Annotated in this window: 44 protein-coding genes, 2 tRNA genes and 1 pseudogene (1 of these 47 cut by a window edge); 30 read left to right on the forward strand and 17 right to left on the reverse strand. The window is 75.9% G+C overall.

The window, feature by feature from the left end; all coding sequences use genetic code 11:
- The 5 genes from J5O08_RS04905 to J5O08_RS04925 all read left to right on the forward strand — a co-directional run.
- A protein-coding gene (locus J5O08_RS04905; RefSeq protein WP_217613814.1) for a fumarylacetoacetate hydrolase family protein crosses the window boundary here: on the forward strand, window positions 1-612 show its 3' portion. Its footprint begins 171 nt before the window's first position; only the last 612 of its 783 coding nucleotides appear in the window; the start codon falls outside the window, past its left edge; its stop codon occupies window positions 610-612.
- Between the two features lie 57 nt (window positions 613-669).
- A complete protein-coding gene (gltX, locus tag J5O08_RS04910) occupies window positions 670-2,175 on the forward strand; it encodes a glutamate--tRNA ligase (RefSeq protein ID WP_218705730.1) in 1,506 nt (501 codons plus the stop codon).
- Entirely contained in the window at window positions 2,172-2,930 is a 759-nt protein-coding gene (locus J5O08_RS04915; protein ID WP_218705731.1) for an HAD family hydrolase, read from the forward strand. The genes gltX and J5O08_RS04915 overlap by 4 nt, the downstream gene beginning before the upstream one ends.
- Window positions 2,931-3,115: 185 nt before the next feature.
- Window positions 3,116-3,187: transfer RNA gene (locus J5O08_RS04920), tRNA-Gln, on the forward strand.
- Window positions 3,188-3,289: 102 nt separating this feature from the next.
- A tRNA-Glu gene (locus J5O08_RS04925) sits at window positions 3,290-3,362 on the forward strand.
- A 235-nt stretch (window positions 3,363-3,597) separates the two neighbouring features.
- Here J5O08_RS04925 and J5O08_RS04930 read toward each other — a convergent pair.
- Window positions 3,598-4,317, reverse strand: a complete 720-nt coding sequence (locus J5O08_RS04930; RefSeq protein WP_154728344.1) for an IclR family transcriptional regulator — start codon at window positions 4,315-4,317, stop codon at window positions 3,598-3,600.
- 96 nt (window positions 4,318-4,413) lie between these two features.
- On the opposite strand from J5O08_RS04930, the gene leuC reads away from it, so the two are divergent.
- From leuC to J5O08_RS04970, 8 genes are all read left to right on the forward strand, one after another.
- Window positions 4,414-5,865: a 3-isopropylmalate dehydratase large subunit gene (gene leuC, locus J5O08_RS04935; protein WP_217613811.1), complete on the forward strand. Its 1,452-nt coding sequence runs from the start codon at window positions 4,414-4,416 to the stop codon at window positions 5,863-5,865.
- 52 nt (window positions 5,866-5,917) lie between these two features.
- Window positions 5,918-6,583: a 3-isopropylmalate dehydratase small subunit gene (gene leuD / locus J5O08_RS04940; RefSeq protein WP_218705732.1), complete on the forward strand. Its 666-nt coding sequence runs from the start codon at window positions 5,918-5,920 to the stop codon at window positions 6,581-6,583.
- 155 nt (window positions 6,584-6,738) lie between these two features.
- Entirely contained in the window at window positions 6,739-8,055 is a 1,317-nt protein-coding gene (gene murA, locus J5O08_RS04945) for a UDP-N-acetylglucosamine 1-carboxyvinyltransferase (RefSeq protein ID WP_147796039.1), read from the forward strand.
- Between the two features lie 192 nt (window positions 8,056-8,247).
- Entirely contained in the window at window positions 8,248-9,597 is a 1,350-nt protein-coding gene (locus J5O08_RS04950; protein ID WP_218705733.1) for an ABC transporter substrate-binding protein, read from the forward strand.
- Window positions 9,594-10,595 (forward strand): carbohydrate ABC transporter permease, encoded by a 1,002-nt coding sequence (locus J5O08_RS04955; protein WP_218705734.1) that lies wholly within the window; start codon window positions 9,594-9,596, stop codon window positions 10,593-10,595. The genes J5O08_RS04950 and J5O08_RS04955 overlap by 4 nt, the downstream gene beginning before the upstream one ends.
- Window positions 10,592-11,446 carry a carbohydrate ABC transporter permease gene (locus tag J5O08_RS04960; RefSeq protein WP_308160773.1) on the forward strand — a complete coding sequence of 285 codons (855 nt, stop codon included), beginning with the start codon at window positions 10,592-10,594 and terminating at the stop codon, window positions 11,444-11,446. The genes J5O08_RS04955 and J5O08_RS04960 overlap by 4 nt, the downstream gene beginning before the upstream one ends.
- 5 nt (window positions 11,447-11,451) lie before the next feature.
- The gene (locus tag J5O08_RS04965) at window positions 11,452-12,513 is read left to right on the forward strand and encodes a glycoside hydrolase family 43 protein (RefSeq protein WP_308281365.1); all 1,062 of its coding nucleotides are present in this window, start codon (window positions 11,452-11,454) and stop codon (window positions 12,511-12,513) included.
- Window positions 12,510-13,502 carry a LacI family DNA-binding transcriptional regulator gene (locus J5O08_RS04970; RefSeq protein ID WP_218705735.1) on the forward strand — a complete coding sequence of 331 codons (993 nt, stop codon included), beginning with the start codon at window positions 12,510-12,512 and terminating at the stop codon, window positions 13,500-13,502. The genes J5O08_RS04965 and J5O08_RS04970 overlap by 4 nt, the downstream gene beginning before the upstream one ends.
- Window positions 13,503-13,808: 306 nt before the next feature.
- Here the strand turns inward: J5O08_RS04970 and J5O08_RS04975 are convergent, their stop codons facing one another.
- From J5O08_RS04975 to J5O08_RS21545, 3 genes are read right to left on the reverse strand one after another with little or no spacing between them, the layout of a single operon-like run.
- Window positions 13,809-14,591, reverse strand: a complete 783-nt coding sequence (locus J5O08_RS04975; protein ID WP_218705736.1) for a GAF and ANTAR domain-containing protein — start codon at window positions 14,589-14,591, stop codon at window positions 13,809-13,811.
- Window positions 14,592-14,604: 13 nt separating this feature from the next.
- A complete protein-coding gene (locus tag J5O08_RS04980) occupies window positions 14,605-14,778 on the reverse strand; it encodes a hypothetical protein (RefSeq protein ID WP_218705738.1) in 174 nt (57 codons plus the stop codon).
- A 25-nt stretch (window positions 14,779-14,803) separates the two neighbouring features.
- On the reverse strand, window positions 14,804-15,817 hold the full coding sequence (locus J5O08_RS21545; protein ID WP_218705740.1) for an ANTAR domain-containing protein: 1,014 nt from the start codon (window positions 15,815-15,817) through the stop codon (window positions 14,804-14,806).
- A 351-nt stretch (window positions 15,818-16,168) separates the two neighbouring features.
- On the opposite strand from J5O08_RS21545, the gene J5O08_RS04990 reads away from it, so the two are divergent.
- Together J5O08_RS04990 and J5O08_RS04995 are read left to right on the forward strand one after the other, a co-directional pair.
- Entirely contained in the window at window positions 16,169-16,897 is a 729-nt protein-coding gene (locus J5O08_RS04990; RefSeq protein ID WP_218705742.1) for a 1-acyl-sn-glycerol-3-phosphate acyltransferase, read from the forward strand.
- Entirely contained in the window at window positions 16,894-17,895 is a 1,002-nt protein-coding gene (locus J5O08_RS04995) for an NAD(P)H-dependent glycerol-3-phosphate dehydrogenase (RefSeq protein WP_218705744.1), read from the forward strand. The genes J5O08_RS04990 and J5O08_RS04995 overlap by 4 nt, the downstream gene beginning before the upstream one ends.
- Window positions 17,896-17,900: 5 nt before the next feature.
- Here J5O08_RS04995 and J5O08_RS05000 read toward each other — a convergent pair whose 3' ends face one another.
- Entirely contained in the window at window positions 17,901-19,067 is a 1,167-nt protein-coding gene (locus tag J5O08_RS05000) for a PLP-dependent transferase (protein WP_308281367.1), read from the reverse strand.
- 70 nt (window positions 19,068-19,137) lie between these two features.
- Between J5O08_RS05000 and J5O08_RS05005 the strand changes: the two genes are divergently transcribed.
- Entirely contained in the window at window positions 19,138-20,292 is a 1,155-nt protein-coding gene (locus tag J5O08_RS05005; RefSeq protein WP_218705745.1) for a D-alanine--D-alanine ligase family protein, read from the forward strand.
- Window positions 20,293-20,322: 30 nt separating this feature from the next.
- Here J5O08_RS05005 and J5O08_RS05010 read toward each other — a convergent pair whose 3' ends face one another.
- Window positions 20,323-20,973, reverse strand: a complete 651-nt coding sequence (locus J5O08_RS05010; RefSeq protein ID WP_308281368.1) for a DUF3515 family protein — start codon at window positions 20,971-20,973, stop codon at window positions 20,323-20,325.
- Window positions 20,974-21,438: 465 nt separating this feature from the next.
- Here J5O08_RS05010 and J5O08_RS05015 point away from each other — a divergent pair, with 465 nt between their 5' ends.
- Window positions 21,439-22,410 (forward strand): thiamine-phosphate kinase, encoded by a 972-nt coding sequence (locus tag J5O08_RS05015; protein WP_374225930.1) that lies wholly within the window; start codon window positions 21,439-21,441, stop codon window positions 22,408-22,410.
- On the opposite strand, the gene J5O08_RS05020 is transcribed toward J5O08_RS05015, so the two are convergent.
- The 3 genes from J5O08_RS05020 to rpmB all read right to left on the reverse strand — a co-directional run bounded on the left by J5O08_RS05020 (window position 22,407) and on the right by rpmB (window position 23,456).
- Window positions 22,407-22,595, reverse strand: coding sequence for a hypothetical protein (locus J5O08_RS05020; protein ID WP_218705747.1), 189 nt, complete (start codon window positions 22,593-22,595; stop codon window positions 22,407-22,409). The genes J5O08_RS05015 and J5O08_RS05020 overlap by 4 nt on opposite strands.
- A 15-nt stretch (window positions 22,596-22,610) precedes the next feature.
- A complete protein-coding gene (locus J5O08_RS05025) occupies window positions 22,611-23,132 on the reverse strand; it encodes a GNAT family N-acetyltransferase (protein ID WP_218705748.1) in 522 nt (173 codons plus the stop codon).
- A 132-nt stretch (window positions 23,133-23,264) separates the two neighbouring features.
- Window positions 23,265-23,456, reverse strand: coding sequence for a 50S ribosomal protein L28 (rpmB, locus tag J5O08_RS05030; protein WP_135974635.1), 192 nt, complete (start codon window positions 23,454-23,456; stop codon window positions 23,265-23,267).
- Window positions 23,457-23,809: 353 nt separating this feature from the next.
- Here rpmB and J5O08_RS05035 point away from each other — a divergent pair, with 353 nt between their 5' ends.
- The 11 genes from J5O08_RS05035 to mutM all read left to right on the forward strand — a co-directional run bounded on the left by J5O08_RS05035 (window position 23,810) and on the right by mutM (window position 34,211).
- Window positions 23,810-25,252, forward strand: coding sequence for a DAK2 domain-containing protein (locus tag J5O08_RS05035; RefSeq protein WP_218705749.1), 1,443 nt, complete (start codon window positions 23,810-23,812; stop codon window positions 25,250-25,252).
- Window positions 25,249-27,495 carry an ATP-dependent DNA helicase RecG gene (locus J5O08_RS05040; protein WP_308281370.1) on the forward strand — a complete coding sequence of 749 codons (2,247 nt, stop codon included), beginning with the start codon at window positions 25,249-25,251 and terminating at the stop codon, window positions 27,493-27,495. The genes J5O08_RS05035 and J5O08_RS05040 overlap by 4 nt, the downstream gene beginning before the upstream one ends.
- Before the next feature lie 60 nt (window positions 27,496-27,555).
- On the forward strand, window positions 27,556-28,248 hold the full coding sequence (locus tag J5O08_RS05045) for an ABC transporter ATP-binding protein (protein ID WP_147796048.1): 693 nt from the start codon (window positions 27,556-27,558) through the stop codon (window positions 28,246-28,248).
- Complete coding sequence (locus tag J5O08_RS05050; protein ID WP_308281373.1) at window positions 28,245-29,915, forward strand: DUF6297 family protein; 1,671 nt, start codon at window positions 28,245-28,247, stop codon at window positions 29,913-29,915. Before J5O08_RS05045 ends, J5O08_RS05050 begins: the two co-directional genes overlap by 4 nt.
- Window positions 29,912-30,484 (forward strand): 16S rRNA (guanine(966)-N(2))-methyltransferase RsmD, encoded by a 573-nt coding sequence (gene rsmD, locus J5O08_RS05055; protein ID WP_218705750.1) that lies wholly within the window; start codon window positions 29,912-29,914, stop codon window positions 30,482-30,484. Before J5O08_RS05050 ends, rsmD begins: the two co-directional genes overlap by 4 nt.
- A gap of 18 nt (window positions 30,485-30,502) precedes the next feature.
- Window positions 30,503-31,006 (forward strand): pantetheine-phosphate adenylyltransferase, encoded by a 504-nt coding sequence (gene coaD, locus J5O08_RS05060; protein ID WP_218705751.1) that lies wholly within the window; start codon window positions 30,503-30,505, stop codon window positions 31,004-31,006.
- Entirely contained in the window at window positions 31,003-31,503 is a 501-nt protein-coding gene (locus tag J5O08_RS05065) for a hypothetical protein (protein ID WP_218705752.1), read from the forward strand. Before coaD ends, J5O08_RS05065 begins: the two co-directional genes overlap by 4 nt.
- A gap of 147 nt (window positions 31,504-31,650) precedes the next feature.
- Window positions 31,651-32,229, forward strand: coding sequence for a DUF177 domain-containing protein (locus tag J5O08_RS05070; RefSeq protein ID WP_308281374.1), 579 nt, complete (start codon window positions 31,651-31,653; stop codon window positions 32,227-32,229).
- A 2-nt stretch (window positions 32,230-32,231) separates the two neighbouring features.
- The gene (rpmF, locus tag J5O08_RS05075) at window positions 32,232-32,426 is read left to right on the forward strand and encodes a 50S ribosomal protein L32 (protein ID WP_147796053.1); all 195 of its coding nucleotides are present in this window, start codon (window positions 32,232-32,234) and stop codon (window positions 32,424-32,426) included.
- A gap of 59 nt (window positions 32,427-32,485) precedes the next feature.
- Window positions 32,486-33,280, forward strand: coding sequence for a ribonuclease III (rnc, locus tag J5O08_RS05080; protein ID WP_218705753.1), 795 nt, complete (start codon window positions 32,486-32,488; stop codon window positions 33,278-33,280).
- Between the two features lie 7 nt (window positions 33,281-33,287).
- On the forward strand, window positions 33,288-34,211 hold the full coding sequence (gene mutM, locus J5O08_RS05085) for a bifunctional DNA-formamidopyrimidine glycosylase/DNA-(apurinic or apyrimidinic site) lyase (protein WP_218705755.1): 924 nt from the start codon (window positions 33,288-33,290) through the stop codon (window positions 34,209-34,211).
- Window positions 34,212-34,326: 115 nt separating this feature from the next.
- Here mutM and J5O08_RS05090 read toward each other — a convergent pair whose 3' ends face one another.
- Window positions 34,327-35,076: a hypothetical protein gene (locus J5O08_RS05090; RefSeq protein WP_218705756.1), complete on the reverse strand. Its 750-nt coding sequence runs from the start codon at window positions 35,074-35,076 to the stop codon at window positions 34,327-34,329.
- Between the two features lie 86 nt (window positions 35,077-35,162).
- On the reverse strand, window positions 35,163-36,110 hold the full coding sequence (locus J5O08_RS05095) for a phosphoglycerate dehydrogenase (RefSeq protein WP_147796057.1): 948 nt from the start codon (window positions 36,108-36,110) through the stop codon (window positions 35,163-35,165).
- 199 nt (window positions 36,111-36,309) lie between these two features.
- On the opposite strand from J5O08_RS05095, the gene J5O08_RS05100 reads away from it, so the two are divergent.
- On the forward strand, window positions 36,310-36,939 hold the full coding sequence (locus tag J5O08_RS05100; RefSeq protein WP_217613968.1) for a response regulator transcription factor: 630 nt from the start codon (window positions 36,310-36,312) through the stop codon (window positions 36,937-36,939).
- 86 nt (window positions 36,940-37,025) lie between these two features.
- Here J5O08_RS05100 and J5O08_RS05105 read toward each other — a convergent pair whose 3' ends face one another.
- From J5O08_RS05105 to J5O08_RS05130, 6 genes are all read right to left on the reverse strand, one after another.
- On the reverse strand, window positions 37,026-38,942 hold the full coding sequence (locus J5O08_RS05105) for an HNH endonuclease signature motif containing protein (RefSeq protein ID WP_218705758.1): 1,917 nt from the start codon (window positions 38,940-38,942) through the stop codon (window positions 37,026-37,028).
- Between the two features lie 137 nt (window positions 38,943-39,079).
- Window positions 39,080-41,032 (reverse strand): GAF domain-containing sensor histidine kinase, encoded by a 1,953-nt coding sequence (locus J5O08_RS05110; protein WP_218705760.1) that lies wholly within the window; start codon window positions 41,030-41,032, stop codon window positions 39,080-39,082.
- On the reverse strand, window positions 41,017-43,074 hold the full coding sequence (locus tag J5O08_RS05115) for an amino acid ABC transporter ATP-binding/permease protein (RefSeq protein ID WP_218705762.1): 2,058 nt from the start codon (window positions 43,072-43,074) through the stop codon (window positions 41,017-41,019). The genes J5O08_RS05110 and J5O08_RS05115 overlap by 16 nt, the downstream gene beginning before the upstream one ends.
- The gene (gene cydD / locus J5O08_RS05120) at window positions 43,071-44,951 is read right to left on the reverse strand and encodes a thiol reductant ABC exporter subunit CydD (protein ID WP_218705764.1); all 1,881 of its coding nucleotides are present in this window, start codon (window positions 44,949-44,951) and stop codon (window positions 43,071-43,073) included. Before cydD ends, J5O08_RS05115 begins: the two co-directional genes overlap by 4 nt.
- Before the next feature lie 15 nt (window positions 44,952-44,966).
- Window positions 44,967-46,049 (reverse strand): cytochrome d ubiquinol oxidase subunit II, encoded by a 1,083-nt coding sequence (gene cydB / locus J5O08_RS05125; RefSeq protein WP_218705765.1) that lies wholly within the window; start codon window positions 46,047-46,049, stop codon window positions 44,967-44,969.
- Window positions 46,050-46,061: 12 nt separating this feature from the next.
- Window positions 46,062-47,546: a cytochrome ubiquinol oxidase subunit I gene (locus J5O08_RS05130; RefSeq protein ID WP_218705766.1), complete on the reverse strand. Its 1,485-nt coding sequence runs from the start codon at window positions 47,544-47,546 to the stop codon at window positions 46,062-46,064.
- A 470-nt stretch (window positions 47,547-48,016) separates the two neighbouring features.
- Between J5O08_RS05130 and J5O08_RS05135 the strand changes: the two are divergent.
- A pseudogene (locus tag J5O08_RS05135) lies at window positions 48,017-48,355 on the forward strand (transcription termination factor Rho); the annotation flags it as partial.

Raw genomic sequence — 48,355 nt, forward strand, 5'->3', positions numbered from 1 at the left:
ATCCCGCGGTCCAAGATCATCGGCGTCGGCCGGAACTACGTCGACCACGCCGCCGAGATGGGCAACGAGGTGCCGGCGTCGCCGCTGCTGTTCCTCAAGCCCAACACCGCCGTCGTCGGCCCGGACGACCCGATCGTGCTGCCGGACTGGACCGAGGAGGTCTCGTACGAGGCCGAGCTCGCCGTCGTCATCGGCAAGGTCACCAAGGACGTCGCGCCCGAGCACGCCCTGAGCAAGGTGTTCGGCTACACCGTCGCCAACGACGTCACCGCCCGGGACGCCCAGCGGTCCGACTCGCAGTGGACCCGGGCCAAGGGCTTCGACTCGTCCTGCCCGATCGGCCCGTGGGTCGTGCCGGGGCTCGACGTCGAGGACCTGGCCGTGCGGTCCCGGGTCAACGGCGAGGCCAAGCAGGACGGCCGGACGTCGCAGATGGTGTTCGACGTCGCGTACCTGATCTCGTACATCTCCGAGGTGTTCACGCTGCTCCCGGGCGACATCATCCTCACCGGCACCCCGGCGGGGGTCGGCCTGCTGGCCGAGCGGGACGTCGTCGAGGTCGAGGTCGAGGAGATCGGCACCCTGCGCAACCCGGTGCTGCGCCGGTCCTGACGCCGTGGGCCCGGAGCGCGGCGGGGGAGGCCCGCCGCGCTCGCTAGGGTGGAGCGCGTGAGTGCTGCTGCCCCCGCGACGCCGGTGCGCGTCCGCTTCTGCCCGTCCCCGACCGGTACGCCGCACGTCGGCCTGATCCGCACCGCCCTGTTCAACTGGGCGTACGCGCGGCACGTCGGCGGCACGTTCGTGTTCCGGATCGAGGACACCGACCCGGCGCGCGACTCCGAGGAGTCGTACCAGCAGCTGCTCGACGCGCTGCGCTGGCTCGGCCTCGACTGGGACGAGGGCGTCGAGGTCGGCGGCCCGCACGAGCCCTACCGGCAGTCGCAGCGCATGGACCTGTACGCCGACGTCGCCCGCCGGCTCGTCGAGGGCGGCTACGCCTACGAGTCGTTCACGACGCCGGAGGAGGTCGAGGCCCGGCACCGCGCCGCCGGCCGCGACCCCAAGCTCGGCTACGACGGCTACGACCGCGACCTCACGGACGAGCAGAAGGCCGCGTACCGCGCGGAGGGCCGCGAGCCCGTGCTGCGCCTGCGGATGCCCGACGAGGACGTCACGTTCACCGACCTGGTCCGCGGCGAGGTCACGTTCAAGGCCGGCTCCGTCCCGGACTTCGTGATCGTCCGCGGCAACGGCCACCCGCTCTACACGCTGGTGAACCCGGTCGACGACGCGCTCATGGGCATCACGCACGTGCTCCGCGGCGAGGACCTGCTGTCGTCCACCCCGCGCCAGGTCGTCCTCTACCGGGCGCTGCTCGAGATCGGCGTCGCCACCGTCCTGCCCGAGTTCGGCCACCTGCCGTACGTCATGGGCGAGGGCAACAAGAAGCTCTCCAAGCGCGACCCCGAGTCGAACCTGTTCCTGCACCGGGAGCGCGGCTTCACGCCCGAGGGCCTGCTGAACTACCTGTCGCTGCTCGGCTGGTCGATCGGGCCGGACCGGGACATCTTCACGGTCGCCGAGCTGGTCGAGGCCTTCGACGTCGCCGACGTGAACCCGAACCCCGCGCGGTTCGACCTCAAGAAGGCCGAGGCCATCAACGCCGAGCACGTCCGGCTGCTCGCGGCCGACGACTTCCGGGACCGCCTGGTGCCGTACCTGCACCGCGCCGGCCTGGTGCCCGCCGACTCCTACGCCGACCTGTCGCCGGAGCACCGCGCGCTGCTCGACGCCGGGGCACCGCTGATCCAGACCCGCGTCACGCTGCTCGGCGAGGCCGTCGGGATGCTCGGCTTCCTGTTCACGGCCGACGACGCGCTCGTGGTGGAGGAGGACGCCCGCGGCGCGCTCAAGGACACCGCCGCCCAGGTGCTCGACGCCGCCGCCGAGGCGCTGTCGGCCCTGCCCGAGGACGGGTTCACCACCGAGGCCACGCAGGACGCCCTGCAGGCCGCGCTGGTCGACGGGCTCGGCATCAAGCCGCGGTTCGCGTTCACGCCGCTGCGCGTGGCGGTGTCCGGCCGCCGGGTTTCGCCGCCGCTGTTCGAGTCGCTGGAGATCCTGGGCCGGGCCTCGACGCTCGCCCGGATCGCCGCGCTGCGCGCGTCGCTGTGACGGCCGCGGCTGCGGGACCGGCGGGGGAGCGCGCCGTCGACGGCGTGCTGTTCGACGTCGACGACACGCTGGTCGACACGCACGGGGCGTTCGCCGCGGCCCTGGCGGCCGTCTCGCGGGAGTGGCTGCCGGGCCTGGACCCCGCGCGGGACACCGAGGTGCTCGACCACTGGCGCGCGGACGCCCACGGCCGGTACCGCGGGTACACCCGCGGCGAGGTGTCCTACCGCGAGCAGCGGATGGGCCGGGCGAACGACCTGCACGCGGCGTTCGGCGGTCCCGTGCTCGACGACGCCGCCTACGACCGGTGGAACGCGCTGTTCGAGGACCGGTTCACCGGCTCGTGGGCCGCGCACGACGACGCAGCCGGCGTGGTGCGCCAGCTGCTCGACGCCGGGATCAAGGTCGGCGCGCTGACCAACGCCGCGACCGAGTACCAGGTGCGCAAGCTCACCCGCGCGGGCCTGGCCGACGACGTGCCGCTGCTGGTCGGCGTCGACACCCTCGGGTTCGGCAAGCCCGACCCGCGGGTGTTCGCCGAGGCCTGCCGCCGGTTGGGGACCTCCCCGGAGCGGACGGCGTACGTCGGCGACGAGCTCGACGTCGACGCGCGCGCCGCGGTGGCCGCCGGGCTGCGCGGCGTGTGGCTCGCGCGGACGCACCTGGGGGCCAAGCACGCGAACGACACCGAGGCGCTGCCGACGGACGTGGTGATCACCTCGCTGACGGAGCTGCCGGGGGTGCTCGGGCTCTGACCGGACCCGCTCGCGACGCCTGTGACGCGCGTCGCGAGCGGCCGGTTTGGAGCAGGCCCGTTCCTCCGGTAATGTTCTCGGTCGGCACGGCGTCCAGAACGCCGGTCCTCCAACCCGCTCCATCAGGCGCCCCGTGCGCCGGTCGGCGCTGGCTGCGGGACCGGAGGAATGGCCGGAAGTGCCATTGGGGTATGGTGTAATTGGCAGCACGAGTGATTCTGGTTCACTTAGTCTAGGTTCGAGTCCTGGTACCCCAGCAAGGTTTCGCAGAACGGCCCGGAAAGGCCGATTTGAAGAGGCCGAGCAGGTTGCAGTACAGTAAGACCCGGTCAAGCCGCTCCGGTGGTGAGATCAACTAGGCCCCCATCGTCTAGTGGCCTAGGACGCCGCCCTCTCACGGCGGTAACAGGGGTTCGAATCCCCTTGGGGGTACATCAGGAAAGGCCGGTCGCCAGCAGGCGGCCGGCCTTTCTGCTGTCCGGGGGGAGGCTCGGCCCGCGAGGTCGAGCCTTTTCGGCGAGGTCGAGGGCTTCCCGGGGGTTCGGCGGGGCAAACCCTCGACCTCGGGCGCGGCGGCGGGCGCGGGCGCGCGGGTGCGCGGGAGGCCGCCGCCCCCCGGGGGAGCGGCGGCCTCGTGGACGTGCGGGTGCCTCGCCGGCGCGCCGCGCTACTCCGCCGTGCGGCGCAGGACCTCCGTCAGGCGGTTCGCCGCCGACACCACCGCGGCGGCGTGCAGGCGCCCCGGCTGGCGCGACAGCCGCTCCACGGGGCCCGAGATGGACACCGCCGCGACGACGCGCCCCGACTGCCCGCGCACCGGCGCGGAGACCGACGCCACGCCGACCTCGCGCTCGGACACGGACTGCGCCCAGCCGCGGCGGCGGACGCCGGACAGGATCGTCGCGGTGAACTTGGCGCCCTGCAGGCCGCGGTGCAGCCGGTCCGGCTCCTCCCAGGCGAGCAGGATCTGCGCCGCGGACCCGGCCGCCATCGTGAGCGTCGCGCCCACGGGGATCGAGTCGCGCAGGCCGATGGGCCGCTCGGCGGCGGCCACGCAGATGCGCTGGTCGCCCTGGCGGCGGTAGAGCTGGGCGCTCTCGCCCGTGTGGTCGCGCAGCGCCGCGAGGACGGGGCCGGCGGCGGCGAGCAGCCGGTCCTCGCCGGCCGCGCTCGCCAGCTCGGTCAGCCGCGGACCCAGGACGAACCGGCCCTGCATGTCGCGCCCCACCAGGCGGTGGTGCTCGAGCGCGACGGCCAGCCGGTGGGCCGTCGGGCGGGCAAGATGGGTGGCGTTGACCAGCTGCGCGAGGGTGGCGGGTCCGGCCTCGAGGGCGTTGAGGACCGAGGCGGCCTTGTCCAGCACGCCGACTCCGCTAGAGTTGTCCATAGGTCGATATTGCCGTCTCGCACACTGAGACGCAAGTCGGCACCACGAAGACCCCGGTCGGCCCCCACCGACCGACGGAGGAGAGGACGCCCGAACATGGCCGGCACACTGGCGGAGAAGGTGTGGGAGAACCACATCGTGCGGCGCGGCGCCGACGGCGCGCCCGATCTGCTCTACATCGACCTGCACCTCGTGCACGAGGTCACCAGCCCCCAGGCGTTCGAGGGGCTCCGGCTCGCCGGCCGTCCCGTCCGCCGCCCGGACCTCACGCTCGCCACCGAGGACCACAACACCCCGACGCTCGACATCGACCTGCCGATCGCCGACGCGACGTCGCGCACGCAGATCGACACGCTGCGGAACAACGCGAAGGAGTTCGGCGTCCGGCTGCACTCCCTCGGCGACGCGGACCAGGGGATCGTGCACCAGGTCGGCCCGCAGCTCGGCCTGACGATGCCGGGCCTGACGGTCGTCTGCGGCGACTCGCACACGTCCACGCACGGCGCGTTCGGCGCGCTGGCGTTCGGCATCGGCACGTCCGAGGTCGAGCACGTGCTCGCCACGCAGACCCTGCCGCTCGCCCCGTTCAAGACGATGGCGATCACGGTCAACGGCGCCCTGCCGATCGGCGCGACGGCGAAGGACATCATCCTGGCCGTCATCGCGAAGATCGGCACCGGCGGCGGCCAGGGCTACGTCCTGGAGTACCGCGGCGAGGCCATCCGGTCCCTCTCGATGGAGGGCCGCATGACGATCTGCAACATGTCGATCGAGGCGGGCGCCCGCGCCGGCATGATCGCCCCGGACCAGACGACCTTCGACTACCTGAAGGGCCGCCCGCACGCCCCCGAGGGCGCCGACTGGGACGCCGCGGTCGCGTACTGGGAGACGCTGCGCAGCGACGACGACGCGACGTTCGACGCCGAGGTGGTCCTGGAGGCCGCGGACCTCGAGCCGTTCGTCACGTGGGGCACCAACCCCGGCCAGGGCCTGCCGCTGTCGGGCGCCGTGCCGGTGCCGGAGGAGATCGCCGACGCCAACGAGCGCGTCGCCGCCGAGCGGGCCATCGAGTACATGGGCCTGACCCCGGGCCAGCCGCTGCGCGAGATCGCGGTCGACACGGTGTTCATCGGCTCCTGCACCAACGGCCGCATCGAGGACCTGCGCGCGGCCGCCAAGCTCATGCAGGGCCAGAAGAAGGCCGACACCCTGCGCGTCCTGGTCGTGCCGTCGTCCGCCCGCGTGCGGCTGCAGGCCGAGGCCGAGGGCCTGGACAAGATCTTCCTCGACTTCGGGGCGGAGTGGCGCAACGCCGGCTGCTCGATGTGCCTGGGGATGAACCCGGACCAGCTCGCGCCGGGGGAGCGGTCGGCGTCGACGTCGAACCGCAACTTCGAGGGGCGGCAGGGCAAGGGCGGCCGCACGCACCTGGTGTCCCCGCTGGTCGCCGCCGCCACGGCCATCCGCGGCACGCTGTCGTCCGTCTCCGACCTGGGCCCGGACGTGGCGGTCCCGGACGGCTCGCCGCTGGACCTCCAGCCGGCCTGAGCCGCCGCACCGCCGCCCCGAAGACCCTCTGACCGAGAGAGCGAGCACGCTCGTGGAGAAGTTCACCCAGCACACCGGCGTCGGCGTCCCGCTGCGCCGCAGCAACGTCGACACCGACCAGATCATCCCGGCCGTCTACCTCAAGCGCGTGACCCGCACGGGCTTCGAGGACGCGCTGTTCGCGGCCTGGCGGGGCGACCCGTCGTTCGTCCTCAACCAGGACGCCTACCGCACCGGCTCGGTCCTCGTGGCCGGCCCGGACTTCGGCACCGGCTCGTCCCGCGAGCACGCCGTGTGGGCCCTCAAGGACTACGGCTTCAAGGTCGTCCTGGCCTCGCGGTTCGCCGACATCTTCCGCGGCAACTCCGGCAAGCAGGGCCTCGTCGCGGCCCAGCTGGCGCAGGAGGACGTCGAGCTCATCTGGAAGGTCCTGGAGACCGCGCCCGGCACCGAGGTGACCGTCGACCTCGAGGCGAAGACCGTCACCTGCGACGACGTCGTGGTCCCGTTCCAGATCGACGACTACACCCGCTGGCGCCTCATGGAGGGCCTGGACGACATCGGCCTCACGCTGCAGCACGAGGACGAGATCACGGCGTTCGAGGCCACCCGCGACGCCTGGCGCCCGAAGACCCTGCCCGCCAAGCACCTGCCGCCCGTCGAGATCAAGGCCGCGCGCCCGGTCGAGCTCAGCCTGGGGAAGCGCCCCGGCCTCTGAGCCGTCCGCCGGGCCTCCCGGCACCCGGGACCCCGCCCGGGTCGCGCAGCGTCCTGCGCGGCCCGGGCGTCCCATATGTGGAGGTTTGGCGCGCGCTGTGCGGCCCGCGCGGCGCGGGTGCGTGACCCGCCCGGCGCGTGCGCCACCATGGGGGGATGACCGATCTCCTCTACGTCCACGGCGGCACGCCCCTCTCGGGCGAGATCACCGTGCGGGGCGCCAAGAACTTCGTCTCCAAGGCGATGGTGGCGGCCCTGCTGGGCGAGACCCCGAGCGAGCTGCGCAACGTGCCGCAGATCCGCGACGTCGGCGTCGTCACCGGCCTGCTGGAGCTGCACGGCGTGCGGGTGTCCGCCGACGCCGAGGGCGGCGTCCTGCGGCTCGACCCGACCGACGTCGAGTCCGCGCACGTGGCCGACATCGACGCGCACGCCGGCTCCAGCCGCATCCCGATCCTGTTCTGCGGCCCGCTGCTGCACCGCCTCGGCGAGGCGTTCATCCCCGACCTGGGCGGCTGCCGGATCGGCGACCGGCCGATCAACTACCACCTGGACATCCTGCGCCAGTTCGGCGCCGTGGTGGACAAGCGCGAGAACGGCATCCACATCCGCGCGCCCCGCCGCCTCCAGGGCACCAAGATCACGCTGCCGTACCCGAGCGTCGGCGCCACCGAGCAGCTGCTGCTCACCGCCGTGCGCGCCGAGGGCATGACGGAGCTGACCAACGCGGCCATCGAGCCCGAGATCATGGACCTGATCAACGTCCTGCAGAAGATGGGCGCGATCATCTCCGTGGACACCGACCGGGTCATCCGGATCGAGGGCGTCGACCGCCTGGTGGGCTTCCAGCACACGGCCCTGGCGGACCGGATCGAGGCGGCGTCCTGGGCGTCGGCCGCGCTGGCCACCGGCGGCGACGTGTACGTCCGCGGTGCCACCCAGCCCGAGATGACCGCGTTCCTCAACACGTTCCGCAAGGTGGGCGGCGAGTTCGCGATCGACGACGAGGGCATCCGGTTCTTCCACCCGGGCGGCGACCTGAGGTCGATCGTGCTCGAGACCGACGTGCACCCGGGGTTCATGACCGACTGGCAGCAGCCGCTCGTGGTCGCGCTGACGCAGGCCAAGGGGCTGTCGATCGTGCACGAGACCGTGTACGAGAACCGGTTCGGCTTCACGGACGCCCTGCGCGGCATGGGCGCCACCATCCAGGTCTACAAGGAGTGCCTGGGCGGCCGGCCGTGCCGGTTCGGGCAGCGCAACTTCTCGCACTCGGCGGTCATCTCCGGCCCGACGCCGCTCACCGCGGCCGACATCGAGGTCCCGGACCTGCGCGGCGGGTTCAGCCACCTCATCGCGGCGCTGACCGCCCAGGGCACGTCCGCCGTGCGCGGGATCAGCCTGATCGACCGGGGCTACGAGAACTTCACCGCGAAGCTCGAGGCGCTCGGCGCGAAGTTCGACCGCGACTGACGCCGCCGCGCCCGCGGCCCCACGACGCCCGCCCTGCCTCCCCGGTGGGGCGGGCGTCGTCGTCCCCAGGAGGGCGAAGTGGGGGTTTACAACGGAGGAACGGCTTCGCTAGACAGGGGCCACGGTTATCCGTTGTAACGGCCGGGTGGCGCTCAGCCGCCGCCCCCTGGCCCCGATGGCGAAGGAGCCACCGTGAGCCAGCCCGTCCCTGCCCCCGCGCGCCCGCGTCCGGGTGCCCAGCCCCGACCCACCGGCCTGTCCCGCCGCGGCTTCCTCGCCGGCCTGGGCGCCGTCGGCCTCGGCGCGACCGTCGCCGCCTGCTCGAGCGGCAGCCCGTCGCCGTCGGGCACCGCGCGCGGCGGGGTCGTCGACCTCACCTTCTGGAACGGCTTCACGGGCGGCGACGGGCCCGTGATGCAGGACCTCGTCGACCGGTTCAACGCCGAGCACGAGGGCGTCGCCGTGAAGATGACGACGATGGAGTGGGCCGACTTCCACGCCAAGCTGCCCGCCGCGCTGACCTCCGGGCAGGGCCCGCACATCGCGATCCAGCACCTCGACTCGCTGCCCACGTCCGCCGCCCGCGGGCTGCTGCTGCCGCTGGACGACCTCGCCGAGGACCTCGCGCTCACCGCGGACGACTTCATCCGGCCGGTGTGGGACGCCGGGATCTACGCGGGGGAGCGGTACGGCATCCCGCTCGACGTGCACCCGCTCGGGTTCTTCTGCAACACCGCGGTCATGGCCGACGCCGGCCTCGACCCCGCGGACCCGCCGATGGACCGCGCGTCGTACGAGGCCGCGCTCGACGCGCTCCTGGCGCACGGGGTGGCGGGGCACTGGATGAGCCCGCACACCTTCACGGGCGGGCAGACCCTGCAGTCGCTCATCTGGCAGTTCGGCGGCGACCTGCTCGACGCCGACGGCGCCACCGCCGCCTGGGCGCAGGACGAGGGCGTCGAGGCGCTGTCCTGGATGGTCGACGCCGTGCACCGCGGCTGGAGCGCCCGCGACGTGGGGCAGGACGCCGACATCATCGCCCTGCAGAACGGGCAGGCCGCGTTCAACTGGAACGGCATCTGGTCCATCAACACCCTCGACGAGATCAGCGGCCTCGAGTGGGACGTCCGGCGGCTGCCGCGGATCGGGAGCGTCGACGCCGCGTGGGCCGGGTCGCACAACTTCGTGCTGACCAAGCAGAGGGGCACGACGGACGACCAGCTCGAGGCCGCCCGCACGTTCGTGAACTGGGTGTCGCAGCAGTCCGCGGCGTGGGCCGTCGGCGGGCAGGTCCCGGCGCGGCGCTCGGCGCGGGAGTCGGCGGAGTTCCAGGCGCTCGCCCCGCAGGCGGCGATCGCCGAGCAGGCCGACGACCTGCGGTTCCCGCCGTCGATCCCCGGCATCGGCGACGCGATCGGCGAGCTGTACACCGCGCTGAACGAGGCGGTGCTCCTCGTGAAGGAGCCGCGCGAGGCCCTGGCCGACGCGGCGGCGCGCGCCGACCAGGTGCTGGCCGACAACCGCGACCGCTACGGCGCATGAGCGCGGCGCTCCCGCCGCCCCGGCGCCCGCTGCGCCGGGGCGCGTGGTGGACGCCGTGGGCGTTCCTGGCGCCGTTCGCGCTCGTCTTCGGCACGTTCGTCGCGCTCCCGGCGGTCCGCGGGATCTGGATGTCCCTGCACGACTGGGACTACCTCATGCCGGACAAGCCGTTCGTGGGGCTCGGCAACTACGCGGACCTGCTCGACTCGACCAGCGTGGTGTTCCAGCGGTTCTGGGACGGCATGGCCGCGACGGGGATCTTCGTGGTCGCGTCGGTGCCGTTCCTGCTCACGCTGCCGCTGCTGCTGGCGATGGCCCTCAACCGGCGGTTCCCGGGGCGGACGTTCCTGCGCGCCGTGGTGTTCCTGCCGTACGTGCTCGGGGTCGCCGTGGTCGGCGTGCTGTTCCGGTTCGTGCTCGACCCCAACCTCGGGGTGCTCAACCACCTGCTCGGCCTGACCCGCCTGGACCGGCTGCTGCACGCGCTCGGCGCCGGCGACCCGGTCCCGTGGCTGACCGCGCAGCCGTGGACCTGGGTGTCGCTCGTGGGGGTCACGGTCTGGTGGACCCTCGGGTTCAACACGATCATCTACCTGGCCGGGCTGCAGGACGTCCCGCGCGAGCTCTACGACGCCGCCGAGGTGGACGGGGCCTCCGCGGGCCAGCGGTTCCGGCACGTGACCCTCCCGGGCCTGCGACCGGTGCTGGCGTTCGTGCTCACGATGACGTTCCTGGCGTCGGCGAACATGTTCGGGCAGGCCGACCTCATGACCAGCGGCGGACCCGGCACGTCGACCCGCACCGCGCTCATGGTCATCCTCGACACCGGCCTGGGCCAGTACAAGATGGGCTCGGCCGCCGCCATGGGGTACCTGCTGTCGATCGGGCTCGGCCTCGTGTCGATCGCGAACTTCTGGGCCCTGCGCGACCGGGACGGGCGCGGCGGTCGCCGGCGGGGTGCCCGCGCCGGCCGCCGCGGCGCCGGGGGTGCGTCGTGAGCGCGGGGCGCACGGGGCGCGCGCGCCGCGGGCTCGGCGCGGGCGCCGTCTGGGCGCTGGTGCTCGTGCTGGTCGCCACGTTCGTGGGTCCGCTGCTCTGGATGGGCCTCACGTCGGTCAAGTCCTACGGCGAGGCGACGGCGTCCCCGCCGACGCTCTGGCCGCAGGAGGTGGACCTGTCCGCCTACGAGCAGCTGCTCAGCCTCGACGGGCCCTACCCGGTGCTGCGCTGGTTCCTCAACTCCCTGCTCGCCGGCGTGCTGCACACCGCCCTCGTCCTGGTGGTCGCCTCGACGGCGGCCTTCGCGCTGGCGCGGATGCCGTTCCGGGGGCGCGGCCTGGTGTTCGGCGTCATCGTGTCGACGCTGTTCCTGCCGGCGTTCGTGTTCCTCATGCCGAACTACCTGATGATCGACCGGCTCGGCTGGACGGACTCGGTGTGGGCGCTCGTCGTCCCGGGCGCCGCGGGGGCGTTCGGGGTGTTCTTCCTCCGGCAGTTCATGGTGAACCTGCCGGTCGAGCTGGAGGAGGCCGCGGCGCTCGACGGCGCGAACCAGTGGGTCGTGTTCCGCCGGGTGGTCCTGCCGAACACCCGCCCCGCGCTCGCGACGCTCGCCGTGCTCGCGTTCCTCGGGAACTGGAACGACTACATCTGGCCGGTCTACGTGCTGTTCAGCCCGGAGCGGCTCACGCTGCCCGCGGGGCTCCGGCTGCTCCAGGGCGCCTACGTGACGGACTACCCGTCGATCATGGCCGGCGCGGTCGTCGCGTCGGTCCCGGTCATCGTCCTGTTCGTGCTGACGCAGCGGTTCGTCATCGAGGGCGTCGCGCGCAGCGGGCTGAAGGGGTGAGCGGCGTGCGACGGGGCCGACGCCCGGGGGTCGGCGGGGCGGTGCGGGCGGAGGTCGCGGCGACGACGCTCGCGCTCGCGGCCGCCCTGGCCGGCTGCGGCGGAGCGCCCGGACCGGACCCCGAGCCCACCCCTGCGACCACCGAGGAGACCGACGTGGCCTTCACCAACCCCGTCTACGACGGCAACCTGCCCGACCCCTTCGTGCTCCGCGCCGAGGGCGCCTGGTACGCGTACGGCACCCAGGGGCGGATCGGCACCCTGCCGGTCCTGCGCTCCGACGACCTCGTCCACTGGGAGGTCGTCGGCGACGGGATGCCGGTGCTGGCCCCGTGGTCCGGCGCGGGGCGGCACTGGGCGCCGGAGGTGGTCGAGCTCGGCGGGCGGTACGTCGCGTACTACACCGCGATGGAGCGCGGGACCCAGCAGCAGTGCGTGGGCGTCGCGTTCGCGGACCACCCGGCGGGCCCGTTCGTCGACGAGGCCGACGCCCCGTTCGTCTGCGAGCACGCGGAGGGCGGGTCCATCGACGCCTCGCCGTTCGTCGACCTCGACGGCACGCCGCACCTGCTCTGGAAGAACGACGGCAACCACGTCGGCGTGCGGTCCTGGATCCGGGTCCAGCAGCTCAGCCCCGACGGCGCCGCCCTCGTCGGGGACGGACCGGTGGACCTGATCACGCACGACCAGCCGTGGGAGGGGCACCTCGTCGAGGGGCCGACGGTGGTCGCCCGGGACGGTCGCTACCACCTGCTGTACTCGGCCAACGACTACGGGTCCGCGGACTACGGCGTCGGCTGGGCGGTGGCCGACGCGCTCACGGGGCCGTGGACCAAGCCGCGGGACGAGCCGCTCATGCGCTCGTCGCCCGAGGCGGCGGGACCCGGGCACGGGTGCGTCGTGACGGCCGACGACGGGGCGACCTGGTACGTGCACCACGCCTGGCCGCCGGACGCCGTCGGGTCGGCGTACCCGGGACGTCAGATGTGGCTGACCCCGCTGGACTGGGACGCGGACGGCGCGCCCGCGCTGGACGGGCCCGCGGTCTCGGTGGGTCGGCACCCGTGACCGTGACGCTGCGGGACGTGGCCGCGCGCGCCGGGGTCTCGTTCAAGACCGTGTCGAACGTCGTGAACGGCCACCCGCACGTCAGCGAGGTGACCCGGGCGCGCGTGCTCGCGGCGATCGAGCTGCTCGGGTACCGGCCCAACCAGACCGCGCGCAGCCTGCGGCACGGCCGGTCGGGGATCCTCGCGCTGGCGGTGCCCGAGCTCACCTCGCCGTACTTCGCGGCGCTCGCGTCCGCGGCGGGCCGGGCGGCGAAGGAGCACGGCCGCGTCCTGGTCATCGAGGAGACGCGCGGCGACCTCGAGGGGGAGCGCGTCGCGCTGGTGGACCTCACCTCGCGGCTGGTCGACGGGGTGATCCTGTCGCCGCTGGTCACGCCGCGCGAGGCGGTCGTGCGGCGGATCGGGCGCACCCCGATCGTCATGCTCGGCGAGCACCGCTACGACGTCGGGGCCGACCACGTCGCGATGGACAGCGTCCGCGCCGCCCGGGAGCTCACCGAGCACCTGCTCGCCACGGGGCGGCGGCGGATCGCGGTGCTCGGGCGCCAGGAGCCGGGCAGCACGGGCGGCGAGCGGTGGCGCGGGCACGTCGAGGCGCTCGCCGCCGCCGGCCTCGCGCCCGACGAGGCGCTGGTGCCCCGCGTGGGCGCCTACCGACGCGACGACGGCGTCCGGGCGGTGCGCGAGCTGCTCGCCGCCGGGGTGCGACCCGACGCCGTGCTCTGCTTCAACGACCTGCTCGCGCTCGGCGCGTGGCACGCCCTGCGCGCCGCGGGCCTGGCGGTCCCGGGCGACGTCGCGGTCGCGGGGTTCGACGACGTCGAGGAGTCCCGGTACGCGGGCCTCACGTCCGTCGCGCCGGACCTCGGGCTGCTCGCCCGCGAGGCGGTGCGGCTGCTGGTGCGGCGGGTGGAGGACCCGGCCGTCGCACCGGCGCAGGTCGTCGTCCCGTTCCGGGTGCGGGTCCGCGCGAGCACGGTCGGGTAGGGGCGGCGCGTGCTCCCGGGTTGCGACCCGCGCGGATGTCCCTAGCGTGGGGCGCGGGTCCAGCGACGGCCCGGATCACGAGTCCGGGGCCGGGGACGTCCCGAGGCACCGGCCCGACGCCCGACGCGGCGGCACGGGCGGCGCCCCTCCGGACAGCGCCGCGGTCGGCGCGCCGCAGGGGGACGCGCCGACCGCGGCCTCGTCCCGTCAAGTAGGGGACCGGGGCCCGCGCAGCCACGGAAGGCCGCGCCACCACGCAGGCCGCGCGCTCGCCACGGCCGCGCCCCCAGCAGCGCCCCCGCCGGGTCAGCGACGCGGGCGCTCCTGGAAGTCGTGCGGGCTGTGCGGCTCCTGGCCGGACACCGACGCGACGATCGCGGCCGCGAGATCGCGCATCTTCTGGTTCCGGGCCTGCGAGGCCCGGCGGAGGATGTCGAACGCCTCCTCGGGCCCGCACCGGTTCTGGGCCATGACCACCCCGAGCGCCTGGTCGATGACGGCGCGGGCCGCCATCGCGCTGCGCAGGTCCTCGTTGGTGCGCCGCTGCTCCTGGGCGAGCGCCGCCACCGCGACCGCCCGGGCGGCGTCGTCCGCGAACCGGGCGACGTCCCCGAGGACGTCCTCGTCCCACTCGCCCGGCCGCGGGTGGTACAGGTCGATCGCGAGGTCGACGTCCACCCCGTCGTGCCGGGCGGCCGGGAGCGCGGCCGTGGCGCAGAACCCCGCCGCGAGGGTCGCCTCCCGCCACGCGGGCCACCGCGGGTCGTCGTGGACGTCCGGGACGGTGATCCGGCGCTGCGCGCGGGAGGCGTCGAGGCACGGCCCCTCACCGGCCTCCTGCTCCGCGCGGTCGCAGGCCGCTGCGAGCTCGTCGGACGCCGCCGCCACGGCGGTCCTGCGGCCGAGCCGGACGGTGATCGCGGCCGAGCCGCCGGCGCGCCGGGCCGCGTGCCCGACGATGGCGTCCAGCAGCGAGTCGACGGGCACCGACGAGACCAGGAGCTCCTGGATCTCGTCGAGCGCACCGACGCGCCACGCCTCCGGCCCCGTGTCCTGCACGGGGCCGTCCGTCGTGCCGGGCTGCGCCACCGCACCCATCCCCTCAGCGCCCGTCAGCGGGCGCCGCGTCCTCCGGTGCGTCGTCCGCGCCCTCGGCGCCCGTGTAGCCCGCCTCGGGGCCGTCGCCGTCGGAGCCCGGCGTGCTCTGCTCCGCCTGGTCGTCGGGGTCGCCGTCGGGCAGGAGGCCGTCCGGGCGGTCGTTCGGGTCCTGGGTCATGCGGGTCCTCCTCGTGCGGGGTCCCTCACATGCTCGTGCCGCCGACCTCCGGGCGCATCTCGGGACGGCCGCCCCGGGGCGGGACGACCCGGAGCTGGACGCCGGCGTTCTCGGCGCGCCGCCGCAGCCGGGCGATGTGCAGCGCGGCCACCGGTCCGAGCCGCAGCAGGCCGGAGCCGTCGACGACGAGCGTCCCGCGCGGCGGGACGGCCTTCAGCGCCTCGCTCAGCCCGGCGACCAGCGTCGGGGCCGTCGCGGCGTCGACCTCGCCCTCGAGGTGCGCGACCACCGCGCGGCCCTCGGGGACGTGCCGGACCGTCAGGGACGCCGGGAGCGTCGGGCCGTCGCCGTGCCCCGCCACGTCGCGCGCCGTGCCGGGCGTGACGCCGAGGTCGGCGAGCGCGGCGTCCAGGACGTCCCGGGGGTCGCGGTCGGCGGGCCGGCCGGGCAGGGACCGGAGCAGGCGCTCGGCGACTCCCCGGACCTTCACGTTGAGGTGCTCGGAGTGCCAGCGGAGGAACTCGAACGCCGCCTCGCCGTCCAGGCCGTACGCGAGCATCGCCGCGCCCTTGGCCTGGTCGATGACCTCGCGGGAGGCGATCGCCGCGGCGAGCATGTCGTCCGCGCGGCGGGCGGCGGTCGCGCCGATCTCCGCGCCGAGGTCGATCAGCATCCCAAGCCGCTCGGCCGGCCGGCCGTCGTGCACGGCGCCGTCCGCGGCCGGAGCCCCGTCGTGGTCGGGCGCGGGTCGGCCGTCGCCGTCCGCCGAGCGGTGGCCGTGCCGCGGGTCGACGCCCGGCGCCAGCACGGCGAGCACCGAGCGCTCGGTGCCGGCGGTGTCCAGGAGGCGGTAGCGGACGCTGCTGCCGTCCCCGCCGGGGACGGGCGCCGCGCGGAGCACCGCCTCCAGGGCGGCGCGGTCCTCGCGGTGGCAGTGCGCCAGCATCAGGGCGGTCGAGGGGACGACGTCGCCGGGCTCAAAGCCGTGCAGCCGGTAGACCGGCTCGGACCAGGCGAGCGAGTCGCCCTCCCCGAGCACGTGGAAGGTCCCCGGGGCGACCGACCGCGGCTGCGTCGACGTGGTCGAGGGACGAGAGGAAACGGACAATGTGGTGCTCCGAAGCCGAGGTGCGACGACGTTCGTGCACGTCGCACCAGGTTTCTCGCGCAGCTCGCTTCGTCCCAACGATGCGCGGCGGCCCTGGGGGTGAGCCGAGGGGACCGGGGTCGATAGTGCCAAATCGGAGCGCCCGGCGCACGTCGGCCCCGCGTCCCCGGTTGCGCTCGCGGCCCCGCGCCCTACTCTGGGCTCCCCGTCGCGCCGAGCCCCCTGTCACGCGGGCCGGGTGCTCGGCGGGCCCCGCAGCCCCGCCGGGTAGCATCGGCTCCCGTGCATCCCCCCCGTGCGAACCGGTCCTACCGCAACATCGCCCGCGTCCTGCGCCCCGTGCTGTACGCGATCACGCGGCGTGACTGGCGGGGCGCCGAGCACCTGCCGGCCGGCACCGGGTTCATCGCCGCCGGGAACCACATGACCAACGTCGACCCGGTGACCTTCGCGCACTACCTCTACGACAACGGGGTGGCGCCGAAGATCCTCGCGAAGTCGTCGCTGTTCGGCGTGCCGGTCCTCGGCTGGGTGCTGCGCACGTCGGGGCAGATCCCCGTCTACCGGAACACCTCGAAGGCGGGCGACTCGCTGCGCGCCGCCGAGGCCGCCCTCGCCGAGGGCGAGTGCGTCGCGGTGTTCCCGGAGGGCACGCTGACCCGCGACCCCGACCTGTGGCCGATGGTGGCCAAGACCGGCGTCGCCCGCCTGGCGCTGACCTCGCGCGTGCCCGTCGTCCCGATCGCCCAGTGGGGCGCCCAGGACCTGCTCGGGCGGTACAAGAAGGTCTTCAAGCCGATCCCGCCGAAGAAGGTCACGGTCGTCGCCGGACCCCCGGTCGACCTGTCCGACCTCTACGACCGGCCGCTCGACGCCGCGACCCTCCGCGAGGCCACCGCCCGCGTCATGGCCGCGATCACCGCGCTGCTCGCGGACGTCCGGGGCGGGACGCCCCCGGCGCAGCCGTACGACATGCGGCGCCCGGGCGGCGCGACGACGGACCTCACGTGACCCGCGCCGCCGTCCTCGGGGCCGGCGCCTGGGGCACCACGTTCGCCGCCGTCCTCGCCGACGCGGGGTGCGACGTCACCGTCTGGGGCCGCGACGCCGCGGTGTGCGAGGCCATCGCCCGCGACCACCGCAACGAGCGCTACCTGCCCGGGATCGACCTGCCCGAGCGCGTGACGGGGGAGGCCGACCCGGCCGCCGCCGTCGCCGGGGCGGACGTCGTCGCGGTCGCCGTGCCGTCCCAGTCCGCGCGCGCCGTGCTGACCCCGCTCGCCGACGCGCTCGCGCCGGGCGCGGTCGCCGTGTCGCTGATGAAGGGCGTCGAACTCGCCACCGACCGGCGGATGAGCGAGGTCATGGGCGAGGCCCTGGGCCTGCCGGCCGAGCGCCTCGCCGTGCTGTCCGGTCCGAACCTGGCCGCCGAGATCGCCGCCCGCCAGCCGACCGCCACCGTCGTGGCCTCGGCGGACGCGGGCACCGCCGAGCGGGTCGCCGCCGCGTGCGCGTCGGGGTATTTCCGGCCGTACACCAACGACGACGTCGTGGGCGTCGAGCTGTGCGGGGCCGTGAAGAACGTCATCGCGCTGGCCGTGGGCATCTCCCAGGGGCGCGGGCTCGGCTACAACACGATGGCGACCGTGATCACGCGCGGCCTGGTCGAGATCACGCGGCTCGGCCTGGCGCTCGGCGCGAAGGCCGAGACCTTCCCGGGGCTGGCGGGCATGGGCGACCTGATGGCGACCTGCGCCTCGCCCGACTCGCGGAACCACCGGCTGGGCCTGGCCGTCGGCCGCGGGCTGTCGCTCGACGAGGCCGTGGCGGCGACCGGCGGCACGGCCGAGGGCGTGAAGTCGTCCCGGTCCGTGCTCGACCTGGCCGAGCGGGTCGGCGTCGAGATGCCGATCACCGCCGCCGTCGTGCAGGTGCTGCACGAGGGGCTGCCCGTCGACGCGCTCGCGCCGCTGCTGCTCGGGCGGCCCCGCAAGGCCGAGGGCGTCTAGCCCCGTCAGCCGCGCAGCGCGCGGTCCAGGTCCCGCCAGAGGTCCTCGACGTCCTCGATGCCGACGCTCAGCCGCAGCAGGTCCTCCGGGACGGTCGGCGACTCGGTCGCGAACCGGCGGCGGCGCTCGATGCTCGACTCCACGCCGCCGAGGCTCGTCGCCGGCACCCAGAGCCGCAGCGCCGCGACGACCGCGTCCGCGCCGGCCGCCCCGCCCGCGGGACGCAGCCCGATGATCGAGCCGTAGCCCGCCATCTGCGCGGTGGCGCGCTCGTGGCCGGGGTCGCCGGGGAGGCCGGGGTGCCGCACCTCGACGACGCCGGGATGCTCGGACAGCCGCCGAGCCAGGTCGAGCGCGGTGCGCTGCGAGCGCTCGACGCGCAGGGCGAGGGTGCGGATGCCGCGCAGGGCCAGGTAGACCTCGAACGGGCCGGCGATCGCGCCGTGCACCGTGCGGTAGCCGTGCAGCTTCTCCCGCAGGGCCGCGTCGTCGGTGAGCACGGCGCCGAGCACGACGTCGCTGTGCCCCGCGAGGTACTTGGTCACCGAGTGCACGACGACGTCCGCCCCGTGCTCCAGCGGGCGCTGCACCAGCGGCGTCGCGAAGGTGTTGTCCACGGCCACCAGCGCACCGGCGGCGTGGCCCGCGGCGACCAGCGCCGGCAGGTCCGCCACCTCGAGCATCGGGTTGGTGGGCGACTCCACCCAGAGCAGTGACGTGGCGCGGCCCGTGGGGGACGCGGCCGGGTCCAGCGCGGCGACCACGGCGTCCGTGTCCGCGATGTCGACCTGCTGCACCTCGACGTCGGAGCGCTCCGCCAGGTCGCGGGCGTAGCCCAGCGTCACCTGGTACGCGTGCCGGGGGAGGACCAGCCGCCCGCCGTGCGGGACCAGCGACAGCGCCGCGGCGATCGCGGCCATGCCGGAGCCGAGCACCAGCGCCGGGTGCGCCGAGCCCTCCAGTGCGCCGAGGGTCGCCTCGAACGGGCCCCAGGTCTCGGTGTCGCCGCGGGCGTACATCATCTCGCCGGGCTGCGGCACGCCCTGCGACACGTAGGTCGAGGACAGCACCACCGGGGGGTTCACGGGGGCGCCCTGCGCGCGGGCGGGGCGGCCCGCCGTCACGGCGAGGGTCTCGCGGGACAGGTCGGCGTCGTGCTCGTGCGGGGTCACGGGCCGCAGGCTACGCGCACGCGCGCGGCGTCGACGGTCCCGTCCCACCCAGCGGCTAGGCTTCCCGGCGATGTCCAGCCTCCCTGAGCCCGTGTCCGGGCCCGCCGCGTCCGCCGCCAGCCGCCCCCGGGTGCTCGTGCTGTTCGGGGGGCGCTCGAGCGAGCACGCCATCTCCTGCGCCACCGCCGGGGCCGTGCTCCGCGCGATCGACCGGGAGCGGTACGACGTGCTGCCGATCGGCATCACCCCGCAGGGCCGGTGGGTGCGCGTCGCCGACGACCCGGACCGCTGGGCCATCGTCGACGGCCGGCTGCCCGAGGTCGAGGCCGTGCCCGAGCAGGTCCTGCTCCCGCAGGAGGTCGGCTCGCGTGAGCTGCAGGTCATCGAGCCCGGGTCGCCCGCCGTCGACCTCGGCGCCGTCGACGTCGTCCTGCCGCTGCTGCACGGCCCGTTCGGCGAGGACGGGACGCTCCAGGGGATGCTCGAGCTCGCCGACGTCCGGTACGTCGGCGCCGGCGTGCTCGCCTCCGCGGTGGGCATGGACAAGCACTTCATGAAGGTCGTCCTCGCCGGCGCCGGGCTGCCCGTCGGGCCGTTCGTCACCCTGCGCGGCGACGACCTCGAGACCGACCGGGACGGCGTACGGGCGCGGATCGAGGCGCTGGGCCTGCCGCTGTTCGTCAAGCCCGCCCGCGCCGGGTCCAGCATCGGCATCACCCGGGTCGTCGACCCCGCCGACCTGCCCGCCGCCGTCGCCGCCGCCCAGGAGCACGACCCGAAGGTCGTGATCGAGGCCGGCATCGTCGGGCGCGAGATCGAGTGCGCCGTCCTGGGAGGCCGCGGCGGCGCGCGCCCCCGGGCGTCCCTCCCCGGCGAGATCGTCGTCACCGACGCGACCCACGGGTTCTACGACTTCGAGGCCAAGTACCTCGACGAGGCCGCCGTCCAGCTGTCCTGCCCCGCCGATCTGCCCGAGGACGTCATCGCCCGCGTGCAGGACGTCGCCGTGCGGACCTTCGAGGCCGTCGACGGCGAGGGGCTCGGGCGGGTCGACGTGTTCGTGACGCCCGGCGGCGAGGTGGTCGTCAACGAGATCAACACCATGCCCGGGTTCACGCCGTTCTCGATGTACCCCCGCATGTGGCAGCAGAGCGGGCTGTCCTACGCCGACCTGCTGGACGAGCTGCTGCAGCTCGCGCTCGAGCGGCCGACCGGGCTGCGCTGAGGGAACCGGGCCCCTCGCGGGCTGCGGGCGTCAGAGGCAGGCGCGGGTCGCCTCGACCTGGGCGATCGCGGGGCTGAGCGCGTCCAGGAACGACGTCGACCGCTCCGCGACCACCGCCGCCGGGACGTGCACCTCCACCGCGGGGTCGCGGCCGTAGGTCACGAACGTCCAGTCGGACGAGCCGGGGTCGAGCAGCGCGTCCGCGCCGGACGACGGGTCCGCGGTGGGGTCGGCCGTCGCGCCGGGGTCGGCCGTCGCGCCAGCGGAGGCCGCCGGGTCGGCTCCGTCGTCGTCGGCGTCGTCGGGGCCGGCGCCGGCGTCCGCGGGCTCCGCGTCGGCCCGCACGAGCCAGTCGATGCTGGTCCCGCTCGCCGTCTCCATCGTCACGCACTGCTCGGTCGTCGGGCCGGGCACCGGCACGCCGCAGCGCAGCGTCACCGGGTCCGTCGGGTCGCCCCACGCCCAGGTCGCCTGGCTCGTCGTGCGGAGCTCGGCCAGCCCGTCGCCGAGCTGCTCGGGCAGCGCCAGCACCACCCGCGCGCACGCCGGGTCCGCCGCGTCGGGGGCCACCGCCACCCCGACGGTCGACGCGCACCCCGCGAGCAGCGGGACGCCGGCCAGCGCCAGCGTGGCCGCCCCGGCGGCGGTGCGGGCGGGGCGACGGCGGGGGGAGCGGCTCACGGGGCCACGGTAACCCGGCGCGGGCGCCGGTCCGGAACCGGGGCGGGGGGCTTCCGCGCCGAGGGGGTAACCGACACGTCGAGTGCCTACCCAGGGGATAGGCACTCGACGTGTTGATTGCTCACTCGAGGTCGGCTGCGCGCCGTCATGCGGTCGGGCGCGTGGCGTGCGGGCGCGAGCGGGCGCCGGCCGGGCATGGGGGCGTGCGGACGCGAGTGGGCGCACGGCCGGGCACGGGGGGCGTGCGGGCGCCGGTCGGGCACGGGGCGTGCGGACGCGAGCGGGGCGCCGGCCGCACGCGGGGGAGGCGTCGCGGCCGACGCCGGTGCCGCGGGCGCTACCGTGGCGGGCGTGACCGACCGCGCCGCCCCCGACCAGCCCGACGCCGCCGGCCCCACCGTGGCGGACCAGCGCGTCGCCGCCCGGCCTGCGGCCCCCGACGAGTCCGACGCCGCCGGCCCCAGCGTGGCGGAGCTGTCCGAGGACGGCCTGCTCGCGCGGATCTTCCCGCACCTCCCGGCCGGCGACCGCACCCTGCTCGGCCCCGGCGACGATGCGGCCGTCCTCGCCGCCCCGGACGGGCGGTTCGTCGTGTCGACCGACGTCCTCGTCGAGGATCGGCACTTCCGGCGCGCGTGGTCCACCGGCGAGGACGTCGGCTGGCGCGCCGCCATGCAGAACCTCGCCGACGTCGCCGCGATGGGCGCCCGGCCGACCGCGATCGTCGTCTCGCTGGTCGTCCCCGGCGACCTGCCCGTCGCGTGGGTCGAGGGCCTGGCGCGCGGGCTCGGCGCGGCGTGCGCGACCGTCGGGGCCGGCGTCGTCGGCGGTGACCTGTCCGGGGGCGCGTCCGTCGTCGTCGCGGTGACCGTGCACGGCGACCTCGCGGGGGCCGACCCGGTCCTGCGCTCCGGCGCCCGGCCCGGGGACGTCGTCGCGCTCGCGGGGACGGTGGGCCGCTCCGCAGCGGGGCTCACGCTCCTCGACGCGGGGCGCGCGGACGCCGACCCGGCGGTCGTCGCCGTGCACCGCCGCCCCGAGCCGCCCCTCGCGGCGGGCCCGGCCGCTGCGGCCGGCGGCGCCACCGCGATGCTCGACGTCTCGGACGGGCTGCTGCGCGACGGCGAGCGGCTGGCCGCGGCGAGCGGGGTCGTGCTGGACCTCGACGACCCGGCGGAGGCGTTCCGCGACGACCTCGACGCCCTGGCCGCGGCCGCCGCCGCCCTCGGCACCGACCCGGTCGGCTGGGTGCTGGGCGGGGGCGAGGACCACGGCCTGCTCGCGACGTTCCCCGCGGCGGCGGCGCTGCCGGAGGGGTTCCGTCGGATCGGCGTGGTGGCCGAGGCCGGTGCGGGCGCGGACGGCGTAGCGGGCACGGTGCTCGTCGGCGGCGCGCGGCCGGTGGTCGCGACCGGTTGGGAGCACTTCCGGCGCTAGTGCGTCGGCGGTCGCGGCCGATCCGGCCAGGCGCGGCGATCGGGCTGCGCGTCGACGTCGGGGCGCTCGAACGAGACCATCCCGTCTCTGATCTCCCGGCGCGCGTCGCGGAGGTCCTGCATCAGCTCGTCGTCTTGGAGGACGTCGAGGGTCTCCTCGAGAGCGTCGAGCTCGTCCCGGTCCATCGGTGTCGGCATCGGTCAGCGCCGGCGGTAGCGGACCTCGAGCAGGTCGGCGCCGCCGACGTCCTCGGTGCGCTCGGTGCCGTCGGGCTGGAAGCCGTGCCGGCGGTAGAAGTGCCGGGCGCGCTCGTTGTCCGCGAACACCCAGAGCGTGACGGGGATGCGCGGCGGGACGTCCTGCATGGCGGTGCGCAGCAGCTCGCGCGCGACGCCGGACCCCCACATCCCGTGGTCGAGGTAGAGGGCGTACACCTGCAGCGCCGAGCGCTCGGCGTCCTCGTCGAGGGACGGGCCGAGGGAGATGAACCCGACGACCTCCGCGGGATCGACGGTCGCGACCCACGCGCGGATCCGGCTGCCGTGCGCGAGGTCGCGCTGCCAGACCTCGGTGCGCCGGTCGACGTCGAGGGAGGACAGGTAGCTGTCGGGGACGAGGCCCGCGTACGCGTGCTGCCACGTCCGGACGTGCACGGCGGCGATGCCGGCGGCGTCCCGGGGCTCGGCGGGCCGGACCGTGTGCTCGCGGCGCTGCTCGCTCATGCGCTCAGCGTGCCACACCCGGCGGCGCCGCCACAGGGCGTTCTGCCGGTCGCCCGGTGGTCGGCCTGGATCGCCCCCGGGCAGCACGAAGGCCCGCGCGGACGAACCGCACGGGCCTTCGAGAGACGTCGCTCAGACGGCGCGCTGGACCTTGCCGGCCTTGAGGCACGAGGTGCAGACGTTGAGGCGCTTCGGGGTGCCCGCGACCACCACGCGCACGCGCTGGATGTTCGGGTTCCAGCGGCGCTTGGTGCGCACGTGCGAGTGCGAGATGCTGTGCCCGAAGCTCGGGCCCTTGGCGCAGACGTCGCAGTTGGCAGCCACGGTCTTCTCCTGATCCGGTCATTGCACGCCGCTCGGGAAGGAGCCCCGGGCGGCAAGTCCTGGTTGGTCGGTGGGGCCCGCACCGGCGGTCCGAGGACCGTTCCGAGGGGCACACCCGTGCCCGGCAGTGGCCAGGCAACCGGACAAGACTAGCCCACGAGTGCCGTGACCCTCAAAACGACGTCCGTCACACCTCGCCGGACGACCGGCAGCGGGGCCCGGGCTGGGGACGACCGGGGTCCTGTGGGTCGCGTGCGGCAGAGTAGGGGATGCGCGGGCGAACGGCCCGCGAGGTCGTCGGCGGGCCGGGTGCCGGACGGACGACCGGGACGACGAGAGGACTGCGCGCGGACGTGGCTGGGCGACTCGGGGACGGCGACGTGCTGCGCGACTGGCTGGACCGCGCGGTGCCCGCGCTGGAAGCAGCGCGCGAGCGGATCGACGCGGTGAACGTGTTCCCGGTGCCCGACGGCGACACGGGGACGAACGTGCTGCTCACGGTGCGCGGGGCGGCGGACGAGGTCGCGGCGCTGCCCGGCGGCGCCGACGGGGCCGCGGTGCTCCGGGCGCTCGCGCGCGGGGCACTGCTGTCGGCGCGCGGCAACTCGGGGGTCATCCTCAGCCGGTACCTCGGCGGGCTGGCCGGTGCGGCGTCCGCGTCGATGCCCGACGCCCTGGCGGCCGCCGCGGCGGCGGCGCGCTCGGCGGTGGCCGAGCCGGAGGACGGGACGGTGCTGACCGTCGCCGCCGTGGTGGCCGACGCGGTGCGGCGGGCGGCGGCGCCGGGCGCGGGTGAGACGGCGGCGCCGGGCGAGGGTGAGACCGCGGCGCCGGGCGAGGGTGAGACCGCGGCGCCGGGCGAGGGCGAGGCGGCGGCGCCGGGCGAGGGCGAGGCGGCGGCGCTCGGCGCGGGCGTGGCGGCGGGGCGTGCGGACCTCGCGCGGATCAGCGCGGGGCACCCGGTGCTGCGCTCGGCCCGGGTCGTCGACGCCGGGGCCTGCGCCCTGCTGGTGCTGCTCGACGCCCTGGCCGCCGCCCTCGCGGGCTCGGCAGGGCCCGTGGACGTCGCGTGGCTGGACGCCCACGACGCCGCGGAACCGGCGGGTGCCGGGGCCGAGGGGGCCGCCGACGCGCACGGCTACGAGGTCGTCGCGCTGCTGCGGGTCGACGGGGACGCCGACGGCGCCGAGCGGGTCGCCCGCGGGCTCGCGGATGCACTGGCCGCGGTCGGCGACGCGGTCGCGGTGGTGCCCGGGGACGGGCTCGTGACGGCGCACGTGCATGCGCCCGCGCCCACCGACGCCGCGGCGGCCCTGGAAGCCTCCGGCGCGCGCTGGACGGCGACGGTGCGGACGCTGCTCGGCCCGGCGCGGCCCGTGGTCGCGTGCACCGGCTCGGGCGCGGTCGCCGCCGCGCTCGCGGACGACGGTGCGGTCGCCGTGCTGCTGCCGGACGGGACGCCCCCGGGCGAGGCCCGCGACGCCGTCCGCCGGGCGACCCAGGAGGCGCAGGTCCCGGTGCACGCGGCGGGCGACGCCAGGGCGGCGGGGGCCGCCGGGCAGGGGTCGGTCGTCGTGCTGCCCGGGGACCGGCTCGACGCCGCCGCCCTCGACCCCGGGTGGGTCGTCCCGGCCGGGGCGTCCGACGACGCGGGGGTGCTCGTCTCGCTCGCCGCCCTCGCGGTCCCCGCGACGGACGCGGTCCCCACGAGCACGGGCGACCCCGCGACGCCCGCAGCCCCTACCACCCCTACCACCCCCACCACCCCCACCACCCCGACGGAGGCGCGCCCGTGACCGTCCCCCACGACGCGGTCGTGCAGCCGCCGCCGTACCTGGACCAGGACCTCGGCACGTACGTCCCGGGCGCCGCCAAGAAGCTCGCCAAGCTCGGGCTGCGCACGGTCGGCGACCTGCTGCGCTACTACCCCCGCCGGTGGTCCCACTGGGGTGACCCGGCGACCATCGGGCACCTGCGCGTCGGGGAGCACGTGACGGTGGACGCGGTGGTCGACCGCTCGACGACGCGCACGATGCGCTCGCGGGGCGGCGTGATCCTCGAGGTGGTGGTGCGGAACGGTCCGCAGACCCTGCTCCTGACCTGGTTCGCCAAGCACCCCGGCGCGCTGCGGCACTTCGAGCAGCAGCTCAAGCCGGGCGTGACCGGCCTGTTCTCGGGCACGGTCAAGGAGTACCGCGGCCAGCTCCAGCTCCTGCACCCCGAGTTCGAGGTCGACGACCCGATGTCGTTCGAGGACGAGGCCCAGCGCCTGATCGAGTCGCGGCGGCCCCGGCCGGTGTACGGCCTGACCGCGGGCCTGCGGAACGAGACGGTGGTCTCCGCGGTCGAGATGGTGCGCCGCCTGCTCACCCCGGCCGACCTCCCGGACCCGCTGCCCGACGAGGTCCGCGGCCGGATGCCGGGGATCGTGGACGCGCTCCAGGGGGTGCACCACCCGCTCGACGACACGGAGAAGGACCGGGCCGTGGCCCGGCTGCGGTTCGAGGAGGCGTTCGTCCTGCAGGCCGAGCTGGCCCGCCGCAAGGCCCGGTTCGCGGCGCAGGCGGCGGTCGCGCGGCCGCCGCGCGCGGGCGGGCTGCTGGACGCGTTCGACGCGCGGCTGCCGTTCGAGCTGACGGGAGGCCAGCGGGAGATCGGCGCGCAGATCGCCGCAGAGCTCGCGGCCGGCAGCCCGATGCAGCGCCTGCTCCAGGGCGAGGTCGGCTCGGGGAAGACGGTGGTGGCGGCGCGCGCGATGCTCCAGGTGGTCGACGCCGGCGGGCAGGCGGCCCTGCTGGCCCCGACCGAGGTGCTCGCGGCGCAGCACGCCCGGACGCTGCAGGCCCTGCTCGGCGACCTGGCGGAGGCCGGGATGCTCGGCGGCGCGGAGGTGGCGACGCGGGTGGCCCTGCTGACCGGCTCGCAGGGGTCGGCGGCCCGGCGACGGGCGCTCGGCGAGATCGCGGGCGGGGCCGCCGGGATCGTGGTCGGCACGCACGCGCTGCTGTCCGAGCACGTGCAGTTCGCGGACCTCGGCCTGGTGGTGGTGGATGAGCAGCACCGGTTCGGCGTGGAGCAGCGGGACGTCCTGCGGGCCAAGGCCGGGGGTGTGCCGCACCTGCTCGTGATGACGGCGACGCCGATCCCGCGCACGGTCGCGATGACGGTGTTCGGCGACCTCGAGACGTCGACGCTGCGCGAGGTGCCGAAGGGCCGCGCGGACGTCGTGACGCACGTGGTCCCGGCGGACAAGCCCGCCTGGCTGGAGCGCACGTGGCAGCGCATCCGCGAGGAGGTCGACCGCGGCGGCCGGGCCTACGTGGTGTGCGCGCGGATCGACGCCGACGCGAAGAAGGCGGACGTCGACGGCGCGGACCTGGTGACCGACCTGCCCCCGGAGGACGAGGACGCCCGCCCGCAGCGCCCGCTGCACGCGGTCGTGGAGGTCGCGGAGCTGCTGCGCGGCACGCCCGCGCTGCGCGGCGTCGCGGTCGGGGAGCTGCACGGCCGGATGACCCCCGAGGACAAGGACCGGGCGCTCGCGGACTTCGCCTCGGGCGCGGTGCCGGTGCTGGTGTCGACGACCGTGATCGAGGTCGGTGTCGACGTGCCGGACGCGACCGTGATGGTGGTGCTGGACGCGGACCGGTTCGGCATCTCGCAGCTGCACCAGCTCCGCGGGCGGATCGGCCGCGGGACGAGGCCCGGGGTGTGCCTGCTGGTCGCGGACGCCCCCGAGGGCACCGACGCGGCGACCCGGCTCGGCACGCTCGCGGCGACGCGCGACGGGTTCGAGCTCGCGGCGGTGGACCTGGCGCTGCGCCGCGAGGGCGACGTGCTCGGGGCCGCGCAGTCGGGCGGGAGCTCGTCGCTCCGGCTGCTCAAGGTGACGGAGCACGCCGAGGTGATCGAGCGGGCCCGGGTCGCGGCGCGCGAGCTCGTCGACGCGGACCCGGACCTGGAGGCGCACCCGGCGCTCGCCGAGGCGATCCAGCGGATGCTGGCGGGGGAGCGCGAGGAGTTCCTCGACCGGACCTGACCGGACCGCGGGCCGTCGGTCCCGGCGGAGGCACCAGCCGCGGTGCGTACGCTGCTGCCCGTGTCGAAGCAGCCCGTGATCCGTGCCGTCGATCTGCTCGTCGGGTACGGCGGGGAGCCCGTGTGCGCCCCGGTCTCGTTCACCCTCCCGCCCGGGAAGGCCCTCGCGCTCGTCGGCGCGAACGGCTCGGGCAAGTCGACGGTGCTGCGCGCCGTGCTCGGCCTGCTGGAGCCGGTCGGCGGCCGGGTGGAGGTGCTGGGCCGCGCCGTGGACGAGCGCGAGGTCGGGTTCCGCACCCGGGTGTCGAGCGTGCTGGACGACGACGCGTACTTCCCGGCGCTCACGGTCGCCGAGCACCTGTACCTCACGGCCCGCGGGCACGGGGTGCAGGGCGCGGACGCGGTGGTGGACGAGCTGCTGGACGAGTTCGGGCTGACCGAGCACGCCGCGGCGCTGCCGGTCGCGCTGTCCTCGGGCCAGCGCCGTCGCCTGCTGCTCGCGGCCGGTCTCGTGCGCCCGCGGTCGCTGCTGGTGCTCGACGAGCCCGAGCAGCGCCTGGACGTCGCGATGCGCGACCACCTGGCGCAGCGGCTGGTCGACGAGAAGCGCGCGGGCGGCTCGGTGCTGCTGGCGACGCACGACCCCGAGCTGCTGCGCGTCGTGGCGGACCGCGCGGTGCTCGTCGCGGACGACCACTCGCGCCTGCTCAGCACCGCGGACGCCGTCGAGGCGCTGCGGCCGGGCGTGCTGTGAGCGAGTTCGCCGCCACCGCCGACGACGCCCCCGCGCCCGCGGCCGGCTGGGACGACGTCCCCGAGCCCGCCGTCGCCCCCACGCAGGGCCGGACGCCGGTCCCGGGCGCCCGCTCGATCCGCCGGTACACCGCGCAGGTCGCCAAGCGCCGGTCGGGCGCGGGCATCGGCGAGGTGCTGGGCGACGTCTACTACGCGGTGGTCATGGCGGCGATCGGCCTGGGCGTCGCCCTCGGCCTCGCCGGGCAGCTCCGCTCGACGCTGCCGCACGTGCCCGACGAGGCGCTGCGCTCGGGCATCAGCCTGCCGACGGTCGTGGCGGTGGCCGCGTTCGTCGTCGCGGGCGTGGTGCTGTCGCTCAGCGCCCGGCTCGGGCCGGTGGGCGCGGGCGGCGCGGAGGCGACCTGGTGGCTGGGGATGCCGGTGGACCGCCGCGGCCTGCTCCGCCCGGCCTCGCTCCGGCTGCCGATCGCGTCCGGCCTGATCGGCGGGGTGGTGCTCGCGCTGCTGGACGGCGGGCTGCTCGCGGACCACGGCCTCGGCCACGTGCTGCGGCTGGGCGGCACGGCCGCGCTGGTGTGCGCCGGGCTGGCGCTGCTGGCCGGGCACCTGCAGAGCCGCGGGGTGCCGCGCCGGGTGACGGCGCTCGCGGGCGACGCGGTCATCGGCGTGGCGCCGGTGCTCGCGCTCGTCGCGGCGCTCGCGGGCTGGCGGGTCGCCGCGCTGCCGGACGTCGCCGGGTGGGTCCTGGTCGTGCTCGCGGTGGCGGTGGCCGGCGCGTGGTGGTGGCTCGACACCCGGCTCGGCCGGATCCGCGGCCGCGACCTGCGGGAGAGCGGCTCGGTCGCCACCCAGGCCGCCGGCGCCCTGGTGTCCATGGACTCGCGCGAGCTCGGCCGGGCGCTGTCGGACTCGGCCGCGCGGCCGCGGCGGCGCCGGGTGCGCCGGATGCGGCTCGTCCGGGGCCCGGTGTCGGCGGTGGTCGTCGCGGACGTGACGGTGCTGCTGCGCTCGCCGCGGCACCTGGTGCAGCTCGTCGTGTCGGCGCTGGTGCCGGTGGTCGTCGTCATCACGCCGCAGCTCGCGGGCGTGCTCGGCGTGATCCTCGCGGTGCTGGTCAGCGGGTACGTCGGGATGCTGGCGACGGGGGAGGGCGCGCGCCGCGCCGAGATGGCCCCGATCGTCGACCGGCTGCTGCCGATGTCGGCCAAGGCGGTCCGCCGCGCGCGGCTGATCGTGCCGGGGGTGGCGATGCTGCTCTGGTCGGCCGCCGCGTTCGCCGCGGTCGGCCGCTGGGAGGGCGAGGTCGGGCCGTGGCTGCTGCTCGGCGTGGTGTCGGCCCCGGTGTGGGCGGGCGCCGCGCTGCGCGCCGCGTACCGGCCGTCGCCCAACTGGGAGGGCCCGCTGGTGGCGACGCCGATGGGCGCGCTGCCCGGCGGCGTCGCGGCCGTGCTGGCCCGCGGCCCGGACGTCGCGGTGCTCGGCATGGTGCCCGTGGTGCTGTCGGTCGCGCTCGGCACGGTGCTGCCGCAGGTCGTGGTCGTGCAGGCCGCGGTCTCGGCGATCGCGCTGGCCGTCGGGTCCAGCACCAGCACCAAGACGATGATGGAGCGCATGACGGACATGCAGGAGACCGCCGAGGCCGAGAAGAAGCGGGCCGGCCGGTGACCCGGATCGTGGCGGGGTCGGTCGGCGGCCGCACGCTCGCCGTGCCGCCGTCGGGGACCCGCCCGACGAGCGAGCGGGTGCGCGAGGCGCTGTTCTCCCGGCTCGAGCACCTGGACGCCGTCGAGGACGCGCGGGTGCTGGACGGCTACGCCGGCTCGGGCGCGCTCGGCCTGGAGGCGGCGAGCCGCGGGGCCGCGCACGTCGTGCTCGTCGAGTGGGGGAAGGCCGCCGCCGAGGTGTGCCGGAAGAACGTCGCGGCGCTCGGCCTGCGCGACCGGGTGGACGTCGTGCGCGAGCGCGTCGAGGCCTACGTCGCGCGGCCCGCCGAGCCGTGGGACCTGGTGCTGCTGGACCCGCCGTACGACGTCCCCGACGCGACGCTGGCCGAGGTGCTGGCCGCGCTCGTGCCGGCGCTGACGGTCGAGTCGGTGGTGGTCGTCGAGCGGTCGACGCGCAGCGGCCCGCCGCCCTGGCCGACCGCGATGCACGGGTTCGACACCCGGACGTACGGCGACACCGCGGTGCACCTCGGCGCGCGCAGCCCGGTCGACGAGGAGCCCCCGGCCTGACGGCGTAGGTTGGGGCGCGTGGTTCTCGCGGTCTGCCCCGGCTCCTTCGACCCCTTCACGCTCGGCCACCTGGACGTGGTGCGCCGCGCCCGGCGTCTCGCCGACGAGGTGGTCGTGCTCGTCGCGCACAACGCCGCCAAGCGGCCGCTGCTCGACGTCGACGCCCGCGTGGCGCTGATCGAGGACGCCGTCGCGGACGTCCCGGGCGTGCGCGTGGCGTCCTCGTCCGGCCTGCTGGCCGACGAGCTCCGGGCGCTCGGGGCCGACCTCGTCGTCAAGGGCCTGCGCGGCGGCGCGGACTTCGACGCGGAGCTGCCCATGGCCCTGATGAACCGGCACCTGTCGGGCGTCGAGACGGCGTTCGTCGTCGGCGACCCGTCGCTGTCGCACGTCGCCTCGTCGCTGGTGAAGGACGTGGCGCGGCACGGCGGCCCGATCGACGACCTGGTGACGCCGGCGGTGGCCGCGGCCGTCCGCGCGGCGCTCAGCACCCCCACGACGGCCGACGGGAGCCGCGCATGACCGAGCAGAGCAGCACCGGGCCCCAGCCCCGCCACGAGGGCCTCACGGCCGTCCTGGACGCCCTGGAGCAGGCGGTCCAGGCCGCGCGCGCCGTGCCGATGTCGGCCTCGGTGCTCGTGAGCCGCGCCGAGCTGCTGGACCTGGTGGACCAGGCCCGCGCGGCGCTGCCCACGCAGATCGGGCGCGCCGACGAGGTGCTGGCCGCCGCGGACGCCGAGCGGGCCGCCGCGCGTGCGGACGCCGAGCGGATCGAGGCGGCCGCGCGCCGCCGGGCCGCGGAGCTGGTCGAGCAGGAGTCCGTCGTCGCGCAGGCGACCGAGCGTGCCGCGCAGATCGTGCGCGAGGCCGAGGAGACCGCCCGAGGGCTGCGCCGGGACGCCGACGACTACTGCGACCGGCGGCTCGCCGACTTCGAGATCGACCTCGGCAAGGTGCTGACGCAGGTGCAGGCCGGGCGGGCGAAGCTCGCGGACCGGCTGGAGGACGGCGAGGGCTGACCGGGGTCGCCCGGCGGATGTGCCGGCGGATGTGACCCAGGCCGCCCGCCGGGCGATTGGGCGGAGGGCGACCCGTGCCGTAGGATCGACCGTTGGTCCCGCCGGTCAGCGCAGGGACCGAGACCCCTCACGACAGGAACCGGGACCGTGGAGCGCGCCAACCACCTCGATCCCCGCTCGCCGTTCGTGCTCGACACCCACGAGCTCGGCCGACGTCCGGGATCGATGCGGCGTACCCGCGTCACGGTGCCGGCTCCCGAGGACCTCGGTACCGACGTGATCGGCGTCCCCGTCGGCGACGACGTCGAGCTGGACCTCCAGCTCGAGGCCGTCATGGAGGGGGTGTTCGTCTCCGGCTCCGTGCGGGCCCGGGCGGTCGGGGAGTGCGTGCGCTGCCTGGACGAGGTGGTCGAGGATCTCGACGTCCGCGTCCAGGAGCTGTTCGTCTACCCCGGTCGCGCGGAGGCCGCTAAGGACAGCGGTGACGACGAGGAGGACCTCCCCGAGCTCGACGGCGACCTGGTCGACGTGGAGCCCCTGGTTCGGGACGCGGTCGTGACTGCGCTACCGTTCCAGCCGTTGTGCCGGGACGACTGCCCCGGGCTGTGCTCCATCTGCGGGGCGCACCTCGCGGACGACCCGCAGCATTCCCATGAGACCCTTGATCCTCGGTGGGCCGCCCTCGGTGGTCTGCAGAGCACGCTTGACGAGAAGAGAGAGAGCTAGCCGTGGCTGTTCCGAAGCGCAAGATGTCGCGCAGCAACACCCGTGCGCGTCGGTCGCAGTGGAAGACCACTGCCACGACGCTCAGCACCTGCCCGCAGTGCAAGTCGAACATGCGCCCGCACCAGGCGTGCCCGACGTGCGGCGCCTACGCCGGTCGGCGCTACGCCGAGGCGATGCGGACCGAGCACGCCGGCTGAGCCGACGCGCCTAGGCCCGGCGCCCCGGTGACGCACCGGAGGGCGCGGGCCGCCGCACGATGAGCACCACCGCAGCACAGCTCGCCCAGCAGCTCGGGGTCCACCTGGACCCCGAGCTGCTGGTGCTCGCCCTGACGCACCGGTCGTTCGCCCACGAGGCGGGCGGCATCCCGACCAACGAGCGCCTGGAGTTCCTCGGGGACACCGTGCTCGGCCTGGTCGTCACCGAGGACCTGTACCGCCGGCACCCCTCGCAGTCCGAGGGCGAGCTCGCGAAGATGCGCGCGGCCACGGTGTCGCAGCGGGCGCTCGCCGAGGTCGCCCGCACGCTGGACCTCGGGTCCTACGTGCTGCTCGGCAAGGGGGAGCTCGCCACCGGCGGGCGGGACAAGGACTCGATCCTGTCCGACACCCTCGAGGCGCTGTTCGGCGCCGTCTACCTGTCGCACGGGCTCGAGACCTCCCGCGAGATCGTCATGCGCCTGGTCGGTCCCCGGCTGGCCCAGGCGGCCGACCTGGGCGCGGGCCTGGACTGGAAGACGAGCCTGCAGGAGCTGACCGCGACGCTCGGCATGGGCGCGCCCACCTACCAGGTGACCAGCGCCGGGCCGGACCACGCGCGCGTGTTCACCGCCGACGCCGTCGTCGCCGGCGACGTGTACGGCACCGGCACGGGCACCGCGAAGAAGCTCGCCGAGCAGCGCGCGGCCGAGCTGGCCTGGACCGCGCTGCGGGACGGGGCCGAGGCCGCCGCGGGCGGGACGGATGCCGACGGGGCGGATGCCGACGGGGCGGCCGCCGACGGCGAGCCCGCCGGGTCCGCCGCCCCCGCGACCGCGCCCGCCGCGGACTGACCCCCGCGTGCCCGAGCTCCCCGAGGTCGAGACCGTCCGGGACGGCCTGGAGCGGCACGTCGTGGGCCGCTCGGTCCGCGCCGTCGAGGTCCGCCGCCCGTACAGCGTCCGCCGCCACCTCGCCGGCCCCGACGAACTCGCCGGGCGGCTGGCCGGCCGCACGCTGACCGCCGCCGTGCGCCGTGGCAAGTTCCTGTGGCTGCCGCTCGACCACCCCGGCGCCGCCGGCGCCACCCCCGACGACGCGCTGCTCGCGCACCTCGGCATGAGCGGCCAGCTGCTCGTGCGCGGCACGCCTGCCGACGTCGAGCAGGGCGGCGCGCACACCCACCTGCGGGTCCGGCTGCTCCTCGACGACGGGGGTGCGCTCGACTTCGTCGACCAGCGGACCTTCGGCCACCTGTCCGTCGTCGACCTGCTGCCCACGCCGGACGCGCGCCCGGGCGGCGCGGGTTCGGACCTGCCGCTGGTGCCGGCCCCCGTGGCGCACATCGGCCGCGACCTGCTCGACCCGGCCGTCGACCGCGAGGCCGTCGCCCGCGCGATCCGCCGCCGCAGGACGCAGATCAAGCGCGCCGTGCTCGACCAGGGCGTCGTGTCCGGGGTCGGGAACATCTACGCCGACGAGGGCCTGTGGCGCGGGCGCGTCCACCCCGCGACGCCCACGGCCGACCTCGACCAGGCGACCGCCCTGCGGGTGCTCGACGGCGTCGCCGGGGTGATGTCCGACGCGCTCGCCCAGGGCGGCACGAGCTTCGACGCCCTGTACGTGAACGTCAACGGCGCGTCCGGGTACTTCGACCGCTCGCTCGCCGTCTACGGGCAGGCGGGCGAGCCGTGCCCGCGGTGCGGCACGCCGGTCGTGCGCGAGCCGTTCATGAACCGCTCCTCGCACTTCTGCCCGGTCTGCCAGCCGGCGCCCGCGGGCTGACGGTCCCGGCGTACGGCGCTGAGCGTCCGCCCTGCGCGCCGACGGGGCGGACGTGCCGGGCCGACTGTCCGACCTGCACGCCGACCGTCCCGGCCCGCGGCCCGGCGCCGCGGCCTCAGCCCGCCAGCGCCCGCAGCTCCGCCGCCACGCCCGCGCTGACGGCCTCCGGCCACGGGTACCGCCGCGCCGTCGACCCGAGCGTCCAGCCGTCGAGCGCCAGCGCCGCGACCAGCTCCCGGTCCGGCAGCCGCTCGCCGCGCGCCACCGGAGACCCGGCCCGGGTCGTGTCGACCGCGCCCGGCGCCAGCTCGACGCCCGTCAGGGCGAGGAACCGCACCATCGCGACGACCCGCTCGGAGCTCGCGCAGGCCGCCAGCAGCTCCGGGAGCTCCGGCTCGTCGTGCGCGGGCAGCAGGTCGTCGAACGCCTCCTCCGCGATCCGGCTCACCAGGGCGTCGACCAGCTCCTGCACCGAGCCGTGCATGCTGAGGATCCAGTCGGGGTCCCGGCCGCTCTCCTCGGCGACCCGGTCCAGCGTCAGCGCGTCCGTGCCGCCCTCGCGGACCAGGCGCAGCACCGCGTCGGTCAGCGGCGACGCGTCCCGGAACGGCTCCGCCTCGAGCGCGAGGTCCAGGTTCGACGCGCACTGGTGGGGTGCCGGCAGGCCGGCGTAGTCGGCCACGGCGGTCAGCGCGCGGCCCCACCAGCCGTCGTCCGGCGGGTGCACCCCGGCGTAGAACCCCAGCAGGCAGCCGTCGACCGCGAGGGCGGCGACCGTCTCGCGCGGATCGGGCCCGGCGGGGTCGCCCGGGCCGACGGGCAGCAGGTCGACGCGGTCGCGCAGGGTGGGCGCGGCGGTGGTCATCGAGGTGCTCCTCTTCTCGGGGAGCAATCCACTGTACCAACTGGACGGTTCGGCGCCCGGGGCCCGCCGCGTCGCCCCTCCGCCGGTCAGCGCCGGACGACGTTCCGCAGCGGCTCGCCGCGCTCGAACGCGCCGATGTTGTCGGTGAGCAGCGTGTCCGCGCCCACCGGCCGGCCGCCGGCGGCGTGCGGGGTGATGAGCACCCGCGGCTCGTCCCACAGCGGGGAGGACGCCGGCAGCGGCTCGGTCTCGAACACGTCGAGCGCCGCGCCCGCGATGCGGCCGCCCGCGATCGCCGCCAGCAGCGCCTCCTCGTCCAGCGTCGACCCGCGCCCGACGTTGACCACCCAGGCGTGCCGGGGCAGCCGCGCGAACACCGCGGCGTCGAGCGCGCGCCGGGTCGCGGACGTGGCGGGGAGGATGCCGATGAGCACGTCGGTGCCGGGCAGCGCCTGCGGCACCTCCGCGGGCGTGATGACCGGGTAGCCCGCCCGCTCCCCGGCGCGCGACGCCACCCCGACGACCTGCGCGCCGAGCACCGTGAGCAGCGGCGCGAGCCGGGCGGCGATCGAGCCGAACCCCCAGATGAGCACCCGCGCCCCGGACAGCGACCGGAACTCCCCGCCCTCGTGCGGCAGCCGCTGCATGCCGCCGAGCTCGTCCGCCCAGCGGTGCTGGTCCTGCGCGCGCACCAGCTCGGGCAGCCGGCGGGCCGCGGCGAGCACCAGCGCGAGGGTGTGCTCCGCGACCGGGCCGTCGTGGAGGCCCCGGCCGGACGTGATCGTCACGTGCGGCGGGAATCCTGCGCTCAGCACCGCGTCGGGGCCGGCGGCGAGCGTCTGCACCCAGCGGAGCCGGCCCATCCGCCGCGCGGCGTCGGCGAGCTGCGCGGTCGGGTTCCCCCAGGCGACCAGCGCGTCGGCGTCCACCAGGTGCTCCGGGACCGGCTGCTCCACGTCGTACGTCGCGGCGCGGACACCCTCGGGGAGCGTGGGGGACAGGGGGATCGAGGAGGGCAGCAGCACCGTCGTCATGGACGGGAGCGTGGCGCACCCGGCGCCGTCGCGCCAGGGGACGCGCCTCGAGGCCGCGGCGCCGTGCGCCTGCCAGCGGGGGAACTCGCGACGGGCCGGTGCGCCGGTGCCCGACGCGGTCGCCCGGGCTGGATACGATGACCGCGTGTCCGCCACGAACAGCGCAGTCCAGCCGGCCCGCTCCGGGGAGATCTCGGTGATGATCGTCGACGACCACGAGGTCGTGCGGCGCGGCATCGCCGAGGTCGTCGAGCGCGCCGACGGCATGAAGGTCGTCGCCGAGGCCGGGTCCGTCGCCGACGGCGTCCGCCGCGCCGGGCTGGTGCACCCCGACGTCCTGCTGGTCGACCTGCAGCTGCCCGACGGCACCGGCATCGACCTCATGACCCAGGTGAAGGCCACCCTGCCGACCGCGCGGGCGATCGTGCTGACGTCGTTCGACGACGACGACGCGCTGGCCGCCGCCCTCGAGGCCGGCGCCGCCGCGTACCTGCTCAAGAGCGTCCGCGGCGCGGAGATCACCGACGTCGTGCGCGCGGTGGCCGCGGGCCGCACGCTGCTCGACGAGCGGACCGTCACCCGCCGGCGCGCCGGCCACGAGGACCCGACCGAGAACCTCACGCCGAGCGAGCTCAAGGTGCTCGACCTCATCGGCGACGGCCTGTCCAACCGGGAGATCGCCGAGCGCCTGGGCGTCGCCGAGAAGACCGTGAAGAACCACATCACGTCGCTGCTCGCGAAGATGGGCCTGCAGCGCCGCACGCAGGTCGCGGCCTGGGTCGCGGCGCGGCGGCACTCCGGCTGGCGCGCGGAGACCAACCACTCCTGACGACGGGGCTGGCGCCGCGCGTCTCCTGGCGCGCGGCCCCGTGAGCCGCCCGAGCAGCAGGGCTGCCGGGCCGGGACAGGGGCTCCTCAGAACGGGGGCGGCTCGTCGTACGGGTCGGCGGTCGCGTCGTGGCACTGCCCGGTGCCGGGTCTGGTGAGGTACCGGTGGCCGGTGGGGGTGAGCCACTCGAACAGCCCGGGGCTGATCTGGCGCAGCCGGAAGCCGCCGTCCGTCTTCAGGCGGTGGTGCCGGTGGCAGACCAGTCCGAGGTTGTCGGCGTCGGTGCGACCCAGGGGCGCGTCGGGGTCGCCACCCGGTTGGGGGTGGAACTCCGTGGTGTGGTCCAGCTCGCAGGCGCAGGCCGGGACCCTGCAGCCGGGTGCCGCGCAGGTCTTGTCGCGAATGCGGATGAGGTCGGCGAGGGCGGCGGGTGGTCGGTAGCGTTCTCGTCCGACGTCCAGGACCCGGTCGGTGATTGGGTCGGTGACGACCCGCTGCCAGACCCCGCCGATCGCCAGCGCCCGGGCCTGGACGGCGTCGATGGGGCCGTGGCCGTCGAGGTGGGCGGTCTGGTCGTCCAGGCCGAGCAGGGTCGAGGCGGGGATCGTGATCCGGACCTCGGCACCCGGACGGCCCGAGCAGCGGGTGCAGCCGCGACGTGCGGGCGCGGGTGCGGCGCTGAGGCCGAGGGCGGTTGCAGTGGTCCCGGTCGGCGCGCTGGGCCCGGTGGCCCCGGCCGGTGCGCCGGACGCCATGCGCTCGGTCCGGGCGCTCGGCGCGGTCGCGACGGTGTCGGGCTCGACCTCGCCCTCACCCTCGGTGTCGGTGGCGGCCCCTGGCGGTACATCCAGTGCTCCGCCCGGCGAGGCAGGCTGGCCCACGCCGGCGACTGCGTCGGTGGCGGTGGCGGCGGCGGTGGCGGTGGCGGCGGCGGGGTCGTCGAGCGGGGTGAGGGTGGCGATCGGGATCGGCTCGACCGGGCGGGTGAGCAGCGCACCGTCCCGGTCGGTCATGGTCGCCCCGTTCCACGACCGTCGCGGCTCCGGCGGCACCGGCAGGCCCGGGGACAGGTGGACCTCGAACGCCGGACCATCCGACGCGGGGACGTCCCCGACCACCAGGTCGCGCAGACCATCCGCGCGCAGCTGGTCCAGGGTCCGGTCGTCACCCAGCGCCTTGGCGGTCTTCGCGGCGTGGGTCAGGACGCCGTCGACGCGCAGCGCGTCCGCCGCGTCCAGGACCAGCCACATCGAGGCCATGCCGTCCGGCTGCGGCCGGGGGTGGGAGACCTTCCTGGTGCACCGGGCGCGCTCCCGGCGACTCGCGGCGCCCTCGGGGTCGACCAACCGGATCTCCCGCGCCACCCGCTGCCGGAGCTCGGCGACCGAGCACTGGTCGGCCTCGGGCAGGACCGCGTCCTCCACGGCGTGCGCGACCTGGAACGACACGTCCGCCAGCTCGGCGGTCAGGACCTGGGCCTTGGCGGGGTCGAGGTGCCCGACCTCCAACGCCTGCCGGGTCGCGCCGAGCATCCCGTCGAGCACCAGGGCCCGGTGCACGGTCTTGGTCGCGGTGACCCGCGGCCACCCGAGGCGCATCTGGAGCTCGTCGCCGGCCACGCAGGCCTGCGTCGGGGGCGCACCGGCCAGAGGGGACCACTGCGGGCTCATCTCGTCCCGGGAGGCGAGCTCGGCGACCATGGCCAGCTTGCGGGCGTGCTGATGACTCTCGACCCGGTCCTGCGCGGCGATCACCTCGACCAGGATCTTCGAGGACAGCACCCGCAGGTCCAGCCCTCGCAGCCAGGCGTCCAGCTCTGGCCCCGGCGGGCACGCCGCGATCGCCTCGACCTGCCGCTGCTCACCGGTCCGAGGCGCGCCACCGGCCGCCACGACGGGGTCCGGGCCGAAGTCCGTCAGGCACGTCCCGTCGGGCCCGTAGACCGGCAGCACGACGGCGGCGACCGGGTCGCCGTCGGGGTGTTCCTGCAGGTCAGATGCCATGGAACGACACTACCGACGGCCACCGACACGACCCCGGCGACCGGACCACGCCCTGGGGACGACGCACGACGACGCCACCTGTGGACGACTCGACACCCGCTCGAGGAGCCGCACGAGCGGGCGCACCCAGGGCGCGCTCAGCCGAGCGGGACCTCCCAGGACAGCAGCGTCCCCTGCCCGCCGGGCGCGACCCCGAGCGAGAACGTCCCGCCGTGCTGCCGGGCGCGCGCGGCCAGGTTGCCCGTCCCGGAGCGGCGGTCGCGGGTCGCGGGCAGGCCGGCCCCGTCGTCCTCGACCTCGACGTGCACGGTGCCGAGCGGGCCCGCGCCGCGGACGGTCACGCGCACGGCGACCGAGGACGCGTGCGCGTGCCGGGCGGCGTTCGCCAGGCCCTCGCGGACGACGGCGACGACGTCGTCGGTGCGGTCGGGGCCGATCCGCTCGTCGATGAGGTCCGCGACGATGTAGTCGCCATCCGGCACGGACTCGCCGTCGAGCAGGACGATGAGCGAGGGCGCGAACCCGAGCCCGGTGCGGGCCAGCGAGGCCTCCCGGCGCAGCCGCTCGACGATGCCGGTCGCGGCGTCCGGGTCGCGCAGCGCGTAGACGATCTGCCGGATCTGCCGCACGGAGGCGTCGACGTTGTCGAGGGCCTCCTCGACGATGCTGGTCAGCTCGGACGGGTCGACGCCGCGGGACGCCCGGCGGCGCACGGTCTCGAGCTGCATGCCGGTGGCGAACAGCTGCTGGATCGCCAGGTCGTGCAGGTCGCGGGCGATCCGCTCGCGCTCGTCCAGCAGCGCCGCCTGGTCCTGGGCGTGCCGGGCCTCCGCGAGCACGAACGCCAGCGCGGCCTGGGACGCGAACGACTCCGCGGTCGCCAGGTCGCCCCCGTCGAAGGCCAGCGTGCCGACCTTCCTGAGCAGGATCAGCACGCCGACACCCCGGCCCGAGGTCTGCAGCGGGGCGAAGAGGGCGGAGCCGAACGCGCGCATCGCCGGCACGGTGATCCGGCTGGACCGGGCGAGGGAGTCGATGATCAGCCCCTGGCCCTCCTCCATGACCGACCAGGTCGGCCCGCCCGGGGTGAGCTGCGCGCCGACGAGCGCGTCGGCGTTGTGGCCGTCGGCGAGCTCGATGAGCAGCTCGCCGCCGACGCCGGGCAGGGCGAGCGCGGCGGCGTCCGCGTCGGCGACGTCCCGGGCGGTCGCGGCGATGTGCGCGAGCGCGTCCTCCTCGTCGGCGCCGGACAGCAGCATGGTGGTGATGTCCTGGCCCGCGCGCAGCCAGTGCTCGCGGCGGGCGCCCTCGGCGAACAGCTGGGCGTTCGCGACGGCGACGCCGGCCGTGGCGGCGAGCGCGATGACGGTGGTGGCGTCCTTGTCGGTGAAGCCGCCGTCCTTCTCCGACAGGTACAGGTAGCCGTACACCTGGTCCCGCACGCGCACCGAGGCGCCGAGGAAGGACCCCATCGAGGGGTGACCCGCGGGCCAGCCCTGGAACGCGGGGTGCTCCGTGAGGTCGTCCAGCTTGAGGACGCCGTGGACCGGGATGTGCCCGAGGACGCCGCGGGCGTGCGGCGGGTGACCCATCATCGCGGCGGCGGCCGCGGGGACGCCGGTCTGCACGAACGTCGTGGACTCGCCGCGGGAGTCGAGGACGTTGATCGCCCCGTACGTCGCGCCCGTCAGCTCGACGGAGACCCGGACGAACCGCTCGAGCACGCCCGGCAGGTCCAGGCCCGAGGCCACGGACAGCACGGCGTCGAGCAGGTCGGCGAGCTCGTCGCCGGTCTCGGACGCGGTGCCGAGCTCGAGGTGCGAACGCCCGCCGGGCTCGCGGACGTGGATGGTGGTCGTGACGCCGGGGCCGTAGGTCGGGGCGGCGACGCCGAGGGCGGCGGCGCGCTGCTCGGCGGCGGCCGCGTCCTGCGGGCGGGGTCCCGGCTCGCGCCGGGCGGGCGCGTGCGGGTCGTGCGGCGCGGTGCCCCGGAGCGCGGGGTCCTGCGGTGCGGGGTCCTGCGGTGCGGCGTCCCGCGGTGCGGCGTCGTGGGGCGCCGCGTCCTGGCGTCCGGTCAGCTCGTCGGCCATGTGCTCGTCGTCCCACCCTCGTCCTGCTCGCTGGCGTGCGCCTCACCGTACTGGGCGTCGGTGGCCAGCAGGTGCGCGTGCGTCCCGCGCGCCGCGACCCGGCCCTCGCGCAGGACCAGCACCTCGTCCGCCGCCTCGAGCGGGGCGAGCCGGTGCGTGACGACGAGGACACCGCGCGCGGCCGCGTCGTCGAGCGGCCCGGCGGCGCCGGCGGGGGAGGGGGCGGCGTCGCGCGGGGCCGCCAGCAGGTCGCCCACCAGGCGGTCGGCGGTCGCGGGGTCCAGGTGCTCGGCCGGCTCGTCGACGAGCAGCAGCGGCGCCGTCGCGAGCAGCGAGCGGGCCAGGAGCAGCCGCCGGCGCTCGCCGCCGGACACGCTGCGGGCGTCCGGGCCGAGCGCGGTGTCGACGCCGTCCGGCAGGCCCGCGAGCCAGTCGCCCAGCCCCGCGCGGTCCAGGGCGGCCCGGGTGTCGTCGGGCGTCGCGTCCCCGCGGGCGACCCGCAGGTTCTCCAGCACGGTGGTCTCGAAGATGTGCGCGTCCTCGGTGGTCAGTGCGAGCCGCGCCAGCCGGACGGTCGGGTCGACCTCGGCCAGCGGGATGCCGTCGAGGAGCAGCTCGCCCGCCCGCGGGGGCAGGAAGCCGGCGAGCGTCAGCAGCAGGGTGGTCTTGCCGACGCCCGACGGGCCGACGACGGCCACGCTGCGGCCCGGCGCCAGGTCCAGGTCGAGCCCGGTGACGACCGGGGCGCGGCCTGGCCAGCCGACGGCGAGGCCGCGGGCGGTGAGGCGGGCGGAGGCCGGCGGCGCGGTGGCGTATCCGGCGAGGGTAGGGAGGGGGAGCCCGGGAGCCGGGGCGTCGGTCGCGGGGGCGTCGGAGGCGGAGCGATCGGGGGTCGCCGTGGCGGGGGCATCGGCGTCGCGGGCGACCGCACCCACGGACGCCGCACCCACGGACGCCGCACCCACGGACGCCGCGCCCTCGTCCGGCGTCGCCGCGTCGTCGAGGACGGCCATCAGCCGGGCCGCCGCGACGCGGGAGCGGTGGAGCTGGATCGCGGCGGCCGGGAGGACGCTCGTCGCCTCGAACGCGGCGAGCGGCGTCAGCACGATGACCGCGAGGTCGACCTCGGCGATGTGGCCGGCGGCCAGGGCCGGCACGCCGACGAGCAGCGCCGCGAGCACGGCGATCCCGACGGCGAGGTTGCCGAGGCCGGCGGCCAGGGCGGCGGGTCCGGCGCCGCGGTCGGTCGCGCGCGCCAGGTCGGCGTCGGCGGCGCGCAGCCGGGCGAGCTCCGTGCCGGTGCGGCCCTGCACCGCGAGCGGGCCGGCGTCCTCGAGCAGGCCGAGGGAGGTGGCGGCCATCTCGGCGCGCGCGTCGGCGGCGCGCTGCTCGGTCGCCCGGGCGGCGCGCTGGGCGAGCCACGGCGCGACCACCCCGGCGAGCACGAGGCACACCGCGAGCGTCAGGCCGGCGGCGGGCAGGAACAGCCCCATCGCGACGACGGTGCCCAGGCCGAGCACGGCGGCGACCGCGGCGGGCAGCAGGCCCCGGACGACGACGTCGCCGACGGCGTCCACGTCGGCGCCCACCCGGGCGAGCAGGTCGCCGCGCCGCAGGCCGAGCGTGGCGCCGGGGCGGCCCGCGGCGAGCCGCTCGTACAGCGTCGTACGCAGCCGGGCCATGCCCCGGAGGGCGACGTCGTGCGAGACCAGCCGCTCCAGGTAGCGGAACAGGCCGCGGCCGATGCCGAACGCGCGGACGGCGACGGTCGCCACGGACAGCTCGAGCACGGGCGGCATCTGCGCGGCGCGGGTGATGAGCCAGGCGGAGACGGCGGCCAGCGCGACCGCCGAGCCGAGGGCCGCCACGCCCAGGACGACGGCCAGCGCCACCCGGCGGGGATCGACGTCGAGCAGGCGCACGGCGCGCCACAGCGGGTCGGCGGCGAGGCGGCGGGCGAGCGGGCCGCGGGGGGTGGCGCCCGCGGCCGCGCCGGCGGCGCGATCGGCCGCGGCGCGCGGGTCGGTGGTCGCGGTGCTCATCGGTCGCCCTCCCCGGGGGCCGGGGCGGTGCCGGACACGCCGGCGGTGGTGACGAGGGCGGACTCGGCGGCGCCGAGGCGGGCGACGGCCGCGCCGGCGCTCGGGGCCCGGTCCGGGTCGCCGGCGGGACGGTCGGCGTGCGCCCGGTCCGCGTCCGCCTCGCCCGCACCCGCCTCGTCCGTGTCCGCCCGGTCGGCGGCGGGCAGCGGCGCGGACCGCACCGTGACCACCTCGTCGGCGAGCGCGATCAGCGACGGCCGGTGCGCGACCAGCAGCACGGTGCGCCCGGCGGCCCGCAGCGCCCCCACGGTCGCCAGCACGACGCGCTCGCCGGCGGCGTCGAGGTGCGCCGTGGGCTCGTCGAGGACGACCAGCGGCGCGTCCGACAGCAGGGCCCGGGTCAGGGCGACGCGCTGGCGCTGGCCGACGCTGAGCCCCGCCCCGCCGCGGCCGAGGTCGGTGTCCCAGCCGTTTGGCAGGTCCGCGACGACCGCGTCCAGCCCGGTGAGGGCGGCTGCCTCGTCGCGGCGGGTGCGCGCGGCGGGGTCGAGCTCGGCGTCCTCGGCGCCGGACACGAGCCGGCTGACGGACGCCGGGTCGAGCACGGGCCGCTGCGGCAGCCAGGCGACCTGCGGCCAGTACGTGCCGGGGTCGACGTCGGCGAGCGGCACGACGCGGCCGTCGGCGCCGACGAGCTCGACGGCGCCGGCGTCCGGCCGGAGCAGGCCGAGGAGCACGTCGACGGTGGTGGACTTGCCCGCGCCGCTCGGGCCGGTGACGGCGACGGTGCGGCCGGGTGCGAGCTCGAGGTCCAGGCCGGCGGGCGCGAGCAGGTCGCGGCCCGGCGCGCGGACGGTGACGCCACGCAGCCGGACGGTTGCGCCGCGCAGGTCGGGGGCGGGGGTGGCGCCCGCGGGCGGGACGGGGGTCTCGAGGACCCGGAACACCTGGTCGGCCGCGGCGACGCCGTCGGTGGACGCGTGGAACTGCGCGCCGACCTGGCGGAGCGGGAGGTACACCTCGGGGGCGAGCACCAGCACGGCGAGCCCGGTCGTCAGGTCGAGGTGGCCGTAGACCAGCCGCAGGCCGATGCCGACGGCGACCAGGGCGACGGCCAGGGTGGTGAGGAGCTCCAGCACCATGCCGGACAGGAAGGCGACCCGGAGCGTGCCCATCGTGGCGCGCCGGTGGGCGTCGCCGAGCGCCTGCACCCGCTTCGCCGGGCCGCGCTCCCGCCCGAACGCGCGGAGCGTCGTCAGCCCGGCGACGAGGTCGAGCACCTGGGACCCGAGGCGCTGCATGACCCGGAGGCTGCGCTCGGAGCGGCCCTGGGTGAGGTGCCCGATGAGGACCATGAAGATCGGGACCAGCGGGATCGTCCCCGCGGCGATGGCGGCGGACACCCAGTCGAGGTCGAGGATCACGACCAGCACCGCGGGCGTGACGGTGGCCGACAGCACGAGCTGTGGCAGGTACTTCACGAAGTAGGGCTCGAGGGCGTCGAGCCCGCGGGTCGCCAGCGTGACGACCCGCGCGCCCTCGCCCTCGGCCAGCCAGCGGGGCCCGAGCGCCGCCGCCCGGGCGACGACCTGCTCGCGCAGCTCGGCGACCGCGCGGGTCGCCGCCCGGTGCGCGTACCGCTCCTGCACGCCGACGGCGAGGGCCCGCGCCGCGACGACGGCGGCCAGCCACCCGACCCGCGGGAGCAGGTCGGGCAGCGTGGCTCCGTCGTGCGCGGCGGCGGCGAGGACCTGCGCGAGCAGGATCGCCTGGGCGATCACCAGGCCGGCCGTGACCAGCCCGAGGGCGACGGTCAGGGCCAGGTACCCCCGGGCGGCGCGGGCGTACCGGAGCAGGCGCGGGTCGAGCGGCTTCACGCGGTCGATCGTCCCTCAGGCGCGGGTGGAGCCGTCGGGGGAGGTGCCCCCGTGGCCCGTGGACGCGCCGGTCGTCGGCAGCACCGCGGCGAACGTCAGCCCGGTGTGCTCCGGGATGTGCTCGGCCGAGATGCGCTTGCGGAACACCCAGTACGTCCAGCCCTGGTAGAGCAGGACGACCGGCGTGAGGATCACGGCCACCCAGGTCATGATCGTCAGCGTGTAGTCCGTGGAGGACGCGTTGCGGATGGTCAGCGAGTTCGCCGGGTCGAACGCCGGCATGACGTCCGGGTACATCGAGCCGAAGATCAGCACGACGGCCGCGACGATGACCACGGACGACCACACGAACGCCCAGCCCTCGCGGCGCGCGCGGGTGGTGACGACCACCGCGAGCAGCCCGACGGCGGCGAGCGCCACGGCGGCCCAGGTCCAGGTGACCGAGTAGGCGAGCTGCGCCCACACGGCCCACGCCGCGGCGACCACGAGCGTGATCGGCGCCAGCCGGGCGGCGAGGACGCCGGAGCGCTCGCGCATGTCGCCCGAGGTCTTGAGCGCCAGGAAGATCGCGCCGTGCGTGACGAACAGCAGGGCCGTCACCGCGCCGCCCAGGAGGGCGAACGGGTTGAGCAGCGCCCAGAAGCCGCCGACGTACTGGTGGTTCGCGTCGAGCTCGACGCCGCGCACCAGGTTGGCGAACGCCACGCCCCAGAGGATGCCCGGGATGTACGAGCCGAGCATGATGCCGCGGTCGGCCCAGGCGCGCCAGGTGTCGGTGTTGATCTTGCCGCGCCACTCGAACGACACGATCCGGAAGATCAGGCCGACCAGGATGAGCAGGAGCGGCAGGTAGAAGCCGGAGAACAGGGTCGCGTACCACTCGGGGAACGCGGCGAAGGTCGCGCCGCCGGCGGTGATGAGCCACACCTCGTTGCCGTCCCAGACGGGGCCGATGGTGTTGATCATGACCCGGCGGTCCTTGTCCTTGCGGCCGAGGAACGGCAGCAGCATGCCGACGCCGAAGTCGAAGCCCTCGAGCACGAGGTAGCCGGTCCACAGGACCGCGATGAGCACGAACCAGATGAGCGGGAGATCCATGGCCGCCTCCTCTCAGTACGCGAACGACAGCGGGCGCTCGGCCGCGTCGGGGTCGCTCGGGTCGGGCCGGTTGTCGGGGTTGTCCGTGCTGTAGTCCTTCTCGGTGTCCGCGACGCCCTCGACGGCGTACCGCTTCATCAGGCGGAACCAGAACACCGCCAGCACGCCGTACACGAGCGTGAAAGCGACCATCGAGATGACCACGGTGGTCGGGCTGACCACCTCGGAGACGCCGCGCTCGGTGAGCAGCCAGACGCCGTCCACGCCCCCCGGTGCCGGGTAGACCACCCAGGGCTGGCGGCCCATCTCGGTGAAGATCCAGCCGAACGACGAGGCCAGGAACGGGGTCGGGATGGCCCAGATCGCGATGCGGGCGAGCCACTTGTTGTCCGAGACCCGGCCCTTGCGCGTGAACCACAGCGCGGCCAGCGCGAGCGCCACCGAGCCGGCGGCCAGGCCGATCATGAGGCGGAACGCCCAGTACGTGACGGTGAGGTCGGGGATGTAGTTGACGCCCTCGCCGTACTGCTCCTCGTAGCGCTCCTGCAGGTCGTTGACGCCCTCGATGCGCGACGTGAAGTCGTTGTTCGCGAGGAAGGAGGTCAGGCCCGGGATGCTGATGAGGTGCGCGACGCCGTCGCAGTTGTTCGTCAGGTCGCCGATCGCGAGGATCGAGAAGGCCGCGCCGTCCTCGGTCTCGCACAGCGCCTCGGCGGCGGCCATCTTGGTGGGCTGCTGCTCGAACATGAGCTGGCCCTGCGCGTGGCCGGTGATGCCGAGGCCGACGCCCGAGATCAGCATGGTGAACACGCCGAGCATGACGGCCGGGCGGTAGACCGTGCGGGCCTTCTCGCTGTCGCCGTTGCGCACGAGCCGGACCATCCACCAGGCGGCGATGCCCGCGACGAAGGTGCCGGCCGTGAGGAACGCGGCGGTGACGGTGTGGGGGAACGCCGCCAGCAGCGTGCTGTTGGTGAGCACCGCGACGACGTCGGTCATCTCGGCGCGGCCGGTCTCGGTGTTGAAGGTCGTGCCGACCGGGTGCTGCATCCACGAGTTCGCGGCGAGGATGAAGTAGGCGGAGAGGTTGGTCGCGATCGCGACCGCCCAGATCGACGCCAGGTGGATCTTCTTGGGGAGCTTGTCCCAGCCGAAGATCCACAGGCCGAGGAACGTCGACTCCACGAAGAAGGCGGCGAGGGCCTCCATGGCGAGCGGGGCGCCGAAGACGTCGCCGACGAACCGGGAGTACTCGGACCAGTTCATGCCGAACTGGAACTCCTGCACGATGCCGGTCGCCACGCCGATCGCGAAGTTGATCAGCATGAGCTTGCCGAAGAACTTGGTGAGGCGGAGCCAGGTCTCGTTGCCGGTGCGGACCCAGATGGTCTGCATGATCGCGACGAGCGGGGTCAGACCGATCGTCAGCGGGACGAAGATGAAGTGGTAGACGGTGGTGACACCGAACTGCCAGCGTGCCAGGTCGAGGGCTTCCACGGGGGTGTCCGTCCAGGTGCTGAGGCGAGTGGTGGTGGGGGCGCGACTGACTGGGGGAGGGTCGAACGGCCCAGGTCAGGGCCGCCCGTCGACGGTATTGCGCCCCGATTCACAAGCGTAGGACAAAGGTCCCGCGATCTGACGCGATGTCGTCTCGTTGTGACTGGTTTCACGAGCGTGACCTACCGCACGTCCCGCGGACCTCTGTGCGATACTGACTGCGGTCTCCCGGGATCCACACACCCCGGGCGCCACCGTGCTCGCCGCACCAGCGCATCGCGCTGCCAGGCGCCGCCGGCCGGCCGACCCCGACCCAGGGGATCGCGCGGCCAGGCAGGCGATGGCGCCGAACGCCCGTGCAGCGGCCGACACCGACGACTTCCGTCGCCGCGGACCCGCGAGCGACGACCGACGGCCCGATGGGCGCCGAGCGTGTGGCCGGCGTACCCGGGCGTGCAGGAGCACCGCGCGTGACGCTCGACAACACCTCGGACAGCACCACCACCGCAGCGCAGACGGGTGGTGACGCGCCGGCCGAGACCGCTGCGCCCGCCCGCAAGCGCACCACCCGGACCCGCGCCACGCGGGCCACCAAGGCCGCGGAGCCCGCGGCCGACACGCTGGACTTCACGGTCGGCGACGGCGCGGAGGCCGCCGCTCCCGCGCAGGAGGCGCCCGCCAAGCCGGTGCGCCGCCGGGCGCCGCGCAAGACCGCCGCGCAGAAGGCGGCCGAGGCGGCCGCCGCGGAGGAGGCCGGTGCGCCTGCCGCCGAGGCTGCGCCCGCCGAGGTCGCGCCGGCCGCCGACGCC

It is taken from the genome of Cellulomonas sp. PS-H5 (genome assembly GCF_019265565.1).
In the GTDB taxonomy this organism is placed as follows: Bacteria; Actinomycetota; Actinomycetes; order Actinomycetales; family Cellulomonadaceae; genus Cellulomonas.

What these genes read in the sequence shown, in the direction of transcription:
- J5O08_RS04930 (WP_154728344.1), bottom strand. Translation starts at nt 4,317, where the DNA reads ATGGACAACTCTAGCGGAGTCGGCGTGCTGGACAAGGCCGCCTCGGTC.
- leuC (WP_217613811.1), top strand. Translation starts at nt 4,414, where the DNA reads ATGGCCGGCACACTGGCGGAGAAGGTGTGGGAGAACCACATCGTGCGG.
- murA (WP_147796039.1), top strand. Translation starts at nt 6,739, where the DNA reads ATGACCGATCTCCTCTACGTCCACGGCGGCACGCCCCTCTCGGGCGAG.
- J5O08_RS04955 (WP_218705734.1), top strand. Translation starts at nt 9,594, where the DNA reads ATGAGCGCGGCGCTCCCGCCGCCCCGGCGCCCGCTGCGCCGGGGCGCG.
- J5O08_RS04980 (WP_218705738.1), bottom strand. Translation starts at nt 14,778, where the DNA reads ATGACCCAGGACCCGAACGACCGCCCGGACGGCCTCCTGCCCGACGGC.
- J5O08_RS05005 (WP_218705745.1), top strand. Translation starts at nt 19,138, where the DNA reads ATGTCCAGCCTCCCTGAGCCCGTGTCCGGGCCCGCCGCGTCCGCCGCC.
- J5O08_RS05020 (WP_218705747.1), bottom strand. Translation starts at nt 22,595, where the DNA reads ATGGACCGGGACGAGCTCGACGCTCTCGAGGAGACCCTCGACGTCCTC.
- J5O08_RS05025 (WP_218705748.1), bottom strand. Translation starts at nt 23,132, where the DNA reads ATGAGCGAGCAGCGCCGCGAGCACACGGTCCGGCCCGCCGAGCCCCGG.
- J5O08_RS05065 (WP_218705752.1), top strand. Translation starts at nt 31,003, where the DNA reads ATGACCGAGCAGAGCAGCACCGGGCCCCAGCCCCGCCACGAGGGCCTC.
- rnc (WP_218705753.1), top strand. Translation starts at nt 32,486, where the DNA reads ATGAGCACCACCGCAGCACAGCTCGCCCAGCAGCTCGGGGTCCACCTG.
- J5O08_RS05090 (WP_218705756.1), bottom strand. Translation starts at nt 35,076, where the DNA reads ATGACCACCGCCGCGCCCACCCTGCGCGACCGCGTCGACCTGCTGCCC.
- J5O08_RS05095 (WP_147796057.1), bottom strand. Translation starts at nt 36,110, where the DNA reads ATGACGACGGTGCTGCTGCCCTCCTCGATCCCCCTGTCCCCCACGCTC.
- J5O08_RS05100 (WP_217613968.1), top strand. Translation starts at nt 36,310, where the DNA reads ATGATCGTCGACGACCACGAGGTCGTGCGGCGCGGCATCGCCGAGGTC.
- J5O08_RS05105 (WP_218705758.1), bottom strand. Translation starts at nt 38,942, where the DNA reads ATGGCATCTGACCTGCAGGAACACCCCGACGGCGACCCGGTCGCCGCC.
- J5O08_RS05110 (WP_218705760.1), bottom strand. Translation starts at nt 41,032, where the DNA reads ATGGCCGACGAGCTGACCGGACGCCAGGACGCGGCGCCCCACGACGCC.
- J5O08_RS05115 (WP_218705762.1), bottom strand. Translation starts at nt 43,074, where the DNA reads ATGAGCACCGCGACCACCGACCCGCGCGCCGCGGCCGATCGCGCCGCC.
- cydB (WP_218705765.1), bottom strand. Translation starts at nt 46,049, where the DNA reads ATGGATCTCCCGCTCATCTGGTTCGTGCTCATCGCGGTCCTGTGGACC.